Below are 57671 nucleotides of genomic sequence, written 5' to 3'. Positions count from 1 at the left end.
GTAGTTTTTTTAAGTATAAAATATACCTGAACTCTAGTTTCACGGTACTTTAACAAATGAATAATACTGCAATCAGTCTGACCCAGAGCCAACTGAAAACGCTAGAAACAGGTTTTTGAACTTAAGGAACCGGGCATTTTTTTGCCCGGTTTTTCTTATGGACTATTTGGTCAGGTTTATGTTTTTTTAGAGCAATGTTATGTGTTATTTTTTTAGCTCTCCTTTTGTTACAGACATGTTAATAACATAACAAGTATGTGTCACGTTCTATAAAATGTTTATAACAGAATACTTCTAGGGTAAGTACTTACTAATACACAAGAAATAATACTAAAATGGAGGAATTTAACATGATTAAAAATTCTATCGCAGGACAAAAATGGTGGAAGATAAGTGCAGCTGCATTCTTATCAGTAGGTTTATTAGCGGGGTGTGGGGATGGAGAAAATGAGTCTGATGTAGATGATAATATCGAAGAAGATGTAGAACAAGAGCTTGAAGAGGAAGATAAAGACGGAGAGTAAACGTTTGATCGTAGGAGGTAATTAGTGTGGCTACAAATTCAATCACAGGACAAAAATGGTGGAAAATCGGTACTGCGGCGTTTCTATCAGTAGGATTGTTGGCAGCTTGTGGGGATGATAACAATGGTGATGACGATCTAGACGATAATCCAGCAGAAGAAGATGTGGATGTAAATATTGAAAACGATGAAAATACGGAAGATACTGAGGAAGAAGTCATGGATAAGGATCGAGAATAGCATTTTCATTATCAGAAACAAGTCATACCCTCACTATTTTTGTGAGGGTCATGACTTTTTATTTACATGTACAAGTTCCTTTCCCGCTTAGTTTGTTGCATTTTTTACATTTTTTATTGGAAATCTTATTCACTTCCTTTTAATGATTTAAACTATAATACGTTGGCATTGGATTGTCCTATTACACTCAATATTCGACAAATGCATAAAGTTGATGCATGTGGATAAAGTTATGCACAATTCAAATCGCGTTATATCTATAATAGGCTGGATAAAATAATAATAATCCACATTTTATCCACTGATTATTGTGGATAAACATTTAGATATTAACATTTTCCCTTTTGCAATATCTAGAATATATTTAAAACGGGCATTAATTTAGACAAATCCTAAAATAATTCTATTATTTTCATAGAAAAATGTTATTAGAACCTTATTTTGGATGATTTTTAGGGAAATGTTTCGACAATATTCGAGTTTATAAGAAATGTGGATAACTTTATACACATAATTCACACTGATATATATAAGTCTTTCACTACTACTAACAACTTATTAACATATTATCCACTTATACCTGTGGATAATAGAACAGTTGTTCTTAAGCTCAATATTTGTTAAATTAGTCTTAGAAAGATAACTGAAACTACTTTACTTTATTAGTCTTAATAATTGCCAGTCGTGAACCTATTAAATTTTGTTACACCTACATACACAGAAGCATGCATATATATTTTTCCATACTAATTAATGAAAACGGAGGTGCTAAGGTTTATGAGTAAAATGTCTGACGATCTTCTAATCGAGTCTTATTTAACAGCTAAAAAGCTAAAGCTATGTCCAGACTTTCTAGAACTATTAGAATCCGAAATTGCTCGCCGTTGCTTATCTATCCAAAGCGCTGGTTAATTGTCAAAGGAAGTTGAAACAAGATTTACCGTTAAGGCTAATGTATTGCCGAAATTCGTTAAACATTAAAAAGCTGCTTTAATTTCCTCTGCTTTTTCTATAGTGCAGAAAAAAGCCGGTGGAATTTTTCCACCGGCCAAATACTTATTAGCTATATTGATTTCCATTCATTTGTGATTGGGCTTGAGCTACTAAACGCTTAGTAATTTCTCCGCCAACGGAACCGTTAGCACGCGCTGAAGCTTCTCCTCCAAGTTGAACACCGAATTCTTGAGCGATTTCATATTTCATTTGGTCAAGAGCTTGTTTAACGCCTGGTACTACAAGTTGATTGTTGTTTGGCATGTTGTTCACCTCCTTGTAAGCTTATATTGTGTATTTTTTCATCATTTATACCATCAAATACAGCCGAAAATTTTGTTAATATTTTTCAAGTATGTTGGAATTTACTTTTCTAGAATTTGATGAATCACTTCATTTGCTTTACTGTTGTTTAAATTTTTGTAAATACAGCTTGCTGGTGAATCCCTTAATGTTTCTGTAAATGCATTCGCCATTTCTGCCTCACCTGCAACATGAAACTCCCGCCAACCTCGTTTTTTCTTTAACTGCTCAATGGTTGTTCTCATCCCTTTATAAAAGGTACTCGCATTTGATCTATATTTTGTGTCTAATACAGCTGTTTTGCTATCTGCTGTTGCGCGTCTTCCTCGACTATCCAATTTAACTTTTTCATTCCAGGTTTCGGATACTGGATCAAATTTAAATGTTACATCGTCCCGAACAAATCCTAATGCTGTGTCTAAAATTCGAACTTCTCCAAAGCTAGGCATGATTATACCCGCTTCTGGATATGCTTTATACATATACTCCAGTTGTTCTGTAACAGGGTGGTTTTCCCAATAGAAATTGTTTTTTACAGGTACTTGCACATAATGAACAGACCATAAATCATCATTTGCACTAGCAAAAATAACGGCCCCTTTACGTAACTCCAATGAATTTTTTTCCATTTCATTTTTTATTTTATCTTTTACATGATTAAATGCTTTTAATTCCTTTTCATCACCTGAAGCTTCTATATACTCTCCGATACGCTTCAAACCACTTTTTAGATGAATCCCCCAAGCACCATTTAGTTGCTCTGGATCAGCCGGATTTGTATTCAAATAAATACTCAAAACACTTCGATCCACACTTACGTATGATTTTAATGCTTCAATATCTTTATTTATCGTCATAATACCTTCCTCCTTCGTCTAACTCTTCGTAGTATCACCTTCCATCTAAGGATTACACAGAAAAAATAATGATTAAATTTTGTTAATTTAAATTAACTTCATAAAAGCATTTTTACGTGAAAAAACGCACCGACTTTAGTCGATACGTTTTGTAGAAACAAAAGAAATTATATGCTTTTTAGTCATTTTCCGTTTAGCTCCAACGTCTTATCTCTCGTGTCGCCTCAGGATTTCAGCGCTTTTCTTTTAATGTGAATGGATACTGTTTTCCTCCATCCAATATGCTTCTCGAATATTTATGTGTCTTCGCATTTCCCTAGTTATTTCCATAGATATTTCACCATTTTGATACAAGTATTGAATTTCATCACGTTCTGCCTGAAAAGCCTGATCACGAAGCTCTCTTTGTATACTTATATAATGACCAGAATCGGTTAGTTTATTGGCTAACTTAAATTTAACAATCATATCATTGTACTCTCCAATAAGTTGTACATTAACTACCTCGTTTTCAGATGTCATCGTGTCCCTCAGATATTTAATAGCAGCTTTTGCCATTTCTACTTTAAAACTCACTACTTTATTGCCTTTTGCTAAACGAACTTTGATTGTATCGCGTTTTTTATGCATGAATATCTTCAAAATATTATAATATCCTCTTTTAATAACTGTCCAAACAAGTAGCAATCTATATAGTAAGTGATTAGTTACAGCTACACGCATTCGATGAATATGCTCTTCGATTAAGTAAAGGGACTCGCGGTCAATTTTGGTATTTGTTTTTAATTTTTCTATATAGTCACTTTCAACTTCTAAGACTTTCATACGAGTTGATGTTTCTAACTCTTTTATACGGTGTGCTTCATCCTCACTTACAAATAATAGCTGGTTTCTAATTTGATTGTAATTAGCAATAATCGAGACAGCTGCTCCACGATTTTCTTCATTTGTTAAATCACGCAGTGTACTGATTGCCCTCTCTGCCGTTCGAAGAATAGCCAATCTTTCCATCTCTTCTTTAGCTTCCTCCATATTTCCTTTTTCCGACTTTGCCAGTAAAGGAAGGACAATACTAGCTAGGACAAGTGTCAATAGAATTACTCCAGCTGCTATAAAAATTATCAAAGCCCGCTGCGGGAAAACATCACCATTCGCTAAAAAGTATGGAATTGTAAAGGCACCGGCTAAAGTAACCGCACCTCGAACCCCCGCTATAGTCGTAATAGCAACATATCGAATAGATGGCTTAGGTAAATTCTTTTCTTTCATCAACCGACCAACCCACCAAGCTACATAAATCCAAAGCCAACGAAGTATCAGTAGAGCTGCAGTGATGATAAAAATGTACATAATTACTTGATAATTATTAAATAATGGACTTTCAAATATTTCTTGTGAAACACTAGGAATTTGTAATCCAAGTAGAACAAATACAAGCCCATTCAAAATAAATATAACTATCGTCCAAGTGCTTTTTGACACTAATTGTAATTGTATAGCGGGTGACTGTTCACGATCTTTGAAAATGGCATGTACAATACCGGCAGCTACAACCGAAAGAATTCCAGATAGATGAAAGTGCTCAATTATATAAAAAATTACGAAAGGTGTTAGTAATTGGATAAGCATATGAAGCGTAACATCTTCCATACCTAATCGACGGATGAACAATTTCAAACGAATGATCAAATAGGCAAGAAACGCACCTCCAAGAAACCCGCCTAATGCTATTAGCACAAAACTTACACTTGCTTCCACAAGGGAGAAAACGCCAGTTACAGTCGCTGCAACTGCAAATTTAAACGCAACTAATCCAGATGCGTCATTCATCAAGCCCTCGCCTTCTAGAATATGAGTAATTGTCTTAGGTATTTTCACACGACTAGAAATGGCTCCGACTGCCACAACATCTGTTGGGGATAAGATAGCCGCTAGCGCAAATGCTGCAGATAATGGAATTGATGGTATAAGCCAATGTATTAAATATCCTATGACCAACACGGTTAAGAACACTAGTCCAAGGGCTAGCATTAAAATCGGTTTACGTAGCTTCCATAACTCATGTCTAGAAACATTTTTTCCGTCATAAAACAACAATGGGGCAATAAAAAGAATGAAAAACAGCTCTGGCTCTAACTCAACATTTATTCCTAAAGGTAAAGCTGCAAGCGAAACCCCAAGTGCAATTTGAATTAATGGTACTGGTATATACGGTAAAAAATGATTAATAAAATTAGATAATCCAATAATGACCAATAATAATAAGATGATTAAAAAGAACTCCACCAAATTTCCCCTTCTTCTTTACAAATATACCTATAAGTTTATAAGGATAATTCAGTAATTACAAAAATTAACGACTATCTCAAGTCTCTGCTCATCCCTTTTCTCTTTTTGCTAAATAATCTATCATTCCCATAGCACTTACTTCTAAATCTAATTTAATTAGTCTAAATACATCATGTTTTTCTGAAATACCTTGATTTTTCAGGTGTTCTTTCACTAACTTATCTAGTCTATTTGCTAGCTCATCATATCCCTTTGCTTCCGCGTATACAACTTCTGCTTCTGTCATAAAAATATTTAACCACATCGAAACTTGAGAAAGTGCTTCTTTGGGAGAATTCGTTACTCCAAAATGTCCATAATAGATATATTGAAGATTCATTTGTACAAAAAGCTCTATTGCCCTTTGCATAGCAACTGGGTTGAATTGGTTTGGTGAGGTGGATGGTAAAAAGAAAGTCACACCATCTAATATCAGTTGTTCATAGCGAACACCAACCGTATCTCCCGTGAACATTCCATTACTAATCGGATCATAAATACTAAAATGATGATTAGCATGACCAGGAGTATCAAAAAATTTTAATATACAAGTTTCTCCTATCTTTAATATATCCCCATCATTTTTTTTAATCATTCGCTCCTGCGAAATCGGAATGATAGGATCGAATAATTCCTCAAACTTATTCCCATAAACAGCCTTTGCTCCAGCTATCAGTCTTTCTGGTTCTGCCAGATGCCTTACTCCTTTTGGATGAACAACTACTTGAGCATTAGGGCATTCCTTTAATAGAAGCCCCGCTCCTCCTGCATGGTCCAAATGAATATGTGTAACGATTATGTATTTTACTTGGTCTAGTGAAAATCCTAATGATTTCAATCCATTTTTGACATACTTTACGGAAGGACTTGGTCCAGTTTCTACTATTGTAAGCTCTTGCTCATCAATTACATATGTACCTGTGCGCTCAGACTCACCCATATCAAATCCATCAATTAAATATATTCTTTCATTAAGCTTCCTCGGATACTTATTTTGCATTTCCTCTACCCCTTCAACTTACGTTTGAATATTCAGTAAGTTAATCTTATCATTTTTTTATAATAAAAAGTACTCTACTTATGAAGTAGGTGCTGCTACTATAAGTATAAAACCATAATCTCTTAACTACAAAAACCTACCACCTAAAGTAAATGGCGGTAGGTTTCGTATACTTTATCGTTAATAATTTACTGTATTGTATTAAATTTCTCTACACTTTGCCTCAATTGCTCTTGAAGCTGACTAATCGGCTCCAATTCCCCTCTGCTTTCTAGCGCCATTTTAACCGAACGATTTGCACGTTCAATCATATCCTCAGCATTTTGAATCGCCCGGTCTGAAGGATTTGTTAAAGCTTGACCCACCGCAAATGTTACATTATCCACGGAATTGTGCAATTGACCAAGAACGGTATCTTCTTTCCAGCTACTTTGTACATGATCCATTTTTAAGTCCTCCTCATCTTTCTTAGGATTACTATGGCAACTTTACCCTACAATTATTCACTCGTGGATTAACATGGTAGCTCATAGTTTTATTAGTTTCGGGAACACTATTTTCTGAAAGCTTCAAATTATAAGGAGGAAAAGTTATGCCTAAAACCAGACGTGGCCCTAATGATCGTTCGAATAGTGAAGAAAGACTTAAGAAAACAATCAGACATATGGAAGCAGCCGAAATAGCGAGGGAATACGCACCAGCAAAAGACCTTGCTGGAATTGAAAAGAAAAATGAACAACGTGCAAAAAGCATAGAAGAAATGGAAAAAGAGATAAAGGCAGCAGAAAATTTAGGATTAAAAGGATACCTATAACACTTTTTAGCTAGCCAGATATGAGATATATCGGGGCTGGCTTTTTTATTTACCATTACATATATTGAAACTTTCTTTAATTTCATTTCGTAAAATAATTGAGGTGAGTTAATGAAAAAAATAATTGAAATAATTGGAATAATTCTTATAGGGTTAAGTATTGTTATTGCTTATGTTAATTTGCAAAGTTTGCCAGAGAATATTCTAACATACATACTAATCATAATCTTAGTCAGCTTTCCACTCTATCTTATAGGACATCGATTACGTAGAACTTTAATAATTTTCAAAGAGAAAGTAATTATATGGTCTTTCGCTTATGCATTTGTTGCATTGCTCATTCCTCTTCTATTTTTTAGCTACACACATTATGAACAATTAAAATCAGAAACTTTTAACGAACAATTCATTCTTTTTGAGTCAACTTCCTCAGTTAATGGAGGAGGTATCTCTCTTGGTTGTATGCTATTTCTAATATTATTTGTTTCTATACGCATATTTAGTTCGGATATACGTCGAAAATGGATACCTAATCTATTAATAGTAATTACCCTTATTACATATGGCACCTCTTTGTATGTTCTATGGGAAGATTATAGAGGAATCCATGCAGATAGAGGTTTGATCACAAATAAATGGGATGGTGTAGAAGAATCTATTCCTTGGGAGAATGTCACTCGAATTTATATAGACCCTTATGTTAACTATGCTCGTTTAAGCGATAAAAGTGACGAAACACATATATCTTGGACAATGGGAATAGAATCTGATTCAAATGAGGACGTACTCTATAGGTTTCAAAATTTGTACAAACATGACCTTCACGTAGGCAATCAAATAAAAGAAATTGCGCAGGATAATAATATCCCTTTCATAATAACTAATATGACAAAAGACGAACGGAAATGGTATGAATTCGAATTGGATTTAGAAAACCTACCTAAAGAACCCTTCCATGAATTCTTTCAATACAAATAAGTAAAATCTCTATAATGACGAACTGCTGATTTAATACCAAAATAAACACGCTTTTTCTATCGATTACATAAATTAATGAGATAGGAAAAGGAGGACTACTTAGTCATGATTAACCTAGAACCAATTAATATTGAGGGACATACGTTTTTATCGATTTCTGTAGAGTTGCCTAAAACGAACTTACTCGTTGTCACCAGTGATAAAGGGTATATAATGTGCGGTGCTTTAGACGTTGCACTACTAAATGAAAAATTGAAAGATAGGAAGGTAGTTGCCGGAAGAGCTGTTGGAGTAAAAACAATTTCTCAGCTTTTGGATGCGCCGCTCGAATCCATAACCTACGAAGCGGAAGAACTCGGTATCATTCAAGGCATGATTGGAAGGGAAGCCCTTTTAAAAATGATATAACAGGAAGCGATTCATTAACCAAACCAAGGCTACAGAACAACACATAATTGTTCTGTAGCCTTTTGGCATGCGCGTTTTTTCCTGGATTCCCATATATCCCCTTATACTTCACAATTACGTTACTAATTTACTTTAATTTGTTCACATCTTCATGAACGTTTTGTGAAGTTGCTTTTTTTCATTTTGTTTTTTCAATTCATGGGAATAAGATAGAGGCATACAGACACAACATCTGTTTTCTATTCGTTTATATAAATATTCTGGGAAGGGGTAGAACTATGAAATTAAAAATGAAATGGATCCTTTTATCGATGGTTATCACTATTTCCACCGTGTTAACCGGTTGTGAACCATTACTAGTTTTAGATCCGAAAGGCCCGCAAGCAAAAACACAGGCTGACGATATTATGTTATCTATCTGGCTTATGTTAGGAATAGTTATTGTCGTATTAGCAATTTTAGTGTTTGTCTTAATAAAATACCGTGCTTCTAAACAACCGAAAGATTACGAGCCACCACATATTGAAGGAAGCCCAATTGTTGAAGCAATTTGTATCGGTATTCCTATTTTAATAGTTATCTTCTTATCTATCGTTTCCGTAAAAAGTAACTATGAAGTCGAAGCAACTCCAGCGGGATACGAAGATCAAGAGCCTCTAGTTATTTATGCTTCTTCATCTAACTGGAAATGGCATTTTAGTTATCCGGAAGAAAATATTGAAACAGTTAACTATTTATACATTCCTGCGGACCGCGCAATTGAGTTTAAATTGTATTCGTATGGACCCATCACTAGTTTCTGGATTCCACAGTTAGGTGGGCAAAAATACGCGATGTCTGATATGGTCACCACTTTACACTTAGCAGCCGATGCACCTGGAGAATTTAGTGGTAGAAATGCTAACTTCAGTGGAGCAGGATTTGCAGAAAACACTTTTGAAGTTACGGCTATGACACCATCGGATTACCAAGATTGGGTAGAGGAAGTACATGAAACTGCTTCACCACTTACAGAGGAAAAATTCGAAGAACTATTAGAGCCTGGACATCTTGGGCGTTCTACTTATACAGGAACCCACTTAGAGTTTTCTCCTGCGCCAGAGCATGACCATGGTTCTACTGATAACAATACGGAAGAATCAGATCATGAACAGCATAACGAACACCAATCTCAAGATTCTGTTGAACATTCCGAACACACAAATCATTAAAAGGTATCATAAATTCTCGAAAGGAGTGACAAAGCATGGATTTCTTTGATCGTTTTGCAGTACCACATCCAAGCTTTTTAATATATGCATCCATGGTTGGCATTGGCCTAACTATGCTTGCAATAGTTGTAGGGATCACCTACTTTAAGAAATGGGGTTATCTATGGCGTGAATGGATAACGACTGTTGACCATAAACGAATTGGTATCATGTATTTGCTATCAGCATTGCTTATGCTGTTCCGCGGTGGCGTAGATGCAATAATGATGCGTTATCAACTTTCTATGCCTGAAAATACATTTCTAGATTCACAACATTACAATGAAGTCTTCTCCACACACGGAGTAGTTATGATCTTGTTTATGGCTATGCCATTCATTATATTTTTCTTTAACTACCTTGTACCATTACAAATTGGAGCACGGGACGTTGCATTTCCACGCTTAAATGCTCTAAGTTTTTGGTTATTCTTTATGGGTATGGGGTTATTCAACATCTCATTCATAGTAGGTGGATCACCTGATGCAGGTTGGACTTCTTACTTCCCACTTGCAGGTAACGAATTTAGTACGTCTGTTGGGACGAACTATTATATGATTGCGATTCAAATAGCTGGTATCGGTACATTAATGACTGGTATTAACTTTATTACAACTATTTTAAAAATGAGAGCACCTGGCATGAAGCTTATGAAAATGCCAATGTTCACATGGTCTGCTTTCATCGCCAATGTCATTATCGTTTTTGCTTTCCCTGTATTAACGGTATTACTAGCAATGGGTACCATGGATAGATTATTCGGAACTAACTTCTTTACTACTGATAATGGTGGTATGGATATGCTTTGGGCTAACCTGTTCTGGGTATGGGGACATCCTGAAGTTTACATTTTGATATTACCCGCATTTGGTCTTTATAGTGAGATCATTTCAACGTTTGCACGACGCAATCTTTATGGGTATAAGTCAATGGTTGCTTCGATGGTAGTTATTTCTTTACTTTCATTTTTCGTATGGGCTCACCATTTCTTTACAATGGGTCAAGGTCCATTAGCAAACAGTATATTCTCTATTACAACTATGGCGATTGCTGTTCCAACCGGAGTTAAAATATTTAACTGGTTATTCACCTTATGGAAAGGGAAAATCGAGTTTACTACACCAATGCTCTATTCGATGCTCTTTATCCCACTGTTTACTTTAGGTGGAGTTACCGGTGTAATGCTAGCGATGTCTGCAGCTGACTATCAATATCATAATACGATGTTCTTAGTTGCTCACTTCCATAACGTAATTATTCCTGGAGTAGTTTATGCAATGCTTGCTGGTCTTACATTCTATTGGCCAAAAATCTTTGGCTTCATGTTGAATGAGAGACTTGGTAAATGGACAGCATGGTTGCTTTCTGTCGGCTTTGTATTAGCCTTTATACCAATGTATATTACTGGTTTAGATGGTCAGGCACGTCGTATGTATACGTACTCTGAATCTACTGGTTTTAGTGCAATGAATATGGTTTCATTTATCGGTGCTGCAATTATGGCAATTGCCTTTGCTCTTCTTGTTTATAACATTTACTATAGTATTCGTTATTCTCCAAGAAATATTGGTAATGACCCATGGGATGCGCGTTCGCTTGAATGGGCTACTCACACACCAGTACCAGAATATAACTTTGCGATTACGCCACAGGTTGAATCTACACAACCATTCTGGGACTCGAAGAAAAATGGACATGAGTTATTTAAAGGCGAAATAGAAAAAATTCATATGCCAAATAACAGTGGTTTACCATTTATCATGAGTTGTATTTTCTTTGTGTTTGGATTTGCCATGATATTTAGCATATGGCCACTGGCAATCATCACATTAATCGGTATTTTAGCTTGTTTAGCTTACCGCTCATTTGAGAAAGACCATGGAAGATATATTTCTGTCGAAGAGATTAAAGAAACAGAAACAAGATTGCGAGGTGCTAAAAAATGAAGGTAGATAACTCGCTTCCACTTGAATATAGTACGGAAGAAAACAACCTGAAGATCCTAGGTTTTTGGATCTTCATAGGTGCGGAAATAATGCTTTTCGCAACACTTTTCACCGCATATTTCACATTGGAAAATCGTACTGGCAATGGACCAACTGGTGCTGACATTTTTGAAATTACACCAGTTCTAATCGAAACTATTTTACTTTTAACAAGTAGCTTTACTATTGGGCTTGCTATTCATGCCATGCGATTGAATAAGAAAAAAGCTACAATGGGATTCTTTATCGTCACATTAATCTTAGGAGCAGCTTTCCTAGGAGTTGAAATCTACGAATTCACACATTATGTACATGTTGGTGCAGGACTACAAACTAGTGCATTTACTGCAGCTTTGTTGACGACCTTAGGAACGCATGGTTTGCATGTAACATTAGGATTTTTCTGGGGATTATTTATACTAATACAGATTAAAAAACGGGGGCTAACTCCAGAAACAGCCAATAAATCGTTTATTTTCTCACTTTATTGGCATTTCCTAGATATTATTTGGATCTTCATCTTTAGCTTCATCTACTTGAAAGGAATGATGTAATATGAAAGAATTATTCCCTCTTAAACAAGTAATGGGCTTTGTATTCTCATTAGTCCTAACTGTCGTAGCGCTTTTAGTTTACTTTACTGACATGTCCTACACAGTAGGAATGACAGTGCTACTAATAACTGCTTTCGTTCAAGCTGGGCTACAGATAGTTGTGTTTATGCACGCTGGAGAGTCTAAAGATAAAGGTTCTATCTATCTAAATATCTACTATTCCCTTCTCATTGCATTAATAACTATCTTTGGTACACTACTTGTATTGGTTTGGGATATGTAAAAAAAGCAGAAGCGCTCTTTATTTTCTATCGTATTCAGAGTGCTTTGTACAAACTTTAGCTATATAAAAAAGGAGGATCTTGACTGCTACAGTCTCGATCCTCCTTTTTATATAGCTCAGTGAAACTATACTAGTGACGTTCTATATAGGCATAAGCCTTGCACGAAAATCTGCATTTATTTTATAAATGTATTAGACATCCATTCATAAAATTTTTCCTTTTCTTCAAATTGTGGATAATGAGCGGATTGCTCAAAAGATATAAATTCCTTCTGATCGGCTTCAATCATATCAAAATAATTTTTCGCTGCATTAGATGAAGTCATAAAGTCATATTTACCCGCGACGAAATAGAAAGGAATTTCAAGTTTAGTTACAATATTAGGTAATGGATTTTCTAATATTTCCTTTAACAACTTCTGTTGGGAAAATCCCATCCCATAGTTATAACGTATTAAATCCAATAAGTTATACTCACTGCTTAATAAAACACTTATATTATCACCTGGGTCATCAATGAGTCTTGCAGACCCACCATATTTCATAACATAATTTCTCGGGGTAACAGTATCGCCATTTTTAATTTGTTCAGTTATACCTTGTAAATACAAAACATCATCTATATTGCCATCCTTTTGAGCCTGATTAATAACATAGGTCAAACTGTCAATCTCGCTTTCTAGTGTATCACCCATCTGTCCAATACCAATATATGCTTCATACTTTTCAGGGGCTTTATGAGCAGCTTGTATTCCAATATATGTACCAGCAGAATGGCCCATCAATATAATCTTATTTTTTCCTAGACGTTCTGATATGTAATCAGTCATAGCTAACAAATCCTCTACCAATAGATCTGTTGAAAGATTAGAATAATCCTCCAAAAAATGATATGATTTGCCGCTTGCTCTTTGGTCGTAATGTACTACCGTAAAATCGGTTTCCAGTAAATCTTGATATTTATCGACATATGGTATTTCTGGAGTTCCAGGTCCTCCATGTACAACAATAATAACAGGATTGTTCTTATCATTACCGCGTATCATAAGTTCATGACTGCTTCCATTTATCTTGACTTGTTCTAATATACTAATACTATTATCACCTTTTATATCTTGAGTCCATGTCGGGAAAAAAAGTGCCACTGCTAATAATATTATTAAAATTATTCCAATTTTTTTTATTTTTTTCATAGGACGCCTTTCTGCTTATGTATTTTTTGTCTTTTTTGAAGAAATTTTTGTTTTTTTCTCCAACCTCTTTACATTAATCCACTTAACTTAAGTACGTTGTTTTGTTTTTGTAAAATACAAATCCATCTGCTGTTTTTTTAATTAATCTGTACCCTTAGTCCATAAGTTCTGCTCTCACATTATCAATATAGCAATTTAACAATGAATTTGCGTAAGTCCCAAGGATGAGATTAAATACATCTCAAGTATGAAATTATATTTCAATATATTGTCTATATACAAAAATAGGTACGTTGCGTATAACAATAAAGTAACCATATAGTTCAACAATTTCAATAAAAAAAGCGTTAATCCCTTGTTGGATCAACGCCACCGTTAGCTTAATAAGAAAGGATGTAAAGACTGTTTAGCCTTGTAAGCTGACTAATTTACTACTTCCCCTTTGGTATTCAATATAAAAACTTCATATGAGTCAATATGAGATATAGAGTTTAGTTCTTTAGAATGTAAGATTTCATTTACTGTCTCTTCAATTTCAATTGCTAACTTAAGTGCATCTTTATTTAAACCTTTTATCGACGTTTGAACGGTAATGGATTTTTGAAAATCAGTATTTATATTTCCGATTTCATCGTAAACTTTAAGACCTGTCATTAAAGTAGAAGTTAAATGGACAAGTTCTTTGTTTATATTTTTAACTTCTTCAGTAATGAAAGATAAATCTAGTTTCTCTACAACAACTATGTAGTCTTTTAATGTGGAGGTTTTAATTACACCTTTTACAATGGACTCCATATCCTTTTTTACTAAATTAAAATCTCCTTCATTCACTTCAACTTGTATCACCAATTCTTTCTTTGAAGTAGTTTTTACAACAAACTCCTCATATTTCTCATGAAGCTTTTCACTTACCCTATTCAATGTAGATATATTTTGTTCCTCTTTAGTAACTGTAGGTTTTTGTTCCTCTTTATTTGCAACAGCAGTATCAACTTCTAAAGGCTTATTTAACAGGCTAAATAATGCTATTCCCACTATAAGTATTCCAGTAATAATCAATATCTTTTTTAACAAATAATCCCTCCTGTTAAGAAGGTATGTATTATGTCTGACAAAAATGCCTTGAAGCATAATGTCCTCTTCTTGAAGTAATCTGCCCCTTTAGTTTAAGTATATTATTTCTCAATCTCTGTACTTATTTTAACGATTAATAATAGCATCAAAAAATGACTATCAAATCGATATACAATTTGATAGTCATTTTAGATTATATTTTGAATGCTTGTGATAGGTAACAAAACCCGTAACAATTTTAGACACTCTCTTTTTTGCATTTATTGGAGTTAAGAATCATTTCTTCCGAAGCAACTAAAATCATTCCGATTAAAAAGATGAAAACTGCTCCCATGACAACACCAATCCCAATGCCCATAATCGTACTAAATTCGCTTATTAATGATCCATATAAAAAGATAGCAATTCCTATTGTAAGTAAAGTAGCCCCGACAAATTTAGTAGCGTGCAGCATTTTTACGTAAGTTTCCATATTATAACACCCCTTTATACTTATATTATTCATCACGTTCACATAATTGTCAATAATTATTGTCTTTTTTGTGAACGGAAATAATTAAATAATTCTAAAGGAGGAAGTCATCTAAATTCTTAACTACTAATTAATTGCAATTCTTTTCGATAGCCTAAAACAATACGGACAAACATAAAAAGCCAAAACACACTCATAACCACAAGCATTATACGAATAACCCCCATGTACGACCAGTCCAAAAAGGGTCGGTCAATTGTGACGGTATTCATATATATAGACTGAGCGCAAATAAATAAAATGAATACAGACATTCCACAGTTCATAAGGAAAGCCTTTTTAGCGACTTTTCTTCTTTCTAGCTCATCATAGGAAAATGCAGGTTTAACTTCCTCTTCTTCATACGGCATCCCCCAAATGGTGTAGTTCAGCCATGTAATATTGGAAGTATATTTTAACTCCCATCCAAAATCCTTGTGAAGCTGAAAGTAATTTGCATTAATTTTCGGTTCAAACGCAACCTCATAGGCAATATTATTTTTTCCCTTTGGACGGAATGTAAAAATCGTTGCAAAAACTGATTCAAGCTCATAACCACGTTGTGCCATCTCCTCGAGCCAAACCGTCGTTCGTAATGGCTCATACATCCAACCAGGACGAATTCTACGGATTTTCTTCGTTCCAGACTTTTTGATGACATCAGTACCGAGAAACTGTTTTTCAAATTTACGATAAGCTTTAAATACGAAAATCGTTAACGCGATTAGTCCCGTATATATAATTATAGGCACTATTAGTGGAGCAATTTGAAGAGTTTCACTAAAAATATTAAGAATAATGCCAAATATAAATAAAAATGATAAATAAAATGATAAATAGAAGGTTGAGATTAAGATATACATATAAGCATGCAATCGAGTGCGCTTGAATAATTGATCCTTACTAGGATAAATGGAAATCTGCTGGTTCTCATTTGTGAGCACTTGCCACTTATCGGAAATTACCGCACTTTCCCAACCAGCAGATGCAAGCTTAGGAGCAAGGGTTTTTTCACCGTAATGAATGCGTACTTTTTTCTTTATCGAATCCCCTTGCTCAAACGTAAATACACTTGAAAAACGGTTAAGACTCTTTAGATGAAATCCTTTTGCTACTAAATCCTCGAGCCATATTTCGGTCGAATCAATCCGATAGCTCCAAAGCCACCTCATTTTTTTCATTTGAATTCCTCCTCTAAGCGTAAGGCATTTGTATGTAATTCTTTTAAACGAGCAATTTCTGCTAGCATCACATTCTTACCAAGCTGAGTAATTTCGTAAATAGTTTTACGTTTTTCATCTGAAAATACGATAATCATTCCGTCGTTTTGCATTTTTGTTAAAGTACCATAAATCGTTCCTGAACCTAGCTTTAATCTACCGTTTGTCAATTCCTCCACACGTTTAATAATACCGTAGCCGTGGGATGGCTCTGTTAAAGAAAGTAGTATATAAAACGCAGTTTCGGTCATCGGTATATATTTTTTTAGTAATTTTTCCAATTTTCTACCTCCACTATGTCACGTTACGACTATATCACATCGTGACATAAATATACAATTATTTTCTAGCATGGACCCAGTGACTAAGAAAAACCGGGCAAAAAAAAAAACACCCTATTCTTTAAAATCAAAAGCTATTTCTAACGTTATTAGTAGGCTTTGGACAGACTTATTGCTATATTTTTTGGAAATGCTAGTCGTGACTGACGTCACGACCAGCATCTCTTTTTTCGATAATCTTATGACATTTGTCTGTCCGTCCCCCTTCTACAACTTTTAGAGAAAGATTAGTGCCTTTTTGGATAACTTAAGAAAAGATACTTTTCTACTCATAGAATAAGCGCCCGAAGATACAATTTCGGGCGCTCCCTCCTTCTTTATTGAGTTAACACTTACTCTTCCTCTAGATCTTCAATATTATAAAAATATATCTATTGTCTTCATCACACATATAATTAGGAATTAATGACATGAAAATGTTTTAAACACTTGTTGCAGAGTATTTTTTATACTTTTATCCTGTAACATAGCAATTACAGGATGTTATTATTACTACATTAACTTAAATAAATTCTATTACCTTAGCGACTGGCTATGCTAAACCTTATTGTTGAATACTACTCTCTATATTAATTTTAGTGGGAGGTGGCGCTCTTAAACCTTCGTTCCTCTGTGAACACCTGAAGCAAAAATTAGCTGTATTATTCCTTCTTTAAAGTCTCATAAAACCAGTATTCACGAGATATTTCCCTATTCTTTTTATCAAGAAAAAATATCCTCTCCATAAATGGAAACATTCTGCCAATCAAATATAAATTTTTGTCCATCCCATTTAAGTACTGTTTGAACATACCCTAATCCATCAGCATGATATCTTCCTGCAATTTTTTGAAAAGCCATTAGTTCATAGGTACCGTCCCTAGCAAAGTCAATAGGATACAACCCACTAACAGGGTCAACCCAGCCCTCTATCGGTTCCTTTAGAATTCCGTTTTCATCATATATTTCCATTAAATACTCTTTTCCTTTATACGTTAAATCCAATATATATTGCTTGTTTGGATGCATGCTAACTACTTTGACTTGGTAGTAGTTTTCATAATGGACTTCATATTTGGTGGTTTCATTGAATTCTTCAACGTTAAAAACTTGTTTCATATTCCCTTGAGTATACGAAAAGACAAATGCATAAATTGTTCCTCCACTACCTCCGGTATCTATAACAACTAGAATGTCATCTACTTGATCTCCAGTAAAGTCACCAAGAAAAATGGTCGGATTATATCCAACGTTTTGTTTCAACTCAATTCTCTCTAATGTATTTTCATGCTGATACAAAACATTTAAAGTGATGTTCTGCCAAAATGGACTTCCTTCCGTCTTTTCTCCAGTTAGGTAAACAGTGTCCAAAAATCCACTGCCCGTCAAATCACCTCTAGAGTACACAATAATCTCATCATTGTTATGACCATTATTTTGCATATGCTCTAACACTTGTCGCCTCATATTTAGCAAAAATTCAAGTGAAGGGTACGGTTCACTGAAAGACAAAGCCTTATCAATAGAAATCATAAACTGCTCCAAATCTCCCGCCTTCTTTTGCGCCTCTGCTAAATAGTACCAATAGTAGGAGAAATCATTGGACTGTAGTAGTCTTTCATAATAATCCTCAACTCTTTTAAAGTAATATGGATATACATCCTTAGCTAAAACTAGCTTATTTTCTTCAAAACGATATACATCTACTTTGTAGGCTTCTCCTGTATCATGAACCCAAATTGCAAGTTCGTATTGACCATCAGGACCATATAGACCAGGCATGTCTTCTACCTCCAATCTACTAAAAACTATATTAGAAGTAGGGAGTCGTATAATTTCACCATCCACCAATTGCAATAAATCTAAATTGGACCATTCGCTACCTATTTGCCAACCGACAATGAGTGTATTCACCCAATTAGCTGTAATTGGCGCCACCATTAGGCTTGAAATTCCATATCCACTTCCCTTTATGTGTATTAAAGGTAGCCACTGGTTATGGACATTTTTTAGAATCACTAGGTAATTTTGGTCTTTATATTTATATGCTCCGATTAATTCATTAGTTTGATCATAATCGATATCAGCCAATAACACTGCTGGATTATTAGGAAGTCCTGAAAATTCAAGGATTGATGCGGTTGGTGGTAGAAAATTCATTAGCACATTTACATAATCATTCACTTTTACACCCCTTTAAATCATCATATGCTTCAATAAGTAACCTATTTCTTTTCTTTAGGCAAAAAATACGTAGTTTCGGATTATTTCCTTGACCAAGTATTTTTTCAAACAAGAAAAACCGGACAAAAGATATGTCCGGTCCTTTAAGACGTTTTTCTGTCCGTCGCCCACCTACAATTCTTAGAAACAGGTTAGTGCGTTTTTGGATAACTAGAGAAAGATACTTTCCTACTCATAGAGGAAGCTCTCGAAGATGCAATTTCGTTCGCTAATTCACTTCTTTATGAGTCAAACACTAACTATTTCTCTTTATTTCCACTAGTATAAAAGAAAATTTACTTTCATCATTCTTCATTACAGAATAGTATCCCTAATTCAACAGACGGTTTTATTACTATATTAGCTTTGACTACTATTATTAACTAAGAGATAGACTATGCTATATATTATCGCCTGCGTACTAAACATTATATTGATGGCAGTAGTGGAAGGCGGCGACTCCAGCGGGATGAGTTAGAAAGATGAAACTTCACAACGAACGCGAGAGCTGTGGTGAAGGTTCATCGCTCACCCCGCGGAGGCCAACAGGAGGTTGGTCACGAAGGGTTTGCCCCACGAAATGGCGTTCTTAAGCCTTCGTTCCTTTGTCAACGCCTGAAACGGAAATCATCGGTACTAATCATTCTTTCCAGTCCCATGAACCCTATGTACACGGTACATTTATGTATACTATCCTATCTGTCAAAAAATGCCAAAGAGGATATTTCCCTCTTTGGCATCCTTATATTAAACTTATTCTGCTAAATCTTTGACTGGCGTTTCTTCTTTTACTTCTGTTGCCTCTTCTTTGGACTGTTCCGTTGGTTTAGGAACATTTATAAATAGTTTGCCTGTAGCTTTTTGACGTGTTTCATTAGCAAACCCATCTACTACTTTTACTTCGATAACTGCTCCATTTGCAACAGTATCCGCAGGCACTGTCCAATAACCAACGTAATGTCCATCGCCCATTTCCATCATAGGTAGCTCTGTTGCATTGTTCAATTGTCCTACATTAGTTAACGGCATATGGATAACAAACGAAGGTTTTAACCCTGGATCGCTATCAAATTCAATTTTAACACTTCTTCCTGTTGCCAAATAAAGATCACTGGCCGGCTTCAGGTTCGTAATTTCAGGTGCATTGTAATCTGCTGTAACAGTGACAGTTTTCGACTCACTATTACCTGCTTTATCACTAGCCTCTACTACAATTTCGTTTATTCCTTCATCTAGAAGAATTCGCTTAGAATATTTACCGTTCGAAACAACGGCAACTTGACCATTCACACGAACATACTCTAAATTTTCATCTGCAATAGTACCTTGAACAGTTACAGTTTCACGATTTGTTTTTTCTCCGTTTACTGGGCTATCAATTGTTAGTTCTGGTTTTACTGTATCCAGAATAACTGTGACAGGCTCGGATTGACCTGTTACTCGATCATCTAATACTGAAACTGCTACAAATTCATTTGACCCTTCTGTCAATTCAGTTTCAATAGAGAATTTACCATTCTCGCCAACTACTACTGAGCCAGCATCATCTCCATTTTGTTTTAACTCAATTGTAGTTGTAGGTGAAGCAGTTCCTTCTACTGTAAAATGCGATTCATTTGTTACTAATCCAGCTTCTGGTGAAGTAATAATTGGACCAAATACCTCATAGCTAACACGGGCACGAATCATATAATTTCCTTCTGCTGCTGGAGAAGGTGACCATGCTCCGGATACTCCTTGATAACTTCTTTCCGCGTTTACTCCGTTTTCATCTGTTGCAAGTCCTGGTGAGTTCGGGTTTGCTACAGTTTGGCGATATACCATATAGAAGTCGCCATTCACGGTAATATTGTGTTCCGTTAGGTCAACTACAGTCCATTCACCATTACGAAGGGCTGTTGCATCAATAGGACCGGCAAGTTTTTTACCAGGTGTCCCATCTGCTCCTGTCGCATCCCAAACTTCTACCGCAAACGCTGTGCCACCTGGACTTGGCCATTCTGTATCCCAGAAACGGAAAACTCCATCCGTAACAATTCCATTCTTTTTGCCCTCAGGAAGAGACATTTTTACAGCCCAAGCGTTTCCTGCAGCATTGAATGCACGTGCATTTTCTGCTGTTCCATCATCATATCCAATTTCTCCACCAGGATAAGTGTAGAAAGGTTCTAGGGCAATGTTTTGTGTAGTCGCGTCTGCACCAATTGTTATTGATACTTCTTGGCTATGGTAGCCACGAGCAATTATTTTTAGTGTGTAGTCTCCCTCGTATGCTGTTAAAGAGTAATTACCAGATGCATCTGTTATTACAGGAGTTACATTTGCATCTTCGACAAGGATAATTGTTGCTCCTTCAATCGCCTCTCCTGTCGATTGGTCCGTGATTACTCCACTTACCGTATTTTCTTCCATCTCCAACAATGTGAAATTAGCAGTTGCCGTACCATCTGCTTCTATCGTTACTGATTTTTCTTCAGACTCAAATCCGTAAGCTTCTGCTTTAGCTGTAAATGTTCCTGCACCATGCGTAAGTGAATACGTACCATCTGCTGGGTTTGTATAAACCGAGCGACCAGACTCTAAGACACTTACTTGAGCACCTAATGGCAATAATGTAGGATTTACAATTGTATCTACTACTGGAGGTGCTTCTTTTACTGGCATTACCGGTCTAATTGTTTTAGGATCGATTGCCTCTTTTAATGACTTTTTATCTGTTTCCTTGTTATTATCTTTGTTTGCTTTATTTCCGTTGTTTCCGTTATTTTTTTGCTTTGCATTATTTCCTTTTGATACTTTTCCAGTTTGGGAAATATCCGCTAAAACAACATCATCTAAATACCAGCCATTTTTCACAACACTTCCATCTGAAAAAGCGTTAAATCCGATGTATACTCGTTGCCCTGCATATGCAGATAAGTCAACTTCTGCATCTATCCAACCGTTAGATGTGCCTTGAACCTTTAAAAGTTGTGTCCATTCTACTTGATCTGTAGAGATAAATACATGACCATAATCCCACGCTCTTCCTGAAGAAGACTGTTCAAACTCATGCCATTGCTTGAATTGGATGTATGAATTTCCTTCAGGCAAATCTACTGGAGGCATAACAAGCGTCGCATTCATAGAACTTTCATACGGTCCATCTAAATTGGTAGCGTACACTTTTTCTCCAGACGCTGCATCTTCAGGACCCGCTGTTGGAATACCCCATTCCCAGCTATTTTTCTCTCCAAAAGAAGTCCAACCAACAGGAGTTGCTTCAAAGTCTTCTGAATAACCCACAGATATACCTGAATTTACTTGAATTACATACTCTTCACTAACTACTTCATTGTTACCAAAATCATTAATCGTCCATTTGTACGTAAAGGTATCCCCAGTAATAAACTCTCCTGGAACCACTACCGTGAATTCACCGTCCATGTAATCTCCAGACGTACGGCCAGCTTCGATCGTTTGCCACGTACCGTCCGTATCTTTATAGTTCAGATTAACCGATGAAACACTGATATTATCAGTAACTGAGATTGTTAGAGGTAAAGCCATTCCTTCATATGTCTCACTTGGAGCAATATGTTCAAATAACGGAGCCTCCGTATCATCACCTTGCTGTGAAACTTGTCCTTTTAATGTTCCAAGACCTGTCATAATAGACCCTACTGCTTCATATGCATCTACTAATCCATAGCCGTATCCATGGTTTGGAACTGTTGTATACACCGAATCTGTTAATGGATTTGCTGTATTAAGCAGAATCTCTTCCATCTCATCCACTGTTATGTCAGCATCCACTTGTCTAAGCAATGCCGCTACACCTGCCACAGCTGGACCTGCCATCGATGTACCGTTCCAACCCCCTTCATAGGTGCCTCCTGGTACAGATGAACGAATATTCACACCAGGTGCAGAAATATCCGGCTTAGTTTCCGCGTACGGGGAAGGTCCACGTAACGAGAAGTTCGCTACGGAATTATTAATATCCGTCGCTCCTGTTGCAAAAGACTCAGGATAATTAGCTGGTGCTGCTACAGAACCTGCTCCACCAGGATTTGTAAGAGTTGTATTGCCCGCTGAGAATTCTGGGAAAATCTCTGCTGCACGCCAGTTAACTACAACATCACGGTACCATTCATCAAGCCCTGCGCCGCCACCCCATGAGTTATTCACAACATCCGGCGCCATATCCACTCGTGCATTACCTTCCGCATCTGTTGGAGCTAATATCCATTCAGCTGCTTCTAGTAAGTCAATATCCGATCCTCCGCTTGCAGTAAAAGCTTTAACGGCAATATATTTTGCCCCTGGAGCTACCCCAACTTGGTTCGCGCCATTAGGTTCACTACCAACCATTGTTCCCGTTACATGTGTTCCATGCCCTTGGTCATCATATGGTGTAGCCCGTCCTGCCGTTGCATCAAACCAGCTATAGTCATGAGAAACTGCTCCAGTGGCCTTATTGTAGCCACGGTATTTTTCTTTTAGTGCAGGATGATCCCATTGAACACCTGTATCAATACTTGCTACAACTGTACCTGCACCATCAATGCCCATATTCCATACTTCCGGAGCTTTGACACGTTCCACATTCCATTCAACATTTGTAATTTCTGCTTTTGGCACGACTGCATTCTCTGTTTTTGTAGTAAATAATTGACGGGTTTCATTTGGTAAGATTTTCTCTACCTCTGAGAATGTAGCCAATTTTTCTGCAACTTCCTGGGTTGCAGTAACAGACATTCCGTTTACTATATAGTACGACTCAACATCCTTCGCATTCCCTTTAGCGACTTCTTGCTCCAGAAACTCCGTGACGGTTTGCTGAGACTCTAAAGAAGTAGACTTCAGTTCTGATACAACTGCAGATCGTTGAATGAGCTTAGCATTATGAGAAGACAAATTTGCCTTTTCAGCATTTTCCCTAGCTTCTTCAGCTACTTGTAAGGAATCTGCTTTCTCCTTGAACTTTATTAAAAATGTAACTTTATCATCGTTTTTGAAGCTTTCCAGTAAACGACTGTTCAGCTTGTCCTTAGCAGAAATAGAATTAGAGTTTGAATCCCTGAACGATTGGTGAAGTTTATTTGCTGTTTCCGCACTAACAACGTTTGGTGCAACAAGTGAAAACGTCATAAGCACGCTAGCTACAACACTAAGAACTTTAGTTTGACTATTTTTCTTCCTCAACTTCATTCCTCCCTGAATTTTACTAAGATTTTTTTTACCAATAAAACTTATAAAAGGACATAAAAAAACACCTTCTCCTCCTTCCCAATAAATTTTGGTAATAGAATCAATGGTGGCAATCTAAATCTCTCTTGGTGTAACTACAACAATAAAGGAATACAAATCTAATTTCTGTCGAACTCTGTCGATGATTATCCGAATTTTCAAAATTAATAGAAATCAACTATTTTTAACATTTTTTTAATAGGTTAATAGTTGCTATTCGCAAAATTATACAACGAAAAAATATTCCACAGAATCGTTGGCACCACTACGAATTGCACAAATAATAACTATTTGTTTATTTATATATATTTTTTGTACTTTTTAAATAAATAAATAATTCTACCCAGTTGTAAAAAGTTTATTTGAACCAGCAAATTCCCAATAATCATTCATTAGTTCTTATTGACTATTAAATTTTTCTTTAAATTTGCTTTAAAGCCTTTTTTTCAAGATATTTTGTTCATAATATGCTTTTTCTGATCATTTAAAAATTGACAGTACATTTTAATTATTAAAACCAATTACCACCAGGTCTTTAGACTCTTTGTTTAATTAAGTCTCATATATGTCGAATAGTATAAAGCTCACTTTGACAAAGTATCTAACCTAAAAGTTGAAAGATTTTACTCTGTGAAGTTCCATGGTATGGTTGAAGGAAATAATTTGTTGGAGGAGTTTATGTATGCAAAAGTTACAATTTGAATCTTCCTGGGAAAAGGCTATTGCTATCAAGGATAGAGAACTAATAACCGATATTTTTCAAAATAGTAATACGGAAAGTGAGCAAAGTATTCGATTGGAGCCTATTTGGGAAGCAATGAATTATAAAGGAGAGGTTTTAGTTACTGTCCTAATCCATAACTTTACGAATACAGTGCTAACCTTTCAAAATCAAAAATTTGTCTATATAGAACAAGAAACAGTTATTGCTGAGCAAATCTTTACTGTTCCTCAGTTAATTATTAAGCCAAAAACTAGTATGCCTTGGACGTTTATCTTCCCGATTGAAAGTTTGGAAATGAAAGAAATCCATGGTAGTGGAAAGTTACAAATGTAAACAAAACTAAAGTAACAGTCCAAAGAATTGCTAGCTACTCAAGTTCAATAGAAAATACGCCTAACGAAAATGATATATCGTTAGGCGTTTTGTTTTACAAGGCTGTTTTTGTTAATTCTTTATCTTTTCTGCCATGTAGTAAATAGTAAAGTGGTATACAAATAATAATTACTACAACCATTGCTACAAAGATTGCACGGTATCCAGTCTCTGGAACGATGAATCCTAAAATGTATGGTCCAATGCCTAATCCGATATCAAATAGTATAAAATAGGTTGCAGTTGCTAAACCGAAACGGTGGGGCTCTGTCACTTTAACCGCGATCGTTTGTGCAACGGAATTAAAGTTACCATAACCAAAACCTATGAATGCTGCTGCAAGAAGTAACATCCATCCTGCGGAAGCTTGGCTAAACAAAAACATGCCTATAGCAAATAGAACTATGCATGGGTAAACAATAATGTTTGCACCTCTAGAATCCATTAATTTACCTGTAAATGGACGGGAGAAAATAATAACAATTGCATAAACTAAGAAGAAATAACTAGCTGCACTAACTAGATTAATGGACTCCGCATAAAACGACAAAAATGTCATAACACCTGAATAACTAAACCCGATGATCAATGCAATAAAAGAAATAGGTACTGCCTTCGGTTCGATAAATTGAGATAAAATGGAGCTTTTTTCTTCTGTTTTATCTGGTAGTTTAATTGGAGGTAATTTTAGCTTCACAGCTGCAAAGAATAATATACAAATTATGGATAAAACTAAGTTCATCGTGAACATGATAGTAAATCCATTGTTCATTTTCATCAGTAGAATCCCGATAAACGGACCAATAGCTGTTGCTAATATAGCACTTAAACTAAAATAGCCAATCCCCTCTCCTTTACGAGCACTTGGCAATATATGAGCCACTATGGTACCCGTTGCTGTACCAATAATTCCAACGGCAATCCCTTGTGCTAATCGGTTAGCCAAAATTACTAGAATACTGTTCGCCAAGAAGTAAAGTCCCGATGTAATTGTAAAGAAAGTTAAACCAATCCATAATATTTTTATAGGTCCCTTTTGTCCGATGAAACGTCCGGCACCAAGTCGCCCCAACAATGAACCAATTATAAATATACTTGATACTAAGCCTGCCGTACTAGTAGAGGCCTCAAATTCCGATTTCGCATAAGAGGCGATTGTTACCATTAATAAAAAGAAGATTAATGTTGCTAAAAAGTTTATAGTTGAAACGACTATAAATTCCTTTGTCCAAAGTTTTTCCTTATTCATCAATTACCACTACTTCCTAATATTTTGTTGCATTTTTTCTAATACCTTTTCCACTATCTCACATTCCTCTTCAGATACGCCTTCTAAAAGCGAAGATTGGAAAGTATGAACAGCCTGTCTTAATTGCTGATATTTAACTATGCCTTCCTCCGTTAAATGCATTACTTTATTTCGCTTATCTGTTCCGTAAACTACGTATATCAAATGTTGATCAATAAGTTTCTGTGCAAGTGCTGTGACAGAAGGCTTCTCGACACTCCAATATAAAGCAATCTCTGAATTTGTCGCAGGACCAACTTCATATATATATCGGATCAATCCCCACTGCGCTTCTGACATCTGAAATGGGCTTAACACTTGCTGTAAACCATTCGCATAAGGTCGATGAAAAATCTTATATTTAACAAACATTGAATACATATTCATGCCCTCCTTTAAACTAATAAATATTAGTTAGTTAACCTAACTAATTAAATAATATTTGTCCATTTTTGTAAAGTGTTTATCTATTCTGTACATTTCAATTGCAGTGCGATTACATATAAAAGCACCCTTTGCATTTCTGATAAGAGTGCTCTATAAACGTCGCTATAATAATCTTATTAAGTAATTTTCTTTTATTTCCCACCTTAATAAAATAATTTTAAACTATCAATGGTGAGCTTTCTCGCTAAAAAATTTCCGAGCATCTGATATGCAGATCAGATCTTCAATTATAGAATGACAATAAAGTTTAATTTTTGATAAAAAATACTTTCGATCCGCCCTTGGGACAAGAGGGTAAAGTAAAGTAAAGTTAACTCTTTTTCCAGTAAAGAATAATCACTTCGTTCAGTAATCAGTATCATTTTGCTGGCGAAATGAAATTACCTTATTATTATTCAGCGGAAATCCTCTTCATTAACCGCTTTAATTTATTTTCTGTTTCTGTTTCCTCTACTGGTGTATAGATACTGCACCGTAAATCCATATCACCTTGAACTTGAAGAGAAGTTAAATTAAACAACATTTTGCCAGCTTTTGCATGTCTGAATTCAATTATCATTTCTGGAGCCTTACTCACTTGACTTTCCTGCCATAAATCCTGGAATTCTGAATGTGAATGACTCATTTCTTCAATAAACTGGTTGTACCATTCATCGCCTAAATAGTGTCCATAATAGGTACGGAAAATAGCAAGAAAACCTTTCGCAAAATGTTCCCAATTGACGGCCAATGCTTTAAATTCTTTTCTAGTGAAAACTAAACGAATCAAATTTCTTTGATTATTTGGTATTTGTTCAAAATCTAAAAAAACATGAGCAGCTGCAGGATTCCAACCCATAATATGGCAATGTCGATCCGTAATGATAGTCGGACAATATGTTAATTCAGCTAATATTCGTTTTAAAGAAGGGCTAAGCTCTGATTGATTCTTTTTTAGATTTGTAATTTCCGATTTTACTTCTAATGCCAGGTTGTATAAGTAGTCTTTTTCATCATTACTTAATTGCAAAGCTGTAGAAATACAATCAAGCACGCTTGAAGATACTTTTATATCTCTTCCTTGCTCTAGCCATGTATACCAAGTGGTACTTACACCCGCTAATTGTGCAACCTCTTCTCTTCGTAACCCAGGAGTCCTTCTCCGTGTTCCGGCAGGCAAACCAATAGACCCTGGCTTAATTTGGGCACGCTTAGCTTTTAAGAATGTTGACAAAGCTTCAAGCCTAGTTTTATCATTCATTTTTAAAACTCCTCATCTTATCAATTTAACCTAGTATTTATTATACCAGGATAAACAATCTCTTGTAATAGGATAATAAGGATGTAAAATACAAGTATATTATTGATTTGGAGGAATGAAAAATGGAAAGAGTTGTGATTACCGGTGTGGGAGTAGTTTCTCCTATAGGAAACAACATCAAAACATTTTGGAACAATTTGATTAACGGGGAGTCTGGTATATCTCTTATCGATACATTTGATGTTACTAATCACAAGACAAAAATTGCAGGTATCATACGAGATTTTGATGCATATGAAATTTTAGGAAAGAATGAAGCAAGACGTTTAGATCGCTTTTCTCAATTTTCTTTGGCTGCAGCTGAACAAGCTTGGGCAGACTCTGAGTTAGATCTCAAACGTATAGACGGAGAAAGATTAGGCGTATACGTTGGTTCAGGTATAGGGGGCCTTGAAACCTTAATTAAAAATATTGATGCGCTTAGACAGAAGGGACCAAGAAGAGTCAGCCCAACTCTAGTACCAGCTATGATTTCTAATGCTGCTGCTGCACAAATTAGTATCAAATGGAACGCCATGGGACCTTCTATGTCTCCTGTTTCCGCTTGTGCAATTGGGAATACAGCTATCGGAGAAGCCTTTAGACTAATCCGTTCTGGAGAAGTTGACGTTATGTTTGCGGGTGGAACAGAGGCAGCTATAACAGACTTATCAATAGCAAGCTTTGGTAATGCTACAGCATTATCAACAAGAAACGATGATCCTACCAAAGCTAGTCGTCCATTTGATGAAAATCGAGATGGATTTGTCATGTCAGAAGGAGCTGGAATTCTAATCTTAGAATCTTTATCTCATGCTTTACGTAGAGAGGCTAAGATTTATGCAGAAGTCATTGGATATGGTGCAAGTTCAGATGCACACCATATGGTAGCTACACACCCAGAAGGTAAAGGGGCATATCTTGCAATGAGATCAGCTTTAAAAAATGCCAATATATCTCCTGAAGAAATTAATGTTATTAGTGCCCATGCAACAAGTACAAAAGTGGGGGATATCTCTGAAACGATGGCTATTAAGCAGCTGTTTGGAAAGCAAGCTTATCAGATTCCAATAACAGCGAATAAATCTATGCTTGGTCATATGTTAGGGGCAGCTGGCGGAGTTGAAGCAATTGCTTTAGCAATGAGCATAAAGGAACAGATAGTTCCTCCAACAATTAACTTAGAAAATCCTGATCCACTATGTGATCTAGATTATGTACCGTCTGTAGCTCGCCAAGTGAAAATAAATACAGGGCTATCTAACTCATTTGGTTTCGGAGGTCATAACGCGGCTATTGTTTTAAAAAAATACGAGTGAATAAACTTTCTCTCGTAAATCTAACCCTTTCCTTTAGAAAAGGTTAGATTTATACAATTAAATGGTCCGATTGTTGAATAGATGACTGGCTGACTGGCAACTACCGTTACCAGTTTCATGAAGTTGCTTATTACTTTCCATAGCCATTGTTGCTAGCACTATACGGGCATGAGCAGGAGCTTGATTTGCTGCTGTTTTTGCTTTTTCAAAGTTTCCCATTTCATCTCCTTAATTAAAATGCATCCATTTATCTGGTTCCCTCTAGATTAATAGATAAACACTATAAGAATGAGTAAATAACAAACCATATTCTATTTGTTAATAAATAATCTAATAAAATTGATAATCATTTCGCTTTGCTTTTGCCAGATACAAGGCTTCATCCGCACTCATGATAAGTGTTTTTGAATCTTTACCGTTTTCCGGGAATACGGCTATTCCAATACTTGATGTCACAACAATTTTTTGATTGTCTAGAAGATAAGGAACTTGAAAGGCTTTATGTAGACGAGACACTATCTCTAACGCTGTATTCCTTTCCTCCAGACCCTTTAATAGGACAAGGAATTCATCACCTCCGATACGGCAAAGAACTTCTTCTTCTCTTACGTTTTCTTTTAATCGATTTGCAAATTGCTTCAATAGTTGATCCCCAACTTCATGGCCTAATGAATCATTTATACGTTTAAATTTATCGATATCGATATACATCACTGCAAGCATATGACCTGCTTTTTCTGCATACTCAACTGCTTGATTAATCTGTTCTGCAAAATAACGTCTGTTTGTTAAACCTGTTAATGGATCATGGAACGCTAAAAATTCAAGTTGTGCTTCGTAATCTTTTTTGGAAGTGATATCTCTCAATAATATTTGTATAACAGATTCACCTTCAAAAACAATCGACATTGCGATAATTTCTACCCATATTATTTCACCGTCGAAACGTAAAAGTTGTTCAACAATTGGTTCTTTTGTAGATATAAGCTGTTGAACTTTAGTTTTAAACGCAGATGGATCGTCTGTCCTAATAAACTGCCAAACAGACTGACCGAGCACATCATGTGCACTTTTGGCACCAACTAAACCGATTCCAGGAGAATTTACAAAAACTATTATTCCATTGCTTTCAACAAAAATGGCATCGGGGATAAATTCGACTAAATTCCGGTAACAATCTTCACTAGCTTGAAGTCGTCGTTGAATATTCATTTGTTCGGAAAAATCTTTATACATACCAACAGCCAAAACTTCCCCATTATTAATGGCACGATAGGAAGCTAATATATCTAAAACTACCCCGTCTTTCCGTTTTCTTTTTGTTACATAGTACGGAATATCATGGCCTTGCTTAAATTGAGTCAATTGTTTCTGATGTTCTTCTGGTGGCATATCTGCAAAAAATGGAAAACAGGAATCTTCGCTAAAATCCGTTTGCTCCCAACCTAGTATTGTTGTAAAGGACGGATTGGCGGAAAGAATTCGTCCATCATATCCAATCGTAAAAATGGCTTCATTCGTATTGTTCCATACAAGTTCTAAAATATTTTTCTCTACAACAGGTTGACTACTAAATTTCATTTATTGTTCCCCCTCAAATAAACGACTTTAAAAAAACTAATCGGATTGGTTACCGATTAGTTTTCAAACGGATTAATAAAACTTCATTTAACCTGTATTATTTAAGAATAATTTTTTTGATACCAGTCTTTAGCAGCTTCCACTTCTGCCATTGTAAGCTGATGTCCTGTATTTACCCATTGAACTCCAACCGATGCATTTGCATCCTCTAATAGTTGTTGTAAATCAACTGATTCTCGTTGTGAACAAATCGGATCGTTTGTTCCTGCAGCGATAAACACTTGGATTCCTGCTAAATCTGGAAGTGTTATACCACGTCTTGGTACCATCGGATGATGTAAAATAGCACCCTTTAGTGCATTTTTAAAATGGAATAGAAGGCTTGCTGCTATATTTGCTCCATTTGAATAACCGATAGCTACAATGTTTTGACGGTCAAATTTATACTCCGTTGAAGCTTCATCTAAAAAATTATTAAGCTCGTTTGTACGGAATATTAAATCCTCCTCATCAAATACACCTTCAGCTAAGCGTCTAAAGAAACGAGGCATCCCATTTTCTAATACATTCCCTCGTACACTGAGCACGGAAGCTTCTGGATCCACAATATTTGCTAAAGATAGCAAGTCATGTTCATTTCCACCAGTACCATGTAATAGTAAAAGTACTGGCTTCTCGGTATTTGTTCCTTGTTTAAAAATATGTTCCATAATATTTATTCTCTCCTTTCAAAAAGGGCTAATTTGAAAAAATAAGTCTCATCTATTAATTGAAGCTCACTATTTAGGTCTTTCTATTGAAAAGATATCTCCAATTTTTGCATAGCTAGTGCCGGCTAAACGACTTACAGCATTTAAACCTCTCGGATCAATCCGTCCATCTTCATAAATTGCTTCATCTATATGAAACAGAACAACTTCTCCAATGAATAAATCACTACCAGGTTCATCTCCACGTAAAGGAATTGCTTGCACTAGTCTGCATTCCATTCGAACTTTTGCTTCCTTTACACCCGGTACAGAAACATTTTCACTTGATATGAGCGTTAGATTGGCCAATTCGATTTCACTTTCTGATGCAGGTAATGAAGCTGCAGTTTCATTGATTTTGACTACATTCTCATCATCCACAATATGCACAACAAATTGCTCGTTATTATAAATATTACGTGCAGTATCTTTTACTCGGCCACCCGACCTTTGGATAGCAAGTGACACCATCGGCGGGTTGGATGAAACAATATTGAAATAGCTAAATGGTGCCCCATTAACAATTCCGTCCTCAGATTGTGTGGTAACGAAAGCAATAGGTCGAGGAATGATGGAACCAATTAAAAGTTTATAATTATCTCGCTCACTATTTTGTTTTGGATCAATCGAAATCAATATGTTAAGCCCCTTTATTAGTCGAGTGGACGCACTTGAATTGGAATTAGTGAATTAACTAATTGCTCACGGTGTTGCTCATATTGTGCTGGTAACATTAACTGAGTCCCCATTGTTTCCAGTGTTTCATCATGTGCAAATCCTGGTGGATCTGTTGCAATTTCAAATAATATTTCCCCTGACTCACGGAAGTACAATGCATTAAAGTAGTTACGGTCTTTCAACTCTGTTACATGTTGACCAAGATTCATGGCATGTTGTTGCCATTCAACATGATCATTATCATCCTTTGCACGCCATGCAATATGGTGGACAGTACCGACACCCACCGCGCCACGTTCTCCAGTAACCATTTTTAAATCTATGATATTACCGATCTCAGCTGGAGCTTTAAAGCGTGTATAATCACCTTCAGTTCCAACTAATTCAAGTCCCATTACATTCGTTAATGTTTTAGCCGTTTCTTCTGGTCTACTTGAGAAAAGTGTTGCACCACCAAAGCCTTTAATCGCAACTTCGGGTGTAACTCCTCCAAATGTCCAAGTGTTTTGTTCACCTTCTGCACGTGCAACAAGTTCTAAATGTAGGCCGTGTGGATCATCAAATTGAATCACTTGTTCCCCAAAACGCTCTGCTTTTTTAAATGGAATCGCAAATGTTGCAAGACGGTTGACCCAAAAACTGAATGATCCTGTTGGCACTACATACGTTGTAACTCCGACTTGACCGTCCCCAATTTGTCCTTGATAAGCATTTGTCCAAGGGAAAAAGGTAATAATTGTACCTGGTTTTCCTCCACCATCTCCAAAATATAGATGGTATGTGCCTGGATCATCGAAATTCACTGTTTGTTTGACTAAGCGTAAACCTAATACCCCTGCATAAAAATCAATATTTTCCTGTGGATGACCAACAATTGCTGTTATATGGTGAATTCCCGCAGTATTTTTTTTCATCATTATTTCCTCCTCTATTTAATAAATTTCACAAATTCATCTACCGGCTTACGATAACCACGTAAACGACGACTACTTATTTTTTCTTTTCCTATTGTAATCATTAACACTACTTCGTGTGTGTTTGGAACATGGAGTAATTCCCGTATCTTGTCTTGGTCAAAGCCAATCATTGGACAAGTATCCCATCCACGGTTTTTTGCAGAGAGCATAAACATCATGGATGAAAGCGATGCGTTTCTAATTGCATCCTCCTTCATAAATTGCTCCCCTTTTTCTTCATAGAATTGACTATTCTCCTGTACCATTTTGTTTAATTCGAAATCTGTAATGATTCCTAAGTCTCTCATTCCTTCATGTAGGCGTTCTGTTTGGCGATAAGCATAACGATCTGCTAATACTAGAATAACTGCCGATGCGCTATGTACCTTGAACTGTCCACTGGCAGCTAATCGAACTTTTTCCTTCATCTCTTCATCTAAGACAACTACATATTCTGTATGTTGTAAGTTAAAGGCTGAAGGGGTAAGCTTTAAATCATCGAAAATGGGTTTTAAATCACTTTCTGTCATCTTCACTTCTTTTAAAAAGTTACTAGCAGATCTACGTATATCTATTAGTTTTGTAAAGTCCATGTCCATTCCCTACCTTTACTCTATTGGTACCAAATTTGCTTCGATTTCTGCTCGCTTGCTTTCTAAAAATGGCGGTAAGTCTAACTCTTTACCTAGGGATTCAATGCTGGAATCCACTGTAAAACCTGGTCCGTCTGTTGCTAACTCAAATAAAATGCCATTCTCTTCTCTAAAATATAAACTCTCAAAATAGTAACGGTCTGTTATTTTCATAACTTCAAATCCAAAATCTTGAATACGCTGGTGCCAATCCCGTAGCTCCTCGCCATTTTTTACACGGATAGCTACATGATGCACACTGCCTTTTCCAGGTTTTTCTTTTGGACCATCTTGCTCCACAATGACAATTTCACCAAAAGCCTGACCTTTTACCGATTGGTAGATAACTTCGTTTTCTTTACTCGAAGCAAGTTCATACCCAAACAGGTTTTCTAACGTATTTGCTAAACTATTAAGTGATTGTACTGTCATTTCCACAGCACCCATTCCCAGAATACGATGCTCCGCTACAACAATTGAATCATCCCAAGACTGCCAATAAGCTGGTACTTCATCGCCATTATTATTTAGAAGGACAAGTCGTAATCCCTCGCAATCTTCAAAGTGAAGCGCGTCACGTCCCGCGTACATGGTCAGCTCTCCATGTTGCACATCGAGTAATTCAAATCTTCTCTTCCAATATATTAGACTGTCATAAGACGGAACAAGTAAGCCAATTCGCGTAATGGCATTTGTTCCTCGTTTCGTTCTTCCTACCATAGGGATTTCAAAGAAAGATAACTCTGTTCCAGCACTGCCTGTTAAATCCCCATAAAACAGATGATACATACTCGGATCATCTTGATTAACCGTTTTTTTCACTCTACGAAGCCCCAGCACTTTTTGATAAAACTGATTGTTTTGTTGCCCCTTTTTTGTAATCATCGAAACATGATGATGTCCTGCTATCTTGTTTATCTTGGTTCCTCCCATTTTCAGTTTGGATAAGTTCTGAACAAAACCTTCAATCTACTTGATAGTGTTTTGTTCAAAATTTATTCGAATTTATTTAGAAAGACAAAATGTACATGCGACATGCACATTTTGCTATTTTTATCAATTACGCCTCGCCGTAATTGCGTCCAGATTTTGAATCGAGCTTGCTCGATTGACTCCTTTCAAAATCTATGACATCCGCCGGAGGCTTTATCTTCCTTCAGCGGGCGTTTGGATACCTGCTGGACAGGATAATAAAACCACATTCATCTCATCACCCACAGAGGTGGTAGTTTTCTGCTGAAAGAAGATAATAATTATTTACGAACTGTATTTAATGCAGTTGTCCAAGGAATAACTTGATCTAACATTTGGTTGACTGAATCTGCTTGAACGGCAGCTGGTTTGAAATCTGTACCGTTTTCGAAGTCTGTAAATAATGATAATGCTGGATGTACACGTACATGTGCTACAAGTAATTCACTTAAAATACCACGTAAATGTTCTGTTGCACGAGCCCCGCCTACTGAACCGTAAGATACGATCCCAGCAGCTTTGTTGTTCCACTCTTCACGTAGGTAATCTAATGCATTTTTAAGTGCACCAGTTATAGAATGATTGTATTCTTGAACGATGAATACGAAACCGTCTTGTTTTGCAATGATTTCTGACCATGCCGCTGCACCTGATGCATCGCCGCCTGCTTCACCTAAAAGTGGTAATTTGTATTCTGCAATGTCGATAATAGTGTAGTTTGCATCCCCACGTTTATCTGCTAATTCTTTTACCCATGCCCCTACTTGTGGACTTACGCGTCCTTCACGTGTTGAACCTAAAATAATACCTATATTTGATTTTGTCATTGTTTTTTCCTCCTCATGTTGTTGTTCTTGTGTTCCAAATAATTTATTTAAAAAACCCATTTTTTCTATTTCACCTCCTTAAAAGTACTCTTTTTCTATGTTAAGCGTGCTACGTACGGTGTCGATCGGTCGCACGGATGCCTCAATTTGTTCGCGTTTCCCTTCAAGGAATGGCGGTAAAGATAAGATTTCTCCTACTGTTTCATAAGGCTCGTCACCCATAAATCCAGGTCCATCTGTTGCCCATTCAAAAAGGATTCCAGGTGCTACACGAGAATATAAAGATTCAAAGAAGAAGCGATCTACATACCCCGAAGTACCGAAACCAGCAGCTTGCATATGGTCAATCCATTCATATAACACTTTCGTGTCTTCCACACGGAATGCTGCGTGATGTACTGTACCGTAACCCTGACGACTAGCTGGCAAGATTGCATTATGTTCCACAATTACTTGTGCACCATTTCCTCCTTCGCCAACTTCAAATAAATGCAGTGAACCTTCTTGTGCGATTTCACGCATTAACATTACTTTTTCCAATACTTCTTTAAAATAATCAAATTGCGCGATACGAATATGAATTGGCCCTAAGCCTGTAATCGCAAATTCCAACGGTACTGGCCCATTTTGCCAAGGTGTTCCAGATGCAATACCCTCATTAAATTCATCAGAAACCAACATATATTGTTGATCATCAAAGTCCACAAATGAAATAGTCTTCTTCCCAAACACTTCTTCAATACCATTATTTTTTACTTCGTACTTATCAAAACGTTTCCCCCAGTATTCAAGTGCCTCATCTGTTGGTACACGGAAAGCTGTTTTATAAATCTCGTTTGTTCCATGTATTCCTTTTGGAATACCTGGGAAATCGAAGAATGTCATATCTGTACCAGCTGACCCTTTATCATCTGCGAAAAATAAATGATACGTCTGAATATCGTCCTGATTAACTGTTTTCTTTACAAGACGCATTCCTAATACATATGTGAAAAATTCATAGTTTTTTTCTGCACTACTTGTTATAGCTGTTACGTGGTGTATCCCTTTTAAATGGTCCATTACGTTTCCCTCCTGTTATTTGTATTGAATTAATAATTCTCAAATACGAGATAATAATCAAAAAAATTTATAATTTTTAAGCAGTATTCTCGACTTTTTTTAATAGTTCTATCATTTTGTTCATATCTGCTTCTGTTAACTGACCAAAGATCTCTTCCATCTTCTTCTCATATGGAGGAAAAATTCGTTCCACAAGTGTCTTCCCTAGAATCGTCAGACTAGCATAAGTCACACGACGATCTTCCGGACATGCTTTACGAACAACAAACTCCTTCTGCTCCAGCTTATCTACCACATAAGTGATACTACTACTTGAAATAAGAGCCTTTTTCCCAATCACTTGAATCGGCTGATCGCCTCTTTGATAGAGTAATTCTAATACAGCAAACTCTGTAGGATTCAATTCATATCTAGCTGCATCTTTTCTAATCACTTCTTGAATCGATTGGGAGGTACGAAGGATAACGGAAACAGCATTCAACTTTATTGGAGCTAGTTCCAATCGTATCACTCCTCTTCGATACCTTTAATTAAAGTATCTTTAATTCGAAATAAATATAACATGAATTCATTTTCGCTGTCAACACTTTAACAAATATTAAAAAAATTATTAAGTCAACCTGCAATTTATGTGACGTTATGTTTACTCACTATAGTCAAATGATAGAGCTAGTCACACTTATAGGGAAAAGACTTCCGTCTATTGAGAAAGAAATAATACCCGACTCCTCTGAAACTACTAGAACTAACGCATCGCATTTTTCCGAGAGTCCTAATGCTGCACGGTGACGGGTACCAAGTTTCTTTCCCCCTGACACTATGTTAGATAAAGGAAGAACGTTAGCTGCGGAATATATTTTATCCCCCCTTATTAACACAGCCCCATCATGTAAAGGATTTCCAGGATAAAAGATGGATTCCAATAATGATTGTGTCAATGTTGCACCAATAGCCGTACCAGCTCGAATTAATGGGTCCACTTGATCCTTACGCTCAATAACGATCAATGCTCCATGTCTCTGATGAGACAAATGCTGAATGCAAGTAGATATTTCCAAGTATTTATCGGTATAAGGGGATAAATAATTATTGAGGTAAAAAGAAGCCGCCATCGTTTCTACTTCTTCAAATTTATCTTTGAGGTCCTTTAGCTCCCCCAAAACACAATAACTATCATTGTTTAATGTTTTTATTCCTTTATCTATCTCAAATGATATACTTTCTAAGCTTTCCGTTAATCGTTTCTTTAGTGGGGTTAAATCAAAAGCTTTGTGAGACATATTAAAGATACCTCGTTTCAGATTTTAGCCACAGCTTACTGGGTACCTTTAACTTTACCCAAAACATATAAAAGCATACTTACATTTTCATAAATTATCTGTCCAATGAAATTATTATCCATGTTTAATTTGCTAGTAACTTCACATATTAACCCCGTTCTATTTTTAGAACGGGGTTAATAGAAATTTATTTAATTTATAATGGATAACAACAAAAACTTTGTTTCTATTTTACACAATACCAAACCAAGTGTAGAGAGCAATAATGACAAAAACAGTTAATGTTTTAATGATAGTAATCACAAATATGTCACCATACGATTGTTTGTGCGTTAACCCTGTAACAGCTAGCAATGTAATAACAGCTCCGTTATGAGGAAGAGTATCCATACCACCGGATGCCATAGCGACAACACGATGCATTACTTCGGGCGGAATATTCGCTACTGCTAACGCCTGATTGAATTTATCCCCCATTGCACTTAACGCTATTCCCATACCACCAGATGCCGATCCAGTAACTCCTGCAAGTGTACTAGTAGTAACTGCCCCGTTAACGAGTGGATTCGTAAAGACACCTGATATTCCGTCACTAATTTTCGCAAAGCCAGGAAGTGCAGCGATAATTCCGCCAAATCCATATTCAGATCCCGTGTTCATAACAGCAAGCAGTGAACCACTAATGCTGTTATTTAGCCCTTCTTTCATATTTTTCGTTACTCGCTTCCAATCAAATGCAAGAGCTGTAATAATTCCTACTACTAATGCAATTTCAACTGCCCAGATTGCAGCGTTCGACGCTACATCAACTGCATATTCATCTAAACCCATGGCAGAAAAATCGAATCCATTTGGATACCAGTTCGGTATAGCTTTAGTTAAATAGCTATTCATAACAGCTACAAGAACAAGAGGAACAAACGCTAAAAATTGTCTTAATACAGATTTATTTAAACTTAAATCAGAGGCAGGATTATTTTCTTTTATAGATTCCTTTTCAGGTACAGTAGCATTTTCACCGTCGAACCCATAATAACCTTCCCCTGCTTTCTTAGCTTGTCTTCTTCTAAACTCTAAGTATGTTAATCCTACAAATAATACAATGATTGCTCCTATTATTCCAAGTATAGGTGCAGCATAAATGTCTGTATTAAAGAACGATGTAGGAATAACGTTTTGAATTTGTGGTGTGCCAGGCAAAGCGTCCATTGTGAATGTAAAAGCTCCTAATGCAATCGTCGCAGGCATAAGTCTTTTAGGAATATCTGCTTGCTTAAACAATTGAACCGCAAAAGGATAAATTGCAAAAACCGCTACAAACAGGCTAACACCGCTATAAGTTAAAATTGAACCCAATAAAATAATCGTCAACATTGCTTGTTTGGCACCTATTAGACGGACAATAGTCTTCGCAATAGACTCAGCAATACCGGACATCTCAATAACTTTTCCGAAAATGGCCCCCAATAGAAAGACCGGAAAATAATTCTTTATAAACCCTACCATTTTTTCCATGAACACACCGGAGTAGAAAGGCAAGATATTAGCAGGATCTATAAGGAAAACAGCCAAAAGTGCAGCTATAGGCGCAAATAATATTACCGAATATCCGCGATATGCAGTAAACATTAGTAAGCCAAGCGCCATTAATATAATAAACAAATCCATAAAAAATTCCCCCAAAATAATTTTATAAGTTGATATCCAACACATCGAATTGATAGTCTTACTGCCCGTTTGCGGGATAAATATTTACTAATATAAATTTATCTTTAATTCTTATATTATTAATTCGAGATAATAATAGTACTTAAAATGTATTTTTGTCAATACATTAAGTTTGCATTCCTGGTACAAAGTATTAGGTACCTGTAGAAGCTCCTATAATTCCTTCTAATATTTTTTTATTGTTTGAATAAATTTAGGTGATCTTTAGAAGACCTTTCAATATAGAATTGATAAACAAATATCTACATGATTCAAAATTCGCCTTATATAGAAGAAACTCGACACAGTGTGAGTCAGCACCTTGTTTCTACCTGTATGTTGAATGCCCCCTCTGTTTCTCCACTTATTAAAACAATTATTAAGGGGATTTTTTTTGGAATGCCCTCCTACATTTAACTTTTTTCAATGTGGTCTATCAAAATAGACTTTATTTCAAAAGCAAAATTATTTTTCTAACTATATCCTTGAATAGTAGTGACTTCACATGATTTCAACGTTTATAGATAAACTATCAAGGAGCTTTGAAAGTAGATACAAACATTTTTGATTGACAAAAGTATATGTAAATAATATTATTATCTCGTGTTCAAGATACTTAAGTTCAAAATAATTGAATTCACAGCATCTGGATAGAACACAATTTAATCGGAAGGAGGGTATGGGTCATTTATTTTGAAGAAACAAAATTATTCATATCACAATTGAAAAGAGGTGATTTCAAATGTTAAGTATAGTTGTTGGTTTAGTATTATTAATGGCTTTAGCTTATCTTGGATGGTCCATTATTTGGGTAGCTCCATTAGCTGCAGGTGTTGTAGCTTTAATGAGTGGATTAGATGTATTTGACACATATACAGGAACCTATATGGATGGATTAGTTGGATTCGTGAAAAGTTGGTTCCCTATCTTCTTATTGGGGGCAATTTTTGGGAAGTTGATGGAAGAAACAGGTGCAGCTAAAGCTGTTGCCCAAAAAGTAACACAGTTAATCGGTAAAAAGAGAGCTATTCTTGGTGTGCTAATAGCTTCTGCTTTATTAACGTATGGTGGTGTTAGTTTATTTGTAGTTGTATTTGCTGTTTATCCGATTGCTCTTGCGTTATTCCGTGAAGCAAATATCACAAGAAAGTTACTTGTTCCCACATTTGCACTTGGAGCTTTTACATTCACAATGACATCGATGCCTGGTACACCACAAATTCAAAACTTAATACCAATGGATTTTTATAATACGACACCAACTTCAGGTCCTGTTATAGGGATTGTCACTACATTAATTATGGCTGTTGGTGGATATTTTTGGTTAGCATTCAGAGAGAAAAAACTTTCCGCTAAAGGTGATCAATTTACGGAACCAGATAAATCAGGGACTAACGAGAAAAGAGAAGAAGAAAAAGTTCCAAATTGGTTCTTATCTTTAGTTCCTCTTATTGTTGTTGTTGTTCTACTAAACATTGTGAAATTGGAACCTATATATGCTTTAATACTAGGTGTACTAAGCATTATGCTTATTAACATAAAGGATTATAAGAAGTTTGTTTTCTCTGTAAACGATGGTGCTAAAGGCTCGGTAATGGCAATTCTGAATACGAGTGCGGCAGTTGGTTTTGGAGCTGTTATAGCGGTAGTTCCTGCATTTGATAACATAACTGAATGGTTACTTAATGTCTCAGATAATCCATTAGTTGCTCAATCTTTGGCTGTTCAAATTATGGCTGTTATTACAGGATCTGCTTCCGGCGGTATGGGAATTGCACTTGGTACACTTGGCGATACTTTTTACAATCTTTCTCAAACTACAGGCATTAGCCCGGATGTGTTCCATAGAATGGCTGCAGTTGCTTCGGGGGCGTCAATACTTCCTAATAATGGGGCTCTTTTAACACTTATTGCAGTTACAGGATTAACCCATAAAGAAACATATAAAGATGTATTTGTGGTAGCTTTTATAATACCTACAATTGCAGTAATCGTCGGTATCATCATGGGTGGTATTGGACTAGTATAAAAATTATTTACTTTAAAAAATATAGATATAAAATTATAACTGGAGGGTTTTTATCATGGTTGAAAATAAAGTAGTTATTATAACAGGATCGGCTCGTGGGATTGGGTTTGAAATAGGAAAGCATTTCGCTGCAGACGGTGCTAAAGTTGTACTTTCTGATATTAATAACGAAGTGTTACAAGAATCTGCTGAATCACTGAAAAAACTTGGCTATGAAGCAATCGGTATCAAAGCTGACGTAACAAGCGAAGAAGAGCTTCAAAATTTAGTTGCTGAAACTAAAAAAACTTATGGTCGCGTGGATATCGTGATTAACAATGCTGGTTTACAACATGTTTCACCGATTGAAGAGTTTCCAACAGCAAAATACGAATTGATGATAAAAATTATGTTAACAGCACCTTTCATTCTTACTAAAACAGTTTTCCCGATTATGAAAGAACAAGGATTTGGACGTATTATTAACGTTGCTTCTATAAATGGATTAGTCGGATTTGCAGGTAAAGCCGCATACAATAGTGCAAAACACGGAGTAATCGGTTTAACAAAGGTTGCTGCATTAGAAGGCGCTGAACATGGTATTACAGTAAATGCGATTGCCCCAGGATATGTAGATACACCGCTTGTTCGTGGACAAATGGCTGATTTAGCTAAAACTCGTAATGTACCCGTAGAGGATGTATTGGCAGAAGTCCTTCTTCCTCTAGTGCCTCAAAAACGTCTATTAGATGTTAGTGAAATTGCTGATTACGCCTTATTCCTAGCAAGTGATAAAGCGAAGAGTGTTACAGGACAAGCTGTTGTTATTGATGGTGGTTATACTGCTCAATAATTCTATAAATAAAGAGATGAATGTTTGATTAAGGGAGGTTTCTATTATGGCAGAGAAAGTTACTGTTTTAGGTGCAGGTACAATGGGTCATGGAATTGCTCAGCTATACGCACAAGCAGGCTATGATGTATCTATGTTCGATATTAAAGACGAGTTCTTGGAAAGCGCAATGACACGAATCTCAGATAACTTGGACATGTTAATCCAAGAAAATTCGATTACAGCATTTGAGAAAGAAATTACATTAAAACGAATTTCTACATCAACTGACTTAAAGGAAGCAGTTAGCGGAACTCGATTTGTCACGGAAGCAGTATCTGAAAATCTAACCATTAAATTTGACTTATTTAAGCAGTTAGAGGAAGTTGTAGAAGACGATACGATTATCGCATCCAATACATCTACGTTTTCCATTCAACAACTATCCGAAGGTGTTCAAAAAACAGACCGTCTAATCATTACTCACTTCTTCAATCCAGCACATTTAGTACCACTTGTAGAAGTCGTAAAAGGTCCAGAGACTTCACAAGATATCATTGATCGCACAGTAGAAGTTTTGAGAAATATCGGTAAGAAACCGGTAGTCTTGAAAAAAGACATTCCTGGCTTAATTGCCAATCGTCTACAAGCTGCACTAGTCCGTGAAGCATTCTATCTTTTAGACAATGGTATTGCGGACGCAAAAGATATTGACTTAGCTATCACAGCTGGTCCTGGATTCAGGTGGGCATTCATTGGACCATTAGAAACTGCAGATTTTGGTGGTCTTGATATTTGGAAGAGCGTCGTAGAAAACCTGGCACCGGTTCTATCTAAAGAAGAGAAAATCCCACAATTTGTTGAAGAAAAAGTTCAAAGTGGAAATCTTGGAACTAAAACAGGTAATGGCTTATTCACTTATTCAGGTAACGATGAAGTTCAAAGAAGAATTACTGAACGTGATGAGAACTTCATTAGATTAGCTAATATTAAAAATAAAAACTATAAATAATTTCATAAATCAATTATGAAACCTAATCAAATATCTTGAAACAAAAAATTAAAGGGAGCTGTCTTGTAGACATGCTCCCTTTTTTTAGATTAAGAAGTTCTTGTTTTTGTCGATTACAAATAGAAAACGTAAACCGAGTTGGTTCCTGAGAGTGAATAATTCCATATTAGATTGAGCGATATGACTGACAACATTTGAGTTTCTTCATCTTGGTATACTTGATATTGACGATTCATTGCTCGTATCTCCTCCATACAGGGTTCACACCAAGTCCCACAAAAGTTCAAGAAAACAAAAAAACACCCTTACCATTCCTGGAAAGAGTGCTCTATAAACGTTGTTATAATAGACTTTTTAAGTAAGCCGCCTTTGCCGTACATTCATTAGAAAGTTTTAAACCACCACTCCTCAAAGTGGGTGTTCGCAGAAACTATCCTGCATGTCCTCATTGTCTTAAAGAGAATAAGGCTTGTCATTCCAGCTCTATATAAAACTCCCTGTTACAGCTTAAAGGTTAAAACTTAATATCCATACGTACAATGCAGCTTATGTTTATATAATATACCCATTTCAATCATTTATCAATGGAAATGATTTCATTATATAATTAGGTATAATAGAAAGTATAAATACGCTGGAATGAGGATGTGATGAAGTGGATAAGAACCAACCTAATGGTGAGCTTGAGGAAATTAGTGATGAAGAATTACAGCTACTAGTTCTGGAAGCACAGCGAGAGGCACTTGAAAAAGAAGCGTTAGAAAAAACGAGGCCAAAACCTAAGCGACCTTTTCCAAGATGGATTTTTTGGACAATGGCTTTCGTCTTGTTCGTCAATACATTTGCGATGATTTTTCAGATTTATTCCATTCCAGCCATTGAATTTATCAAAACCTCCGCCAGGTTATCGGCACAGGAAGATATTGCTCGGTATAAAGAAGCGGTAGTAGTTGTTTTAACGGATGATAGCAAAGGAACTGGATTTTCTATTTCAAGTGAAGGTAAAGTTCTTACCAATTATCATGTAGTAGAGGATAATGACAGCGTAATAGTAGGTTTTCCTGAAGCGGGACGTTTTAATGCAGATGTAATACAAACCTATCCATCTATAGATCTTGCAGTATTGCAGGTGGATGAAGAGGACTTGCCTTTTCTAAAGCTTTCGGAAAACCCATCTTATGAGTTTGGCAATCCTATCACGTTCATCGGCAATCCACTAAAATTTACAGGCATTGCAAATGAAGGATCTTTAATCGATTTTCATCAATTAAGTGATTGGGATGTACCTGTAATGATGATGGAAGCTCCTGTTTATAGAGGAAATAGTGGAAGTCCTGTTTTGAATGAAGAAGGACAAGTAATTGGCATCGTATTTGCCACATTAGATCATGAAGAGCACGGAAGAGTTGGACTGTTTATACCGATTGAGGAATATTATAAAACCCAAAAATGATTGCGAAAAACCCGTTTAGCACTGGAATGCAAAACGGGTCTTTTCATAATGAAATTCCTCAAACATATAATAGTCACTTATCCAGATTCAAATATTTCTCCCGCCAACCAACTCGCTCTTTTTCATTCAATTCGTTTTCTAGTGTTTCATCCCATTGATCAAGGAATGTATTCCAAACTCGGGCGTATAGGAGATCCTCTGATTTGTTGTATATAATAAATTCAAAGCAAGGAACATCATCCACGTATAGTTCAGAGTAGGATACAATTTCAGAAACTACGGTTTGAAGATCACCATCCACTGTTTGCATTCCATTTTCTTGGAGTGCATCTACTAGTACAACATCTTCCCACTTTAACCTCCCCTTTTCCTCTGAGGCATAACGATAGAGGTTCAACATCTCCTCGCCGTCCAATGCAGGTTTTATTTCTCCTTGCAAAAAAGTGCAATGACTTGTGCTATAAAGTAAATTCTGACTCCGAGCATCTAGTTCTTCTTCAAATATTCCGTCCTCAAGTTGTTTTATACCTTTTTCTGTTAGCGTAAATACCTGGTCTTTTATTTCGATTAAACGAGTTCTCTTCATAATATTAATTAAGTCTTCCATAAATAGCTGCTCCACAAGCAGTAATTCACTGATTTGCTTAGCACTTGTCAATTTTGCTTTTTGACAAGTTATCAACATCATTTTCATTAAAACATCCATTTTTATGCGCTTAACAGGTTTGTATTCCACTTCAATTGTATGAATTGGAATCGTCCATGCAGTGGATGAAACTATCTTAGCTTGTATATTTTGTTGCAATTCTATTTTTAAACGTTTTTCTAGTTCCATCATTTTATTATACTCCTATAAGAAAATGTTATTTCTTCCTATCTCCCTGTAAGTTAGTCAATCCGTTCTTATCTTTTACAATCTGAAGCAAGCGACCATACATATCTCTGGAGGTTCTTTGTTTCGCTCGTTTTGTGAACATATGAGAGCTTCCGACTAAAACAAGCAGCTCTCTTGCTCGGGATAATGCTACATTTAAGCGGCGGTAATCATTGGCAAATCCAATATCTCCGCTCTTTTCTTGATTGTTTCTTACCATACTCAATAAAATGACATCCATTTCCATCCCTTGAAACTTGTCTACAGTTCCAGTCCGGAATGTCAAATGAGATAAGTTAACCTGCTGTTGGATAAGACGGTCAATTCGTTTGACCTGTTCTCCATAAAAACTAATGACCCCAATACTTTTACGTTCATCCGGGTCCATTCTTCCTTCTTTTTTAGCAGTTGCTGTAGCTTCATTCAAATCTAATAGTATATCACGGATAGCATCTAACTCCGCTTGGTTGAATCGACTTTTCCCATCCTTCATCCGCTCTTCAAAATACGGTTTTTCGTTTGGCATATCTAACCATAGCAGATGGTCTTTTCTTTTCACATAGCGTGATTCAAGTAGGTGGTCACGAACAGTATCTGAATCAGCTAACCCGCATTGTAGTCGATAATTTTCTTCCTCATAAAACGGGGTAATTGTATCCATTATACTTTCATGCATTCTATATTGGATAGCTAGCATTGTTTTGCTTGTCTTAGGTAAATTTTTGAATAGACGTTCGAATAATGATTCCTTCAAAAGCTTTTTTAACTCATCTTTTTCTTCTAGATTTTCACTTTCTTCTAGTATTGCCTGCAATGTTTCATCTAGCGTATCCTCACCCACAAGAGGAGGAAGCTGATGATGGTCACCAACTAAAATAATCTTCTTACCCTTTAACATTGGTAGAAGCAATTCAGGTGGTGTTGCTTTAGAAACCTCATCTATAATAACTACATCGAATACAGGGTAGTTTTCTATAAATTCTTTACGAGCTGATGCAACGCATGTTGTTCCAATTACATTGGCATGGCGCACATATAGCTTACGAATTTCATCTAGATCGTGGTCATTTGCCTCTTTTAATAATGAGTACCATTCATTTTGAACTGTTTGTGTGATCGGAAGATGGGCCTTCTCTAATTGAAGTCTTACCATTTCGTCTTTAGTTCCTTTTATCGCTTCCACTGTTTTTTCGATTGCATGTTCAGGATTTTGAAGCAGAATTTCATCTAAAGCTTTTAGTATGCGCTCCTGCTCTAAACCATCTACATTCACTTGTTTAGTTTTTAGTTCATTGTCTTGAAGAATTTCTTCTATCTCCCCTACTTCCTCGGTGAGCTTTTGAAAATGATTCTTTTTCATTTCCAGTTGTTGCATGTAGCTTGTAACGGTATCTACCGTTTTTTTCAATTTTAAAATAGAGTCTTCCATTTCAATCTTTTTGTCTTTTAACTCGAATGAGGTTGGTAGTGAATCGTCTGTATCAATTTCTGTTTGTAGCTGTTTCACTGTATTCTGCAAAAGCTCTAGCTGGTTCTTTTGACCGACTGCCTTATTGGCTAATTCACTTTTGAGTTGTTGAAGAGCTATTGATTCCCTGCTACTATCACTTACCACTTGTGTTTTAATCGTTTGAAATTTTTTAATAGAACTATTTTTCGCCAACTCAACGGCCGATTTCTGCTTCATAACGAATTTCTCTCTCACATAGAGACCTTCTAGTAAAATCGCTAATTTCTCCGTCGTCAGATCGTCATCTCCAGAAGTCATCATATTCTTCAAACGATTCATAAACTGATGAATTTCTTTTATCGTATAGGAAGAATCAAAAAGAATACCACTTCTTCCTATATTGTTTCGGACATTTTCCACAGGAAATTTGTATTTTCGGAGTAGCTTTTCTACGTAATCTATTGCCGCTAACAAGCGAGCGTTTAAATCCTGCCAATCGACGAAGGTTTTAATATGATCTATTAGTTCATCTAACTCAGTCATTTGGTGTTGAAGAGAAATGGAAAGTTCCATATTATATTCAGCCATTTTACTTTTCAACTGGTCAATTTTTCGAATAGAATCTATTTCTTTCTGGAACAACTGGATATGGTTTAGCTTCAATTGTGTACTTTGATACTTTTCTCTAGATTCTTCCATAGATGTTTCTATTTTACGTAGCGAATCTATTGCTTCTCTGTACGAAAGGAGATCTTGTACTTCTTTCGTCATTCCTAGTAGTTGATTTACTTTTTCTAACAACTCATCTTTCGAAGGATTCGATTCGATAAATTGTTCCATATTGTTAATTTCGTTTGCTAAAGTTTTTAACTTACCTCGTTGTTCTAGAACATTATTTTCTAACTGTTCATGGTCTTTTTTTAATGAAACTAATGCTTTTTTTAGCATCTTTATTTCTTCTATTCTTACATCATGCTCTACTTTTGCTTCCGCTTTTCGTGCAATGGCTTCTTTTAATAATATTTGTTCCTTATTAAGCCCCTCAATTTGACGCTCACATCCAGCTATTTGTTCAATAAGCTGACCTTCTTTTAAAGTTTGCTCGTCTATTTCTTTATGTAAAGCAGTTAAAGTTTGTTCTTTCCAGTACTGCCCTACATTTTCTTCAATAAACTTCTTGCCCTCTTCTTCAATACTTTCTGTCCTACCGAATCGTAAAATACGAATTTCTTTGTTTGAAAGTAATCTACTAAGGGCATTGTCTACTGCTAAATTAGACTGAGAAGCTACAAGTGTACGTAAGCCTGCCTTGGCATTTTGCTGACATATTTCAGAAATTACCGTCGTTTTCCCAGTTCCAGGTGGACCTTGAATGACATACAAATCCTCTGCAGACATCGCACCAATAACCGCTTCTTGTTGGAATTCGTTTAGCTGGTTATGGAATTCTAATTCTCGTCGCTTTGCATTCACACGAATAGTTGGTCGATCTTCAAATAAGATTTTTTCAAGATTTGGATTGGCAGCAAATCCATTTTGTAAGTCTTCAAATCCCTTTCGAAGACGTCTAATTTGGCTAAGGGATGCGAAATTACTAAAAACTGCCTCTTTCGATTTGGGATTCCATTGATTTTTCCTTGCTAGTTCTCGAAACTTTGGTTTAATCTCTATTTCAATTGTTTGTTTTGCTCGATCTACTTTCAAAATATCTCCTACGTCATTTTGAAATCCCTTTAACGTCACACTAAGACCTCTTAGGTTTTTCCACTCGTTGGCGTTCATCGTGCAGCCATGCAATGTCATACGAGTAAAATCTGCATTGAAAACAAGTTTTGAATATGGACTTGTTATATCTGCAATATCTGCATTCCGCTCTTGAATCTTCAAGTAACCTTCCCAGCTAGAAATTCGTTTCTTCACATACTCTGAACGTTCTTCTGCAACAGGAAGATCTTGAATTTTTGTGTGCAAAGCAAGTGGCATTCCTGCTCCATTATTTTTAGCAGTAACAAAAGTCAAATCGACGGGAAGACGGCGGTTATTACGCACAGGAACCTTAGTGCCTCTGACATGAAGACCCGTGGCAAGTAAGCCGTCCTTTTGCAGGATACACTCCATCACCACTACTCGATTATCTACTTTTTCTGCTAGCTTATTGTTTGTTACATTATCAAAATATAAGGAAAGTGACGTATTTCCATGGTTATTTACTGGGCGTTTTTCAATATGTACCTCAAAAGAACTCTGTATGTTAAAAAAGGCATGTTCATCAGTTGACCACTCCTGAATTCCTTTGCGTGCCTTATTTGTAATCATTAAGTTGCAGCGCATCGTTTTAACCAAGGTTGCTGATTGGCTCATGAACAAACCTCCTTTTTAATCTAAGTATTTACACGTTTTGTTCAACTTATCTATGTTATCATTTTTAACTACAAAATTGCAGAACCTATCTTATGTAAATTATAACAAGCGCTACTTAAAGATCATTTCAAGTATTTATTTAGGTATATTTATGTATTTTCTGTGAATTTTTATTGTCATCTCTTTTAATGTTGATTATGATAGAATTACAGTTTTTGGCTGAAAATTCTAAATACTGAATATATTTTAGGAGGAACGTGAATGGCTAATAATATCGAAAGCTCAATTAAAACCGCAAGTTCCCTAGAAAAAAAGAAACAATATTCGGCAAAAAGTTCTAATCTCAATTCCTCTCCAACTGTTGGTGTCACAAACTTTACTGCAATAGCAGAAAGTGCAGAATTTAAAGCATTAAAAAGGAAAAAGAACAAATTTATTTTACCTATCACAATATTTTTCTTACTGAGTTATATTTTGCTTCCTATTTTGACTTCCTATTCGACTATTTTAAATAATAATGCTTTTGGAGATATCGCCTGGGTTTGGGTTTATGCCCTTGCACTTTTTGTGATGACCTGGGTATTATGCATGATTTATGTACGTAGAGCTAATGATTTTGATAAAGAAGCTGAGAAGATTTTTGAAAAAGAAAAGGCTGGTGATTATAAATGAATGCAATCGGTTTAGCGTTTTTCGTAGGGATAGTGGCGTTGACTCTATTCGTTACATATATTGCCTCCAAAAGAACAAACTCAGCGAGTGAGTTTTATACAGCAGGTGGAGGATTGACTGGTTGGCAAAATGGGATAGCGATTGCAGGAGATTACTTATCTGCAGCTTCTTTCTTAGGTATTGCAGGAGCAATCGCACTTTTTGGTTTTGATGGTTTCTTTTACAGTATTGGTTATCTAGTAGCTTATTTGGTTGTATTATATATTGTAGCTGAACCACTACGAAATCTTGGAAAATATACCCTCGCTGATATGATTACTGCCCGATTTGATCAAAAGAAAATTCGTGCAGCTGCCGCTATTAGTACATTAACAATTGTTTTATTTTATATGATTGCACAGCTTGTAGGTGCAGGCGCACTTATTCAATTATTATTAGGAATCGATTACTGGATCGCGGTACTTCTAGTGGGTGTTATGATGACTATATATGTACTATGGGGTGGAATGGCTGCCACTAGCTGGGTTCAAATTATAAAGGCTGCTTTATTGATGATCGGGACCGTACTTATTTCGATCTTAGTATTGTACAAATTCAATTTTAATATTCTAGGAATGTTTACAGAAATGAAATCAGTAACCGCTAATGGTGAAGCATACTTACATCCTGGTGTGAAATATACAAATGGGTTAGATACGGTGTCTATGATGATCGCTTTAGTACTTGGAACTGCTGGTTTACCACATATATTAATGCGTTTCTTTACTGTTAAGGATGCAAAAACTGCTCGTAGCTCAGTTGTTTATGCTACTTGGATTGTAGGTATTTTCTATGTATTAACTATTTTCTTAGGATTTGGTGCTGCTGCATTTGTAGGTTCTGACGCTATTATTGCTGCTAATCCTGCAGGAAATATGGCGGCTCCATTACTAGCACAGGCTTTAGGTGGCGACATTCTAATGTCATTTGTCTCAGCAGTTGCATTCGCTACAATCTTGGCAGTTGTAGCAGGTCTTGTTTTATCAGGGGCATCCGCTTTTGCACATGACTTATATGGACAAATTATCAAAAAAGGGAAAGCAACAGAAAAGCAACAAATGAACGCTGCTCGTCTTGCTTCTGTTGGAGTGTCTGTTTTCTCCATTTTGTTAGCACTGGGTGCACAAACAATGAACGTGGCCTTCTTAGTTTCCCTTGCATTTTGTATCGCAGCAAGCGCAAACCTTCCAGTAATTATTTACACGATTTACTGGAAAAACTTTAATACAACTGGTGCCTTGTCTGCTATCATCACTGGTCTTGTTACTGCACTTGTGCTCGTTGCCCTAAGTCCTAATCTTTGGGCTGCTGACGGCTCAATGGCCTTTACCGGGGAAGCTCTCTTCCCACTTACTAACCCTGCTCTAGTCTCAGTTCCACTCGGGTTTTTAGGTGGATGGATCGGGACACTGCTCGGAGCTCGTGCAGACCAACGAAAATATGCGGAAGTCGATGTGAAAGCAAACATTGGATTGAAGTAATTTATTATAATTCCGTAAGAAAAACTGTGCAAAAAGATGCCCGGTAAGAAGAGTCACCTTAGAAAGACCGTTGATTTCCGCTACAGCGGACACTTTTCGCTTAGCATGGCTTCAGTCTCCTCTGGCCAACAAGATGTTGGTCACAAAGACGTTGCCACACGATGTGGCGCTCTTAGCTTTTGCTCTTTGAAAACGTTACTGTGGGGCCTTCAGCTCACGCTATTCCCACAGATGGCAACAAATTACAGGTCGGTATAGTCCCACATTAATTTAGAATAATCCAATCGTCTTAGCGATAGGCTGTGCTCAATCTTCTTGTTGAGTACTATTCATTTAATTGATTGTAGTAGAAGGTGGCGACTCCAGCAGGATGAGTGAGACAGATGAGACATCACAACGAACGCGTGAGCGGCGGTGATGGCTCATCGCTCACCCTTCGGAACGCGTCACCTGAAACGGAAATCAGGAGTAGTATCCATTCTTTAAAGTACCATGAACCCAGTGTTCACGGGATATTTTTATATACCTTCTTATCTTTGAACAAAAGCATACGCGCCTATGTCTGGCCCGACAGTCAAAAGTTGATTGGCCAGGTATGTAAAATGCGCATCATGCGATAGTAAAGCAGACATGAACCGCATCGTGCCGACGCAGAGTATGGACCGAAAATCACTTGTAGAAAGTTATCCACATGCTGCTGATTTTATAATTATCTAATGCGTAAAGAAACCGATTCCTTCTGGGAATCGGTTTCTTCATTATAATCATTTAGCTTGGTCTGGAAATACTCTTTCTACTGTATCTGTAAATTCATCGAAGAATCCTTCAACTGGCTCATCAGCTCGAATTCTGTCACCGTAATCTTTAAACTGCTTGGTAAAATCGGGGTTTGCGGATACATACACATTATTAAAGTCCGCATTTTCAGCTTTTGCTGCATCTGAAATTTTAGTTTTTAATTCATCCGTCTCTTCTGAACCTTCTTTAAGCTCTACCGCCACATATGCATTATTGTCCGTAACTAGCACACTTGCTGATTCTACTTCTTCTAACTCTGTAATTTTATCTGCTACCTCATCCGCTAGCTCTACTTCTTTTCCTTCTGTATCGTTTGCTACTCCATTACCTGTTGTTCCATCATTTGTAACGTCATCATTTCCATTCATGCCTTCATCTACCGTATCCGTGTTTTCTGTTGCTTTATCAGTGTCGGTCTCTGTTGCCTTATCGTCATTATTATTCGTTCCGCAAGCGGTCAATAAGCCGATGAGAAGCATCATAAATACTAATTTAAGTAGTTTATTCACTTTATTTTTCCTCCTTATGATTTGCTATACAGTTATCTTGGTCTATTTAAAGTGAAATATGCGTAAGTTCAAAAAAATGAATTCAATCTTTGATATAATTTAGTTAATTCAAAATATAAAATAAAAGGAGATTATCAAAATGAGTATGGATATTATAAAGCAGCTTGAGGCATCATACGATGAAATGGTCAGTATTCGACGGTATTTACATATGCATCCGGAAGTATCATTTCAAGAAACTGAAACTGCAAAATATATACAAAGATTCTATACAGATTTGGAAATACCTTTCCAAGCAAATGTAGGTGGCAATGGAGTAGTTGCTAGAGTAAAAGGCACTTTTCCAGGTAAAACCGTTGCTTTAAGAGCTGACTTTGATGCTCTCCCAATCCAAGATGAAAAAAATGTTCCATATAAATCTACTGTTCCAGGTGTTATGCATGCATGCGGTCACGATGGGCACACTGCCTCACTACTCATACTCGCTCGTACGATAAATGAATTTAAAGACCAATTGGCAGGTGAATATGTATTTATCCATCAGCATGCAGAAGAATATGCTCCAGGTGGTGCTAAACCAATGATTGAGGCTGGTTGTTTAGATGGAGTTGATGTAATTTTCGGTACACATTTATGGTCTCAAACTCCTCTAGGTACTATTGAATATAAAAGTGGTCCCATTATGGCGGCAGCAGATCGTTTTTCTATCACTGTCCAGGGTAAAGGTGGACACGGGGCGAATCCGCATGACACAAAGGATTCAATCGTAGTAGCCTCTCAATTAGTTGTAAACTTGCAGCAACTAGTAGCAAGACGTGTGAACCCGACTGAATCTGCAGTACTTTCTGTGGGTTCTTTCGTAGCAGACAACGCATTTAATATTATTGCGGACACTGTGAAAATGACCGGTACCGTCCGCACATTTAAACCAGATGTTAGAGATTTAATGGAAAATGAATTAAAACGTGTGATAGAAGGAACATGCTATACAGCGGATTGTTCTTATTCTTTCCTATATGAAAGAGGCTATCCTCCAGTAATTAATCACATAGTGGAAACAGAGTATATAGCAGACATTGCTAGGACTATTCCAGGAGTTAAAGAAGTGAATCAATCTGAATTATTGATGATTGGAGAGGATTTTGGCTATTATTTAGAAGAAATCCCCGGTACATTTTTCTTTACCGGCGCTATGCCTGAAGGGGATGTATTCCCTCACCATAGCCCAATGTTCGATTTCGATGAACGAGCAATGTTAATAGCTGCGAAAACGTTGGGAATGGCAGCGATTAATTATCAAGTAAAATAGCAATAGTAAGATAAAACCCCAGAATCTCTATGATTCTGGGGTTTTATCTTACTATAATCTTCAGCATTTTTCGCAGGTAATTATAGGTGTGACATACTTTTCTTATTTACTTTAGAGAAAGTAATAACTGATACTTTGACAATACCCACGTCAACCTCAGCATTTTCCAAGTATTACTCTTAGTCTTTTAGATAAATTCCATACTTTTTCCATGGTACAAAATCTAGTTTTCTATAAAATTCCATCAGATTAGTCCAGTCAATAATGATAGTTTCTATTTCTCTTTCCTGCAAATAAGCCACGGCAGCCTCCACAACTTCAAGTCCGAACCCTTGCTTTCGCTCATTTGAATCAATACCTAATGGTCCAATTCCACCAACCCTTTGTTCAAATAGAGGACTCCAATACACATTTTGTGCAATGAATGGAGATAACGGGTCATTCATCCTACAAAAGCCAATAATGCTCCCATTCTTTTTTGCTACAACAAACTCTCTACCTACGCCACCCATTTCAAAGTATTTGATTGCCTCATACTCCCATCTACCGGGAAAGCATCTAGTTAAAAAAGATAAAAACTCTTCCTTTTCCTCTATTTGCAGTACAGAAAAGGATGCCGAGCTTTCATTTGGGAATGGATATTTTTTTACCAGATGATTAATCAAATCAAATGCATCTAGCTTTTTGTAATATCCAAATTTCTCAACCCATTTTTGTACATCGGGATAAACCTCAGGAACTCCAGGAAAATAGTGGAAAGGGTCTCCAGCAAGTTGTATTACTTCCGCTCCACTTTCTTTTAAAGCAGTCTCCGCCTGTTCCAATAACAAGGTTCCTATACCTTTTCCTCGATAAGCACTGTCTACTAAGAGAACTTGAATCCACCCTCTTTTCGAATCCATTTCAACCTTCTTTTTTTCTTGCCATTTTTTAGATACTACAAATCCTATTACTTTGCTATTATCGTCAACAGCTATAAAAGATCCTTTCTCTAATACGTTAACATCCTCAAAGCTATTTTGAACAAATAGCTCCTTGCGCATCGGGAAATGGGTGCTCAATTCCTTGTTCCAAAGCGCTACCAATTCATCGATAAGATCTCTATTCCATGGTATTAGATTCATAACAGCCCTCCTTTTCATAAAGTATTCAATTACTTACCCCCAAAAGTCTCTTCCATTCGTTTGATAGGGTCATCCCTCATCTCCTCACTCCAATTGAGTACCTGCTGATGGTTTAGTAATTCTTGTTTTAATACTTCATAATTTACATCTTGAACAGAAGTTTCATGCTTAATAGCAAGTGCTGCGGCAATAGCTGCAGACTGCCCTAGTATCATAAATACCGGTTCCATGCGAATAGAACCGTATGCTATATGTGAGCTGGACAAACAAACTGGTACTAGTAGATTCGTACATTCATGTGCTTTTGGACGAATGGATCGATACGAAATTTCATAAGGTGCAATCGGTACTTGTACATCTCCTTCATTTACACATCTGCCTTCAATAACTACGCGACGACAATTATGGGAATCCATATGAAATGAAGCCAAGCCTATAGAATCGTTTATCATTTCTTGTTTTAAACAATTATGATCTGTCATAACATAATCTGAAATCATTCTTCTTGCCTCTCGAACATATAGCTGATGCGGCCAATGTCCTGTACATTCAAACTCATCCTTTGGCAATCCCCATTCAGAGACTTCATCTCTTATTGCTTTCGGCACTTCAGGGTCTTTAGATAAAAAATAAAGCATTCCGAGGTCGTAATTCAGATGGTCTTGAAATATTTTTTCTCGTTTTCTGTAGTCACCCTCTGGCCAATCATAATTCATTCCAATATTATCAGTTGAAAATGCTCCATGATTATTCAAATCAGACTTTCCATTCGGAAGTATAGTATGGAGTTGCATAGCGTCCCAAACCCCTGCTTTGATATACCGAAGAAGTAATTGATAGCGGTTTGGATCATAGACGGGTGGTTTAGGAAACGGAATACGATTATTTGCTTCATTTGTTAAACAGACACGAAAGTTGTAAGCCTGAATTCTATGATCACCTTGTCCTTGATAGCCTAGTAAACCTTGTTGGCTATCTGTGATGCCTGGCAATAGTCCTGATTCTGGATTACCTTCCATGATATACGGGTCTATCCATTTTTCAAACTTATGATGCGGAGCACCGAATTGTACTCCATTATAGATTTCTTTATAGATAGCATTTGATTCTCGTCCTACGAAATAAGATACTCCTGCATGCGCCAGTAAATCGCCTTCGTACGTACAGTCTAGAAATATTTCGCCCCTGTAGGATGAACCATCCTCCATAACTATTTCTGATATTTTATTATCAATTTTCTTCACTTCTACTAGATGCTGTCTAAAATAGACAGGAATTTCATACTTGGCTATCCACTGATTGAATACTTGAAGAGCTGCTTTTGGTTCAAACTTCCACTGCTTATCTTTACCGTAATACTGAGCAATTGCACTATAAAACTCTCTTGAGAGTCCGCCGATTGCATCCTCTGCACCAAGATCAGTTGCACCCAATCCACTTGCCGTCATCCCACCGATATTGTTGCTGAATTCCACAATAACTACTGTTAGTCCCATTCTTTTAGCTTGAATGGCCGCTGTTATACCCGCTGGCGTCCCTCCGTATATAACTAAATCTTTTTTCATAACAGGTGGACTTTCTTTTTTC

51 protein-coding genes and 1 other RNA gene (1 of these 52 cut by a window edge) are annotated in these 57671 nt (G+C 36.4%); 19 read left to right on the top strand and 33 right to left on the bottom strand.

Annotated features, from left to right (window positions below):
- Positions 1–350 precede the first annotated feature (350 nt).
- From KD050_RS13350 to KD050_RS13340, 3 genes are all read left to right on the top strand, one after another.
- Entirely contained in the window at positions 351–524 is a 174-nt protein-coding gene (locus KD050_RS13350) for a hypothetical protein (RefSeq protein WP_211892836.1), read from the top strand.
- Positions 525–550: 26 nt separating this feature from the next.
- Complete coding sequence (locus KD050_RS13345; protein WP_211896396.1) at positions 551–763, top strand: hypothetical protein; 213 nt, start codon at positions 551–553, stop codon at positions 761–763.
- A gap of 777 nt (positions 764–1540) precedes the next feature.
- The gene (locus KD050_RS13340; protein ID WP_211892835.1) at positions 1541–1675 is read left to right on the top strand and encodes a sporulation histidine kinase inhibitor Sda; all 135 of its coding nucleotides are present in this window, start codon (positions 1541–1543) and stop codon (positions 1673–1675) included.
- Positions 1676–1822: 147 nt separating this feature from the next.
- Here the strand turns inward: KD050_RS13340 and KD050_RS13335 are convergent, their stop codons facing one another.
- From KD050_RS13335 to KD050_RS13315, 5 genes are all read right to left on the bottom strand, one after another.
- Positions 1823–2020 carry an alpha/beta-type small acid-soluble spore protein gene (locus KD050_RS13335; protein WP_211892834.1) on the bottom strand — a complete coding sequence of 66 codons (198 nt, stop codon included), beginning with the start codon at positions 2018–2020 and terminating at the stop codon, positions 1823–1825.
- 101 nt (positions 2021–2121) lie between these two features.
- Positions 2122–2916: a VLRF1 family aeRF1-type release factor gene (locus tag KD050_RS13330; protein ID WP_211892833.1), complete on the bottom strand. Its 795-nt coding sequence runs from the start codon at positions 2914–2916 to the stop codon at positions 2122–2124.
- A 246-nt stretch (positions 2917–3162) separates the two neighbouring features.
- Positions 3163–5202 (bottom strand): Na+/H+ antiporter, encoded by a 2040-nt coding sequence (locus tag KD050_RS13325; RefSeq protein ID WP_211892832.1) that lies wholly within the window; start codon positions 5200–5202, stop codon positions 3163–3165.
- 91 nt (positions 5203–5293) lie between these two features.
- Positions 5294–6244 carry an MBL fold metallo-hydrolase gene (locus tag KD050_RS13320; RefSeq protein WP_211892831.1) on the bottom strand — a complete coding sequence of 317 codons (951 nt, stop codon included), beginning with the start codon at positions 6242–6244 and terminating at the stop codon, positions 5294–5296.
- A 188-nt stretch (positions 6245–6432) separates the two neighbouring features.
- A complete protein-coding gene (locus KD050_RS13315; RefSeq protein WP_211892830.1) occupies positions 6433–6690 on the bottom strand; it encodes a hypothetical protein in 258 nt (85 codons plus the stop codon).
- A gap of 146 nt (positions 6691–6836) precedes the next feature.
- Between KD050_RS13315 and KD050_RS13310 the strand changes: the two genes are divergently transcribed.
- The 7 genes from KD050_RS13310 (at position 6837) to qoxD (ending at position 12516) form a co-directional block, all read left to right on the top strand.
- Positions 6837–7058, top strand: a complete 222-nt coding sequence (locus KD050_RS13310; RefSeq protein WP_211892829.1) for an apurinic/apyrimidinic endonuclease family protein — start codon at positions 6837–6839, stop codon at positions 7056–7058.
- Between the two features lie 111 nt (positions 7059–7169).
- On the top strand, positions 7170–8036 hold the full coding sequence (locus KD050_RS13305; RefSeq protein ID WP_211892828.1) for a hypothetical protein: 867 nt from the start codon (positions 7170–7172) through the stop codon (positions 8034–8036).
- A 105-nt stretch (positions 8037–8141) separates the two neighbouring features.
- Positions 8142–8444, top strand: a complete 303-nt coding sequence (locus KD050_RS13300; RefSeq protein WP_211892827.1) for a YunC family protein — start codon at positions 8142–8144, stop codon at positions 8442–8444.
- Between the two features lie 278 nt (positions 8445–8722).
- Positions 8723–9655 (top strand): cytochrome aa3 quinol oxidase subunit II, encoded by a 933-nt coding sequence (gene qoxA, locus KD050_RS13295; RefSeq protein WP_211892826.1) that lies wholly within the window; start codon positions 8723–8725, stop codon positions 9653–9655.
- 35 nt (positions 9656–9690) lie between these two features.
- Positions 9691–11640: a cytochrome aa3 quinol oxidase subunit I gene (gene qoxB, locus KD050_RS13290; protein WP_211892825.1), complete on the top strand. Its 1950-nt coding sequence runs from the start codon at positions 9691–9693 to the stop codon at positions 11638–11640.
- On the top strand, positions 11637–12233 hold the full coding sequence (gene qoxC, locus KD050_RS13285; protein ID WP_211892824.1) for a cytochrome aa3 quinol oxidase subunit III: 597 nt from the start codon (positions 11637–11639) through the stop codon (positions 12231–12233). The genes qoxB and qoxC overlap by 4 nt, the downstream gene beginning before the upstream one ends.
- 1 nt (position 12234) lies before the next feature.
- The gene (gene qoxD / locus KD050_RS13280) at positions 12235–12516 is read left to right on the top strand and encodes a cytochrome aa3 quinol oxidase subunit IV (protein WP_211892823.1); all 282 of its coding nucleotides are present in this window, start codon (positions 12235–12237) and stop codon (positions 12514–12516) included.
- Positions 12517–12692: 176 nt separating this feature from the next.
- On the opposite strand, the gene KD050_RS13275 is transcribed toward qoxD, so the two are convergent.
- From KD050_RS13275 to KD050_RS13245, 7 genes are all read right to left on the bottom strand, one after another.
- Positions 12693–13709, bottom strand: a complete 1017-nt coding sequence (locus KD050_RS13275) for an alpha/beta fold hydrolase (protein ID WP_211892822.1) — start codon at positions 13707–13709, stop codon at positions 12693–12695.
- A 423-nt stretch (positions 13710–14132) separates the two neighbouring features.
- Complete coding sequence (locus KD050_RS13270) at positions 14133–14783, bottom strand: hypothetical protein (RefSeq protein WP_211892821.1); 651 nt, start codon at positions 14781–14783, stop codon at positions 14133–14135.
- 238 nt (positions 14784–15021) lie between these two features.
- Positions 15022–15255, bottom strand: a complete 234-nt coding sequence (locus KD050_RS13265) for a hypothetical protein (protein WP_211892820.1) — start codon at positions 15253–15255, stop codon at positions 15022–15024.
- Positions 15256–15374: 119 nt separating this feature from the next.
- Positions 15375–16475: a DUF2812 domain-containing protein gene (locus tag KD050_RS13260; protein ID WP_211892819.1), complete on the bottom strand. Its 1101-nt coding sequence runs from the start codon at positions 16473–16475 to the stop codon at positions 15375–15377.
- A complete protein-coding gene (locus KD050_RS13255) occupies positions 16472–16765 on the bottom strand; it encodes a PadR family transcriptional regulator (protein ID WP_211896301.1) in 294 nt (97 codons plus the stop codon). Before KD050_RS13255 ends, KD050_RS13260 begins: the two co-directional genes overlap by 4 nt.
- Positions 16766–17557: 792 nt before the next feature.
- Positions 17558–19018: a hypothetical protein gene (locus KD050_RS13250; RefSeq protein ID WP_211892818.1), complete on the bottom strand. Its 1461-nt coding sequence runs from the start codon at positions 19016–19018 to the stop codon at positions 17558–17560.
- A gap of 792 nt (positions 19019–19810) precedes the next feature.
- Positions 19811–24250, bottom strand: a complete 4440-nt coding sequence (locus KD050_RS13245) for a S8 family peptidase (protein WP_211892817.1) — start codon at positions 24248–24250, stop codon at positions 19811–19813.
- A 721-nt stretch (positions 24251–24971) separates the two neighbouring features.
- Here KD050_RS13245 and KD050_RS13240 point away from each other — a divergent pair.
- Positions 24972–25346: an SLAP domain-containing protein gene (locus KD050_RS13240; RefSeq protein WP_211892816.1), complete on the top strand. Its 375-nt coding sequence runs from the start codon at positions 24972–24974 to the stop codon at positions 25344–25346.
- A gap of 94 nt (positions 25347–25440) precedes the next feature.
- Here KD050_RS13240 and KD050_RS13235 read toward each other — a convergent pair whose 3' ends face one another.
- The 3 genes from KD050_RS13235 to KD050_RS13225 all read right to left on the bottom strand — a co-directional run bounded on the left by KD050_RS13235 (position 25441) and on the right by KD050_RS13225 (position 28360).
- A complete protein-coding gene (locus KD050_RS13235; RefSeq protein ID WP_211892815.1) occupies positions 25441–26634 on the bottom strand; it encodes an MFS transporter in 1194 nt (397 codons plus the stop codon).
- Between the two features lie 9 nt (positions 26635–26643).
- The gene (locus KD050_RS13230) at positions 26644–27054 is read right to left on the bottom strand and encodes a MarR family winged helix-turn-helix transcriptional regulator (protein ID WP_211892814.1); all 411 of its coding nucleotides are present in this window, start codon (positions 27052–27054) and stop codon (positions 26644–26646) included.
- Between the two features lie 457 nt (positions 27055–27511).
- Entirely contained in the window at positions 27512–28360 is an 849-nt protein-coding gene (locus KD050_RS13225; RefSeq protein WP_211892813.1) for a helix-turn-helix transcriptional regulator, read from the bottom strand.
- Between the two features lie 122 nt (positions 28361–28482).
- Here KD050_RS13225 and fabF point away from each other — a divergent pair, with 122 nt between their 5' ends.
- On the top strand, positions 28483–29718 hold the full coding sequence (gene fabF, locus KD050_RS13220) for a beta-ketoacyl-ACP synthase II (RefSeq protein ID WP_211892812.1): 1236 nt from the start codon (positions 28483–28485) through the stop codon (positions 29716–29718).
- A 57-nt stretch (positions 29719–29775) separates the two neighbouring features.
- Here fabF and KD050_RS13215 read toward each other — a convergent pair whose 3' ends face one another.
- The 12 genes from KD050_RS13215 to KD050_RS13160 all read right to left on the bottom strand — a co-directional run bounded on the left by KD050_RS13215 (position 29776) and on the right by KD050_RS13160 (position 40123).
- Positions 29776–29937 carry a hypothetical protein gene (locus KD050_RS13215; protein WP_211892811.1) on the bottom strand — a complete coding sequence of 54 codons (162 nt, stop codon included), beginning with the start codon at positions 29935–29937 and terminating at the stop codon, positions 29776–29778.
- Between the two features lie 111 nt (positions 29938–30048).
- A complete protein-coding gene (locus KD050_RS13210; RefSeq protein WP_211892810.1) occupies positions 30049–31299 on the bottom strand; it encodes a sensor domain-containing protein in 1251 nt (416 codons plus the stop codon).
- Positions 31300–31400: 101 nt separating this feature from the next.
- Positions 31401–32012, bottom strand: a complete 612-nt coding sequence (locus KD050_RS13205; protein ID WP_211896300.1) for an alpha/beta hydrolase — start codon at positions 32010–32012, stop codon at positions 31401–31403.
- Between the two features lie 66 nt (positions 32013–32078).
- On the bottom strand, positions 32079–32684 hold the full coding sequence (locus KD050_RS13200) for a flavin reductase family protein (RefSeq protein ID WP_211892809.1): 606 nt from the start codon (positions 32682–32684) through the stop codon (positions 32079–32081).
- A 17-nt stretch (positions 32685–32701) separates the two neighbouring features.
- Positions 32702–33640 (bottom strand): ring-cleaving dioxygenase, encoded by a 939-nt coding sequence (locus KD050_RS13195; RefSeq protein WP_211892808.1) that lies wholly within the window; start codon positions 33638–33640, stop codon positions 32702–32704.
- 14 nt (positions 33641–33654) lie between these two features.
- Complete coding sequence (locus tag KD050_RS13190) at positions 33655–34275, bottom strand: nitroreductase family protein (protein ID WP_211892807.1); 621 nt, start codon at positions 34273–34275, stop codon at positions 33655–33657.
- A 15-nt stretch (positions 34276–34290) separates the two neighbouring features.
- Complete coding sequence (locus KD050_RS13185; RefSeq protein ID WP_370627077.1) at positions 34291–35247, bottom strand: ring-cleaving dioxygenase; 957 nt, start codon at positions 35245–35247, stop codon at positions 34291–34293.
- A 320-nt stretch (positions 35248–35567) separates the two neighbouring features.
- Complete coding sequence (locus KD050_RS13180) at positions 35568–36173, bottom strand: NADPH-dependent FMN reductase (protein WP_211892806.1); 606 nt, start codon at positions 36171–36173, stop codon at positions 35568–35570.
- Between the two features lie 18 nt (positions 36174–36191).
- Complete coding sequence (locus KD050_RS13175) at positions 36192–37175, bottom strand: ring-cleaving dioxygenase (protein ID WP_211892805.1); 984 nt, start codon at positions 37173–37175, stop codon at positions 36192–36194.
- Between the two features lie 76 nt (positions 37176–37251).
- Positions 37252–37677, bottom strand: a complete 426-nt coding sequence (locus KD050_RS13170; protein WP_211892804.1) for a MarR family winged helix-turn-helix transcriptional regulator — start codon at positions 37675–37677, stop codon at positions 37252–37254.
- A gap of 154 nt (positions 37678–37831) precedes the next feature.
- A complete protein-coding gene (gene cdaS / locus KD050_RS13165) occupies positions 37832–38455 on the bottom strand; it encodes a sporulation-specific diadenylate cyclase CdaS (protein WP_211892803.1) in 624 nt (207 codons plus the stop codon).
- 231 nt (positions 38456–38686) lie between these two features.
- Positions 38687–40123, bottom strand: coding sequence for a GntP family permease (locus KD050_RS13160; protein WP_211892802.1), 1437 nt, complete (start codon positions 40121–40123; stop codon positions 38687–38689).
- Between the two features lie 781 nt (positions 40124–40904).
- Between KD050_RS13160 and KD050_RS13155 the strand changes: the two genes are divergently transcribed.
- The 3 genes from KD050_RS13155 to KD050_RS13145 are packed head-to-tail and all read left to right on the top strand — an operon-like array spanning position 40905 to position 44014.
- Positions 40905–42191, top strand: a complete 1287-nt coding sequence (locus KD050_RS13155; protein WP_211892801.1) for a GntP family permease — start codon at positions 40905–40907, stop codon at positions 42189–42191.
- 55 nt (positions 42192–42246) lie between these two features.
- Positions 42247–43023, top strand: coding sequence for a 3-hydroxybutyrate dehydrogenase (locus tag KD050_RS13150; protein ID WP_211892800.1), 777 nt, complete (start codon positions 42247–42249; stop codon positions 43021–43023).
- 46 nt (positions 43024–43069) lie between these two features.
- On the top strand, positions 43070–44014 hold the full coding sequence (locus KD050_RS13145) for a 3-hydroxyacyl-CoA dehydrogenase family protein (RefSeq protein ID WP_211892799.1): 945 nt from the start codon (positions 43070–43072) through the stop codon (positions 44012–44014).
- Between the two features lie 356 nt (positions 44015–44370).
- On the opposite strand, the gene ssrS is transcribed toward KD050_RS13145, so the two are convergent.
- A non-coding RNA gene (gene ssrS / locus KD050_RS13135) (6S RNA) lies at positions 44371–44565 on the bottom strand.
- A 104-nt stretch (positions 44566–44669) separates the two neighbouring features.
- Between ssrS and KD050_RS13130 the strand changes: the two genes are divergently transcribed.
- Positions 44670–45467: a S1C family serine protease gene (locus tag KD050_RS13130; protein ID WP_211892797.1), complete on the top strand. Its 798-nt coding sequence runs from the start codon at positions 44670–44672 to the stop codon at positions 45465–45467.
- 73 nt (positions 45468–45540) lie between these two features.
- On the opposite strand, the gene KD050_RS13125 is transcribed toward KD050_RS13130, so the two are convergent.
- Both KD050_RS13125 and KD050_RS13120 read right to left on the bottom strand, forming a co-directional pair.
- Positions 45541–46305 (bottom strand): hypothetical protein, encoded by a 765-nt coding sequence (locus KD050_RS13125; RefSeq protein ID WP_211892796.1) that lies wholly within the window; start codon positions 46303–46305, stop codon positions 45541–45543.
- A 25-nt stretch (positions 46306–46330) separates the two neighbouring features.
- Entirely contained in the window at positions 46331–50152 is a 3822-nt protein-coding gene (locus KD050_RS13120) for a DEAD/DEAH box helicase (RefSeq protein WP_211892795.1), read from the bottom strand.
- Between the two features lie 261 nt (positions 50153–50413).
- Here KD050_RS13120 and KD050_RS13115 point away from each other — a divergent pair, with 261 nt between their 5' ends.
- Together KD050_RS13115 and KD050_RS13110 are read left to right on the top strand one after the other, a co-directional pair.
- Positions 50414–50824 carry a DUF485 domain-containing protein gene (locus KD050_RS13115; RefSeq protein ID WP_211892794.1) on the top strand — a complete coding sequence of 137 codons (411 nt, stop codon included), beginning with the start codon at positions 50414–50416 and terminating at the stop codon, positions 50822–50824.
- The gene (locus KD050_RS13110) at positions 50821–52344 is read left to right on the top strand and encodes a solute symporter family protein (RefSeq protein ID WP_211892793.1); all 1524 of its coding nucleotides are present in this window, start codon (positions 50821–50823) and stop codon (positions 52342–52344) included. Before KD050_RS13115 ends, KD050_RS13110 begins: the two co-directional genes overlap by 4 nt.
- Before the next feature lie 764 nt (positions 52345–53108).
- On the opposite strand, the gene KD050_RS13105 is transcribed toward KD050_RS13110, so the two are convergent.
- Positions 53109–53651 carry a YhcN/YlaJ family sporulation lipoprotein gene (locus KD050_RS13105; RefSeq protein WP_235753812.1) on the bottom strand — a complete coding sequence of 181 codons (543 nt, stop codon included), beginning with the start codon at positions 53649–53651 and terminating at the stop codon, positions 53109–53111.
- A gap of 139 nt (positions 53652–53790) precedes the next feature.
- On the opposite strand from KD050_RS13105, the gene KD050_RS13100 reads away from it, so the two are divergent.
- Positions 53791–54960: an amidohydrolase gene (locus tag KD050_RS13100; protein ID WP_211892792.1), complete on the top strand. Its 1170-nt coding sequence runs from the start codon at positions 53791–53793 to the stop codon at positions 54958–54960.
- A gap of 179 nt (positions 54961–55139) precedes the next feature.
- Here the strand turns inward: KD050_RS13100 and KD050_RS13095 are convergent, their stop codons facing one another.
- Both KD050_RS13095 and KD050_RS13090 read right to left on the bottom strand, forming a co-directional pair.
- On the bottom strand, positions 55140–56084 hold the full coding sequence (locus KD050_RS13095) for a GNAT family N-acetyltransferase (RefSeq protein ID WP_211892791.1): 945 nt from the start codon (positions 56082–56084) through the stop codon (positions 55140–55142).
- Positions 56085–56113: 29 nt separating this feature from the next.
- A protein-coding gene (locus KD050_RS13090) for an FAD-dependent oxidoreductase (protein WP_211892790.1) crosses the window boundary here: on the bottom strand, positions 56114–57671 show its 3' portion. Its footprint extends 38 nt past the window's final position; only the last 1558 of its 1596 coding nucleotides appear in the window; its start codon lies beyond the right edge, outside the window; it ends in the stop codon at positions 56114–56116.

The organism is Psychrobacillus sp. INOP01 (assembly GCF_018140925.1).
In the GTDB taxonomy this organism is placed as follows: Bacteria; Bacillota; Bacilli; order Bacillales_A; family Planococcaceae; genus Psychrobacillus.
This window is presented reverse-complemented; position numbering and strand designations above follow the sequence as displayed.

Excerpts from the sequence above, each read along its gene's own strand:
- fabF (WP_211892812.1), top strand. The coding sequence starts at position 28,483 with ATGGAAAGAGTTGTGATTACCGGTGTGGGAGTAGTTTCTCCTATAGGA.
- KD050_RS13190 (WP_211892807.1), bottom strand. The coding sequence starts at position 34,275 with ATGGACTTTACAAAACTAATAGATATACGTAGATCTGCTAGTAACTTT.
- KD050_RS13095 (WP_211892791.1), bottom strand. The coding sequence starts at position 56,084 with ATGAATCTAATACCATGGAATAGAGATCTTATCGATGAATTGGTAGCG.
- qoxB (WP_211892825.1), top strand. The coding sequence starts at position 9,691 with ATGGATTTCTTTGATCGTTTTGCAGTACCACATCCAAGCTTTTTAATA.
- KD050_RS13230 (WP_211892814.1), bottom strand. The coding sequence starts at position 27,054 with ATGTATTCAATGTTTGTTAAATATAAGATTTTTCATCGACCTTATGCG.
- qoxC (WP_211892824.1), top strand. The coding sequence starts at position 11,637 with ATGAAGGTAGATAACTCGCTTCCACTTGAATATAGTACGGAAGAAAAC.
- KD050_RS13175 (WP_211892805.1), bottom strand. The coding sequence starts at position 37,175 with ATGGACCATTTAAAAGGGATACACCACGTAACAGCTATAACAAGTAGT.
- KD050_RS13260 (WP_211892819.1), bottom strand. The coding sequence starts at position 16,475 with ATGAAAAAAATGAGGTGGCTTTGGAGCTATCGGATTGATTCGACCGAA.
- KD050_RS13245 (WP_211892817.1), bottom strand. The coding sequence starts at position 24,250 with ATGAAGTTGAGGAAGAAAAATAGTCAAACTAAAGTTCTTAGTGTTGTA.
- KD050_RS13350 (WP_211892836.1), top strand. The coding sequence starts at position 351 with ATGATTAAAAATTCTATCGCAGGACAAAAATGGTGGAAGATAAGTGCA.
- KD050_RS13150 (WP_211892800.1), top strand. The coding sequence starts at position 42,247 with ATGGTTGAAAATAAAGTAGTTATTATAACAGGATCGGCTCGTGGGATT.
- KD050_RS13305 (WP_211892828.1), top strand. The coding sequence starts at position 7,170 with ATGAAAAAAATAATTGAAATAATTGGAATAATTCTTATAGGGTTAAGT.
- KD050_RS13310 (WP_211892829.1), top strand. The coding sequence starts at position 6,837 with ATGCCTAAAACCAGACGTGGCCCTAATGATCGTTCGAATAGTGAAGAA.
- qoxA (WP_211892826.1), top strand. The coding sequence starts at position 8,723 with ATGAAATTAAAAATGAAATGGATCCTTTTATCGATGGTTATCACTATT.
- KD050_RS13255 (WP_211896301.1), bottom strand. The coding sequence starts at position 16,765 with ATGACCGAAACTGCGTTTTATATACTACTTTCTTTAACAGAGCCATCC.
- KD050_RS13215 (WP_211892811.1), bottom strand. The coding sequence starts at position 29,937 with ATGGGAAACTTTGAAAAAGCAAAAACAGCAGCAAATCAAGCTCCTGCT.
- KD050_RS13195 (WP_211892808.1), bottom strand. The coding sequence starts at position 33,640 with ATGAAAAAAAATACTGCGGGAATTCACCATATAACAGCAATTGTTGGT.
- KD050_RS13335 (WP_211892834.1), bottom strand. The coding sequence starts at position 2,020 with ATGCCAAACAACAATCAACTTGTAGTACCAGGCGTTAAACAAGCTCTT.
- KD050_RS13115 (WP_211892794.1), top strand. The coding sequence starts at position 50,414 with ATGGCTAATAATATCGAAAGCTCAATTAAAACCGCAAGTTCCCTAGAA.
- KD050_RS13235 (WP_211892815.1), bottom strand. The coding sequence starts at position 26,634 with ATGAATAAGGAAAAACTTTGGACAAAGGAATTTATAGTCGTTTCAACT.
- KD050_RS13340 (WP_211892835.1), top strand. The coding sequence starts at position 1,541 with ATGAGTAAAATGTCTGACGATCTTCTAATCGAGTCTTATTTAACAGCT.
- qoxD (WP_211892823.1), top strand. The coding sequence starts at position 12,235 with ATGAAAGAATTATTCCCTCTTAAACAAGTAATGGGCTTTGTATTCTCA.
- KD050_RS13240 (WP_211892816.1), top strand. The coding sequence starts at position 24,972 with ATGCAAAAGTTACAATTTGAATCTTCCTGGGAAAAGGCTATTGCTATC.
- KD050_RS13265 (WP_211892820.1), bottom strand. The coding sequence starts at position 15,255 with ATGGAAACTTACGTAAAAATGCTGCACGCTACTAAATTTGTCGGGGCT.
- KD050_RS13120 (WP_211892795.1), bottom strand. The coding sequence starts at position 50,152 with ATGAGCCAATCAGCAACCTTGGTTAAAACGATGCGCTGCAACTTAATG.
- KD050_RS13180 (WP_211892806.1), bottom strand. The coding sequence starts at position 36,173 with ATGGGTTTTTTAAATAAATTATTTGGAACACAAGAACAACAACATGAG.
- KD050_RS13155 (WP_211892801.1), top strand. The coding sequence starts at position 40,905 with ATGTTAAGTATAGTTGTTGGTTTAGTATTATTAATGGCTTTAGCTTAT.
- KD050_RS13100 (WP_211892792.1), top strand. The coding sequence starts at position 53,791 with ATGAGTATGGATATTATAAAGCAGCTTGAGGCATCATACGATGAAATG.
- KD050_RS13145 (WP_211892799.1), top strand. The coding sequence starts at position 43,070 with ATGGCAGAGAAAGTTACTGTTTTAGGTGCAGGTACAATGGGTCATGGA.
- KD050_RS13315 (WP_211892830.1), bottom strand. The coding sequence starts at position 6,690 with ATGGATCATGTACAAAGTAGCTGGAAAGAAGATACCGTTCTTGGTCAA.
- KD050_RS13330 (WP_211892833.1), bottom strand. The coding sequence starts at position 2,916 with ATGACGATAAATAAAGATATTGAAGCATTAAAATCATACGTAAGTGTG.
- KD050_RS13300 (WP_211892827.1), top strand. The coding sequence starts at position 8,142 with ATGATTAACCTAGAACCAATTAATATTGAGGGACATACGTTTTTATCG.
- KD050_RS13110 (WP_211892793.1), top strand. The coding sequence starts at position 50,821 with ATGAATGCAATCGGTTTAGCGTTTTTCGTAGGGATAGTGGCGTTGACT.
- KD050_RS13125 (WP_211892796.1), bottom strand. The coding sequence starts at position 46,305 with ATGATGGAACTAGAAAAACGTTTAAAAATAGAATTGCAACAAAATATA.
- KD050_RS13160 (WP_211892802.1), bottom strand. The coding sequence starts at position 40,123 with ATGGATTTGTTTATTATATTAATGGCGCTTGGCTTACTAATGTTTACT.
- KD050_RS13225 (WP_211892813.1), bottom strand. The coding sequence starts at position 28,360 with ATGAATGATAAAACTAGGCTTGAAGCTTTGTCAACATTCTTAAAAGCT.
- KD050_RS13185 (WP_370627077.1), bottom strand. The coding sequence starts at position 35,247 with ATGGGAGGAACCAAGATAAACAAGATAGCAGGACATCATCATGTTTCG.
- KD050_RS13320 (WP_211892831.1), bottom strand. The coding sequence starts at position 6,244 with ATGCAAAATAAGTATCCGAGGAAGCTTAATGAAAGAATATATTTAATT.
- KD050_RS13275 (WP_211892822.1), bottom strand. The coding sequence starts at position 13,709 with ATGAAAAAAATAAAAAAAATTGGAATAATTTTAATAATATTATTAGCA.
- KD050_RS13210 (WP_211892810.1), bottom strand. The coding sequence starts at position 31,299 with ATGAAATTTAGTAGTCAACCTGTTGTAGAGAAAAATATTTTAGAACTT.
- cdaS (WP_211892803.1), bottom strand. The coding sequence starts at position 38,455 with ATGTCTCACAAAGCTTTTGATTTAACCCCACTAAAGAAACGATTAACG.